The organism is Streptomyces rubiginosohelvolus (assembly GCF_014649875.1).
Taxonomy (GTDB): domain Bacteria; phylum Actinomycetota; class Actinomycetes; order Streptomycetales; family Streptomycetaceae; genus Streptomyces; species Streptomyces rubiginosohelvolus.
Map to the genome: position 1 here is coordinate 171,150 of NZ_BMTW01000011.1, position 54,918 is coordinate 226,067.

Genomic DNA, 54,918 nt, shown 5'->3' on the forward strand with positions numbered 1-54,918 from the left:
GCATCGGCGACCACGGTCTCGGGAACGTTGATGAGCATTTTCATGCCGGTCTCCTGGTGTGCGTGGCAGAGGACTTCGGGACCTGCGTTTTTCCAGGTGAGGAAGGGGGTGGCCAGTTGTGAATCTTGGTGGTCCGGGGCGGCTTGCGGCGGTGGTCCTTGATCTTGAGGGACGGCTTCCGGGTACTCCAACGTGATGATGCCAACGTGGCGTGTCCGGTGCCACCGCAAAGGCGGCCTGTGCCGCGAACACTCCACGCCCGACGACGCCCGGCGTCGGTCCGGTCCTGTACCGGCCGACATCGGTGTGTGCGCCGTCCGCTCGACTCATCCGAGGGTGATGCGCCGGAAGCGGATCAGCGCGAGGAGCATGAACACGCCGGTGATGACGATGGCGCAGGCCGCGGAATAGGGGAGCGCGTGCAGGATCTCGACGGCGGAGATGTCGCGGCCGCCCGAGCCCAGGGCAGGAGCACCCGCCGCGTCCCGTGCTGTAACCGCAGGAAGTCGCTGCTCCCCTCTTCGTCGATGCCGCCGCAAAGGCCGGACGCGGGCCGGGCGGCGGTCGAGCCGGTAGCGGGGCCGTCCGTTCCCGCCGGGTGATAGGGCGATGTCATCGCGAGTTGGCATCATCCCCGGCGGCCGCCCGCGCCCTCACACTCTCCCCGTACCGTCCCGCGCCCCGTCCGCTGAGCGGACAAACCCCAGGACGCGGGTTCATCGGACAGTAGGAGAAATCCCCCATGAAACACATCTCGACCGCCGCCGCCCGCGCCCTTGCCGGCCTCGGCCTTGTCGCCGCATTAGGTGCGGCTCCCGCGGTCTCCGCCGCTCCTGCTCCTGCCCCCTCCGCCTCCGTCGGCTTCGCCGCGTACAACGGATCGGGCGAGAACGCCGCCGCGAATCGGGCGTTCTTCGACGCTGTCATGAAGTCGGTCGCTGAGAAGCGGGCCGCCAACCCGGGGGCTCAGGCCGTCACCGTCACCTACAGCGCCGCCTCCGCGCCCAGCTTCCGCACCCAGATAGCCAACAGCACCCGCATCTGGAACAGCTCGGTCTCCAACGTCCGGCTCCAGGAGGGCTCCAGAGCGGACTTCACCTACCGCGAGGGCAATGACCCGCGCGGATCGTACGCCTCGACCGACGGACACGGCCGGGGCTTCATCTTCCTGGACTACCGGCAGAACCAGCAGTACAACTCGACCCGCGTCACCACACACGAGACCGGGCACGTGCTCGGTCTGCCCGACACCTACTCCGGCCCGTGCAGTCAGCTGATGTCCGGCGGCGGTCCCGGCCCGTCCTGCACCAACGCCCAGCCGGACGCCAGAGAGCGAGCCCGCGTGAACCAGCTCTGGCAGAACGGCTTCGCGGCCGGGCTCGCACGGCCCGCCTCCTGACCGGCCACGCCGGCACACCGACCGGCGCGAGCTGACTGCTTCACCTGCACGAGCGGGGGCCGTTCCGGACGCGGAACAGCCCCCGCGTTTTGCCCATCGGCCGTCGGAGGCCCACTCACGAGCTGGTGCGCGGCCCGGGCTCGTGTTGATTGGCCCGGCGCACCGCCCGGTCGTTGCGCGCGCTGCCCCAGGCCCGGACGAGCTTCGCGACCGGGTTGCGCGGCTCCCCGGCCTCGGCGCCCTGGCGCAGGGCGCCCGGATTCGACGCGGACGGCAGGAGCCGGGCGGCGACGCCGCTGAGCCGGGTCGTCAGGCCGGGCGCCACGCCGTGCGCGAGCTGGGCCGCCTTGGCGGGCGCGGAGAGCACCAGCCGGGTACGCCGCTGGATGACCGCGTCGACGATCCTGCGGGCGGCCCGCTCGGCGTCCATCGACAGCAGCGGGGCGCCCGCCGCGGTGCTGAACCAGCCGAACTCGGCAGCCGCGTCTCCGCCGAACTCGGCCTGCCGGTGCGATCCGGTCCGCATGAGTCCCGGGTGAACGGCGGTGACGCTCACGCCGGAGGCGGCAGCCTCGGCGTGCAGCCCCTCGGCGAGCGCCCCGACCGCGGCCTTGGCGCACGAGTAGGGCAGCAGATGCGGAACGCCGAGCAGGCCGCCGACCGACCCGATGAGGCCGAGACGGCCCCGGGTTTCCTTCAGGTACGGCAGCGCTTCCAGCGAGGTGTGCAGAGCGCCGTAGAACATGGTGTCCATGGCGTCACGGAACTCCGCCGCACCCACCGCCTCGACGGGCGCGACCTGGATGACCCCGGCGTTGGCGATGACGAGGTCGAGACCGTCACGCTGATGGACCTCGCGTACCAGGGCGCGTACAGCGGCGCGGTCGCGCACGTCGCACACGGCGGTACGCACGGTCGCCCCGGTACCCTCCATCAGCTGCGTCGCCGCTCGCTCCAGTTCGTCGGCATCCCGGGCGGCGATGGTCACGACGCACCCACGCTCCGCCAGCTGCCGGGCCATGAACAGCCCGAGGCCCCGGGAACCGCCGGTGACCAGGGCCCCTGGGCCCTTGGTCCGATACGGAAGGCGGGTGCGGTTGTTCATCTGATTGCCCTTCTGCGGGTGCGCTCGGCGGGTGGGGCCGACGCCGTGGAGCGGATGTGTCCCGAGTGCCCACACCCCGCCGCCCGTAACGCTCCACCGCGAACCAGGACCGCGGGCTGATCGAAGCGCCCCTGTTGTGGGCCGGCCATTACGACGTCAAACTGAATAGGCGGGGGTGCGCCTGATCGGAGGCACCATGATCGTCCTCGGCCTCATTCTTCTCATCATCGGCTTGATCGCCGGTATCGGCGCTCTGTGGACCATCGGAATCATCCTGGTCGCCATCGGCGCGGTGCTCTGGGTTCTCGGAGCTCTGGGGCACGCGGTAGGAGGACGCCGGCACTATTGGTGACCATATTCCGCAGGGCAGCCCGTGGGAGGCCGGCTCCCCGTGCGCATGACCGTGGCCGGGGGCCCCATCCCCGTGGGCAGGTCACGTGCCGCTGGACAGCCGGTTCAGGTGCGCGTCGATCGCGGTGAGTGCGTCCTGGTGCTCGATCATGTCGAGTTCGATCAGGGGGCGTAGTCCGTGACATGCCCGCCTCCCGTGCCACCACGCGCATCGTCAGCTGTATGACGCCGTGCTGCTCCCCCACCCGCCACAGGGCGCGGGCGATCGTTTCGCGGCGCCCGCGGTGATCCACCTGTTTCGGCACCGCAGGCCCCTCCCTCGTACCCCAGGCCTTTTCCGCACCGGCGCCGCTGGGAGGGGACGAGGCAGGCGGTCGAGTTCGGCCCCCGTGGTGCTGCTGTCCCTGCCGATCGACGTGACCCCGCAGGGCACTGACCGGCTGACGCTCGACGTCGGTACGCCGGCCTCCATGCGCACCGGCACCGCGCTGTGCCCCCTCGTCGACGGCGAGGTCCTCCCTGAATCCCCCTGGACCGCGCTGACCGGCGCGCGGGCCTACCGCGCCGTGTTCCCGCAGGCGGGCCCGGAGGAGCTGGTGGAGTCCGCCACAGAGGAAGCCCTCCTCCACAGCTGACCGATCGCCGCTACCTCACACGAACGGAGCCGACGCCGCGTCCCTGTGCTCGCTCCGACGCCAGGCCGGCCACCGCGCAGAGCGCTCCCCAGCCTCCTGCGACCGCCGCGGCTTTGGGGCGGGCGGCCGGATCGGGGAGCTGCGTACCGAAGAGCACCGCGTCGCCGAGGTCGGCCACGACCCGGCATGCGGTTGCCGCTCGTCGAACGGAGTGGTCCTTCGCGACCATCATGGCGATGCCGATCGCGGCATCCCGAACACCCAGCGCACGGATCAGCAGGGCGGCAGGGGCCGGGACGGAACCGTCCTCGTCGTCCAGGCCGCACGGGCGGGCCATCAAGGCCGGGCGCACAAGAATGCCCACACCGTAGGCAGCGGTCGCCGCGCCCACCCATCGCACCAGGCCAGCTTCCACAGCATCCTCCTTGGATCACCCGCGCTCAATGGATCAACGGGTTCCCGGCAGCCCCTCATCCGACACCTCGGTACGCGCACCTGGCGGACTCGGCGGGCGGTACCCACGCGGCGGCGGCACCACGGATTACCTCTGAACGGAAGGGCGCCGGGGTTCCCGGTCCTCGGCCATCGGCGTCATCCGTTTGAACACGTGCACAGGGGTACACGGCGCCCGGGACCTCGCCGGCCCGCGCACCCGCAACAGCTCCGTGCCCGGGGCTGGGCCCGCCGACACGACACGGAAGGTGAACCCGGACGTGCACCTATCCACCGAGGGCGCGGTCTACTCATGCCTCGGTATCGGGGCCCTTCTTGCGGCGGCTCTGCCCCGGCTGCTCTCCCGGCTGCCGGTGTCCGTGCCGATCGTCTTCCTGGCCGCCGGGATGGTCCTCCACCTGACACCACTGCCGCTGCCCGCTTTCGACCCGGTGGCCGATCGCATCTGGGTCCACCACCTCACCGAACTCTGCGTGATCGTCTCGCTGATGGGAGCAGGCCTCGCCATCAACCGGCCTTTCGGGTGGCGCTCCTGGGCCGCGACCTGGCGACTCCTCGGGCTGGCGATGCCCCTGACGATCGGGGCGACGGCGCTCGCCGCATGGGCGCTGCTCGACTGGCCGGTGTCCGTGGCGCTCCTGGTGGCCGCGGTCCTCGCGCCGACGGACCCCGTCCTTGCCTCCGAGGTGCGCGTGGGGGAGCCGTCCGCCGAGAAGGAGGACGAGGACGAGGTCCGCTTCGCGCTGACGAGCGAGGCCGGACTCAACGACGGCCTCGCCTTCCCGTTCGTCCTCGCGGCCCTCGCCCTGGCCGCCGCCGGGAACAGCTGGACCGGTGGCTGGATGGTGCACTGGGTCTGGAGCGACGTGCTCATACGGATCGCCGTAGGCGTGACGGCGGGCCTCGCCATCGGTTTCCTGCTGGGCCGGCTGCTCTTCCGGTCCCGGGCGAAACCGCTGCGGCTCGCCGAGCAGGGCGAGGGCTTCGTGGCTTTGGCGGCGACCTTCCTGGCCTACGGCCTCACCGAGGCTCTCCACGGCTACGGCTTCCTCGCGGTCTTCGTCACCGCGTGTGCTCTGCGCAGGGCCGAGCACAGCCACGGTTATCACCGGGTGATGCACTCCTTCGTCGAGCAGATCGAGCGCCTGCTGATGGCCCTGCTCCTGTTCGCCGTGGGCGCCTATGTGGCGTCGGGCGGTCTGGCCGCGCTCACCTGGAAGGGTGCGGCGGTCGGCGTACTGCTGCACCTCCTCATACGCCCGGCCTCCGGCTGGCTCGCCCAACTGCGGGGCCCGGGCCGCCCGAACGAACGCGCGGCCATCGCCTGCTTCGGGATCCGGGGCATCGGCTCGCTCTTCTACCTCGCCTACGCCTGCGGGGAGGGCGAGTTCGGGGTGTACGAGGAGGAGATGTGGGCGGTCGTCGTCTTCGCCGTTCTGACCTCCGTGGTGGTCCACGGGGTCGCGGCGGCACCGGTCACCTCCTACCTCGACCGTCGCTCGGCCCGGGATCCACTGCGCGAGCGACCAGGGCACGAACGCGTTCCCGGTCGCGGTGGCGGCACGCACCAACGTGCAGAAGTCCGACCGGGACCCGGCGGACCGGAAGCCGTGGGCCCCGGCGGCTCGGCGCCGGTACGTGGAAGAGCGGGTCGCCACGAAACTCCGCAGGGGCCTGACCGCCGATGACCGCGAGCCGGAGGCGCTGACGCAGGAAGGAGCATGCACACAGACGATTTCCCGTTCGACCGAAGGACTGAGCCGTGCCCGACCGACCGGAGATCGTCTGCATCTGCGGCTCGACCCGATTCCTGCACCAGATGCGTAGGGCGAACCGTGATCTGACCTTCGCGGGCGTCATCGTCGTCGCGCCGGGCGAAGCCGACGAGTTGATCACCGATGAGCAGAAGGCCGCGCTGGACGCCCTCCACCTGCGCAAGATCGACCTGGCTGACCGGGTTCTGGTCGTCAACCCCGGCGGGTACATCGGCGAGTCCACGCGCAGGGAGATCGCCTACGCCCACGCCACCGGCAAGCCGGTCTCTTTCACCGATCCCGTCCCGTCCGATCAGTGGACGCTTCCTGGTGCGCACGGGTAATTCGGTCACACGGATACCCGAAAGACAGGCAGGCGCACTGCCGTGAGTAATCTTTTCCCCACCAGAGCTGCCTCTCCCATCGTGACGTTCGGAAACCCGCCCATGCGACCGCTGCTGCTGCCCCGTACCGCCTCGCCGGCCTCCGGCGTGCTGTGCGGTGTGCGTGCTGCGGTTCTTGCCGTGCTGTGCGTCCTGCTGCCGATGGCCGGACACGCGCTGGCCCTGGGGCACGCGCCGCAATGGGTCGTCGTGGCGATGGCGGGGCTCGTAGCCGTGCCGGGAGCAGTGCTCCTGACCCGGCGCAAGCTCACCGACGGGCAACTGCTCGGGGTGCTGGTCGCGGCGCAGGTCGCCCACCACGCCACGTACGCCCTGCCCGGGATGTGCCGGGCGGCGGGCGGAGCCGACGCCACCTCGGGTCTTCCGGCGTGGGTGTAGCACGGTGCGACCCTGCGACTGCCCGAGGGAGTGCTGCTCTCCGGTCACGTGATCGCCCTGGTGGTGGCTGCCCGGGTGCTCGGGCTGACCGAACAGATGCTGTGGCGGAGCAGGCCGCTTCTGGACGTCGTGCTGCGCCTGCTGGCCTTCGTCCGGCCGTTGCTCGTCGTGCGCGGTAAGGGCCCGCAGCGAGGGCTCCGGACGGCCGGGACGCTGTTGAAGCCAGCCGTTCTCGTGCGGCTGCGCTCCGGCCGGGCGCCTCCGCGTGCAGGTGATCTTCTCATCCGTTCCCGGCTGGTGCCGGTCGGCCGTCCTGTCGTGTCCTGACAGACGTACCCCTGTGGGGGGTCGACCGGCGTGCGCCGGTCCCCGCAACCCCCCAGAGGCCCTCATGAAGAAGCTGCACAAGAACCTGATCATCGCCGCCGTCCTGGTCGCCTGTTTCGCGGCAGGTCTCGGCTCCTATCTCCTCCTGCGTCCCGACACCCCGTCCGACAGCGCCACGAACGTGCAGCCCGCCGCGCAGGCCCTGCCCGTACGGGACACCAGCCACCGCCTCAGCGAGCCCGAACGCAGCGAGCTGACCGTCGTCGAGTTCCTGGACTTCGAGTGCGAAGCCTGCGGCGCGTACTACCCGGCGGTCGAGAAGCTCCGCGAGGAGTACGGGGACCGGGTCACCTTCGTCGCCCGGTACTTCCCCATGCCCGGCCACCGCAACGGCGAGCTCGCCGCCCGCGTCGCCGAAGCCGCGGCCCGGCAGGGCAAGTTCGAGCAGATGTACAGCAAGCTCTTCACCACGCAGAAGGAATGGGGCGAGGCGCAGGAGAGCAAGGAGAGCGTCTTCCGCGGCTACGCGAAGCAGCTCGGCCTCGACATGGCGAAGTTCGACACGGATCTCGCCGACCCGGCCACCGCGGAGCGCGTCAAGGCCGACCAGCGCGACGGCCTGGGCCTCGGCGTGCAGGGAACCCCGACCTTCGTCGTCGGCGGCACCAGGATCCAGAACCCGGCCTCGTACGACGAGTTCAAGAAGCTCATCGACGACCGCCTCGCCGAGTGACCAGGAGGCCGGCACCACCCCTCCCCACGACCCGCACGTCCGCGTTCTCCTCCTGTGGTGAGCGTCCCTACTATGGAGGGGGTGGGGGAGCGCAGGTGCCGGGAAGCGGGGAGTGGGACGGGGAATGCGACGGCTCGGAGAGCTCGAGGCCGAGATCATGGACTGCCTGTGGACGTGGGGCAGGCCGGCGACCGTCCGTGAGATCGTCGACGACATCAACCTTCGCCGGCCGTCCGCCTACACGACGGTGATGACCGTGGCCACGATCCTCTACGACAAGGGCTGGCTGACCCGGCGGAAGCAGGGCCAGGCGTGGCTCTACACGCCGGTCCGCAGCCGCGAGGCGTACTCGGCGGCGCTGATGGAGGACGCGTTGGGGGCGAGCCGGGACCGGTCGGCCGCGCTCGTGCACTTCGTCGAGCGCATGACGGACGAGGAGGTCGCCGCCCTGCGCGAGGCGCTGCGCGCGACCGGCCGCGACGGTGAGCTGTGAACGCCGCCCCCTTCTTCCTCGGTTACGCGGCCGCCGTCGGCGGGCTGGCCCCCAGACTGGTGCTCCGCAGCAGCTGGCCGCAGCGGTCACCGCTGCTGGCGGTGGCCGTGTGGTTCGCGCTGGCGGCGTCCTTCTCCCTCTGCGTGGCGCTGGCGGCCCTGCACCTCGCGACGCCGGGGGCGCATCTGCACGGTGTCCTCTACTCCTGCCGCGTGGCGGTGGGGCTGGAGGCCCCGTCCACCGACGGGCTGCTGCCCGCCCTGGGAGGCGCGGTGGCCCTCGTCGTGGTCGTCGGCCACCTGACCGCGTTCGCCCTGCACGCCGGGCGCGCGTACGCCGCGCGGGCCCGGCACCGGGACGTCCTGGACAAGGTCGGCCGCGCTTCGGCCTGTTCGCGGGCGACCGTGCTGGAGCATGCCGAGCCGGCCGCGTACTGCCTGCCGGGCCGCGCCCCGAGGATCGTCGTCAGCAGCGGAGCCGTCGGGCTGCTGTCCGCCGAGGAGCTCAGTGCCGTCGTCGAGCACGAGCGGGCCCATATCCACGGCCGCCACCACCTCGTCCTCGCGGCCGCCGCCGCCTTCGCCCGGGTCTTCCCCCGCCTGCCGCTCGCCCGCCATCTCCAGGAACAGGTGCCCCTGCTCCTGGAGATGGCCGCCGACGATCGCGTACTGCGCCGCTGCTCGCGGGGTGCGCTGGCCGCCGCCATGTTCACCCTGGCGTCGGGGGAAGCGCCCCGCGGGGCGCTGGCGGCGGGCGGGCAGACGGCGTTGGTCCGCCTCAAGCGTGTCCTGGCGCCGGCGCACGACGCGCACCCGGTCGTGCGCTGGGCGGCCGGCACGGGCGCCCTGGCGACGTTCGTCCTGCCCCTGCTGCTGACCTGTCACGCCGGACTGGGGTAGCCGCCCCGCATGAATCGGACCGGAATCAGATCCGTACGCCCCACATGAAGGGCATGCCGCTGCGGGCGATGGACTCGTAGCGCACCTGGGCGCCCGGTTTCGGTGAGTGGAGTATCTGGCCGTTCCCGGCGTAGAAGCCGACGTGGCTCAGGTCGGTGCGCATGATGATGAGGTCGCCGGGCTTGAGGGCGCTGAGCGAGTTGATCCGGGTACCGAAGTTGGCCTGGGCCTGAGACGTGCGCGGCAGCGACACACCCGCCTGCCGGAACGCCCAGGAGGTCAGACCGGAGCAGTCGAACGACCCCGGTCCGGCGGCGCCCCACACGTACGGCATGCCGACCCGGCTCTTCGCCGCGTCGAACGCCGACGCCGTACGCCCGGACGCACTGGCCTCGTCGCCGAGGTCGACCCGCTCGCTGTTCCGGTTGGCACGCTGCTCCTCGGCGGCCCGCTCGGCCCGCTCCTCGGCTGTCAGCGTGTTCATGAGCCGCTGCGCCTGCGCCAGCTTGCCCTGGATCTCCGCTTTCTTCTCCCCGAGCTCCTCACGGGAGTCCTGGAGGCTGCCGAGCTTCTTCGCGGCCTCGCCGCGCTGCTGCTGCAGGCCGCGCTGCTGGGAGAGGAATCGCTGGAGGGTCTCCGACTGCCGTGCGCTGAGCCGGTCGAGGCCCGAGGCCCGGTCCAGATAGGCGTCGGGGTCGGCCGAGAGCAGCAGCTGGAGGGAGGGATCGAGCCCGCCGGAACGGTACTGGGCGGTGGCCACCGAACCGAGTTGGCGGCGCAGCTCGTTGAGGGCTTCCTGCTTGCGGGCGACCGAGTCCTGGAGGCTCTCGGCCTCCTTCTTCAGTGTTCCGGCGGCTTCCTTCGCCCCGTTGTACTTCTCCGTCGCCTGGGTGGCTTCCTCGTACAGCCGGTCGATCTGGGCCTGCACGCCCTTCTTGTTCGGGTCCGGCAGCGGATCGGCCGAGGCCGAGTGCGCCGAGAGGGCGACCGTCACCGCCGCGGTCGCGGTCGCGGTGAGCACGGAGGCGTATCCGTGGCTGGGCTGCTTTGGACGACGGTGGGACGCCACTGAGGCGGGCTCCTTCTTCCTCGGCCGCTGTCGGGCGGCCTGGGGGCCGGTCAACTTCTTCCGCGATGCGGGGGATTCGGCGACACCTCCACCGGAGTTCCAGGCGGATGACCGGTCGTACAGAGGCTGGGCCTCGCATACTAATCAACTTAGTGGCTGGTATCCAAGCGTGATCAGGGAACGCGTGTGCCGTCGGGGGCCGAACGAACGCCGCGCCCGCCCGTACTCACCCGATCCGGTGAACTGCGCCCCGGGGGCAGGTGACGGAGAGCCTCGCTCCGCCCGGCGCCCGACCCGCGCCGACCAGGTGTCCGCGCGCCCCTTCGGGGGGTGGTCGGGCAGCCCCGCTTATCGGCGCTTTACGTGATTGATCGATTACCTTTCGTGATTGTGGTGATCCGGTCGGCGTTCCGTGGACCCCACCCGGTGCCCTGGCCCCGGGTGGCGCTGTACGTCGTCCTGATCGCGCTGATCCACGTGCTCGGCTGCTCACACGGCCCTGCGGTGGGGGCCGTTGCCGTTCGTGCGGACACCCCGCTGCCCGCCTCGGCCACCGCCGTCGCGACCCCGGCGGCCGAAGCCCCGCACGCGACCGCCCCCGAAGCGGCCCGACCGGACGCTCCCCGGTCCGTCGAATGCGCCGACGACGAGCTCTCCGTCCAGGGACCCCGGTGCACCGGCCTGCCCGAGCCGGGCCCCACCGCGATCACACCCCGGTCGGACCTCGCCGTCTCCACGCCGGGGACGACACGCGCCGGCCCGCCGGGCGCCGGCGCCACCGTGCCCTTCCTGATCCACCGCTCCCCGTCCGTGCTGAGCGTGTGGCGGACCTGACCGGCCCAGGCAGGTTCCGCCCTCACCACCCGCCCGCACGCACCGGCCGGTCGCGCCCCGTCGCACCGGCACTGGGAGAAGCACGCCATGAACATCCAGGACCGCAGCACCGCCCCCGCCTCGCCGGCGCAGCTGCTCGCCCACACCAAGCGCCCTCTGCACACCCCTGCCGGACTCGTGGGCGACACGCCCCTGTTGTGGATCGGGGATCCCTTCACCCACGGCCGAGGAGGGTTCTGGGCCAAGCTCGAAGGCCACAACCCGGGCGGCATCAAGGACCGGACCGCGCTGCACATGGTCCGGGCGGCACGCCACCGCGGCCGGCTCCTGCCCGGCGCCCGTATCGTGGAATCCACCTCCGGCACCCTCGGACTCGGGCTCGCCCTGGCCGGGGTGACCTTCGGGCACCCGGTCACCGTCGTCGGCGACCCCGGCATGGAACCCCTGATGACCGGCCTGCTCACCGCCTACGGGGCCGACGTCCAGATCGTCGACGCCCCGCACCCGGTCGGCGGCTGGCAGGAGGCCCGGCGCGAACGGGTAGCACAAATCCTCGCCGCGTCCCCGGACTCATGGTGCCCGGACCAGTACCACAACCCGGACAACGTGACCGCGTACGCGCCGCTCGCCCACGAACTCGTCGCCCAACTCGGGCGCATCGACACCCTGGTGGTGAGCGTCGGCACCGGCGGCCACTCCGCGGGCATCGCCGGCGTGCTCCGCGGCTACTTCCCCGGCCTGCGTGTCGTGGGCGTCGACACCACCGGCTCCACCATCTTCGGACAGCCCGCAGCGACGCGGCTGATGCGCGGTCTGGGCAGCAGCATCCACCCCCGTAACGTCGCCTACGAGCTGTTCGACGAGGTCCACTGGGTGGCTGCCCCGGAAGCGGTCTGGGCGGCGCGGCGGCTGGCCCGCGCGCACTACGCCACCGGTGGCTGGAGCGTCGGCGCGGTCGCTCTCGTCTCCCGCTGGCTGGCCCGCAGCCTGCCGCCGGAGAACCGGATCCTGACCGTGTTCCCCGACGGGCCGCAGCGGTACGTCGGCACTGTCTTCGACGACGCCTACTGCCGGGAGCACAGCCTGCTGGACCATCCGCCCGCCGAGGACCCCGACGAGATCACCCGGTCCGAGGACCGGGTCGTCACCCGCTGGACCCGATGCACCAACGTCACCGACCCCCTCGCCATCGACGGGCAGCTGCTCGCCGAGGCCCGCCGATGAGGGCGCTGTGGCGGCAGACCCGCACCTTCTCCGCCCCCACCCGGCTGCTGATGGCCAACCAGTTTGCCATCAACCTCGCCTTCTACATGCTCATGCCCTACCTGGCCGCCCACCTCGCCGGTCCCCTAGGGCTGGCCGCCTGGGCCGTCGGGCTGGTCCTCGGGGTGCGCAACTTCTCCCAGCAGGGCATGTTCCTCATCGGCGGGACCATCGCCGACCGGCTCGGCTACAAGGCGCCCATCATGGCCGGCTGCCTGCTGCGCACCGCCGGGTTCGGACTGCTCGGCTGGGTCGACAGCCTGCCCGCGCTGATCGCCGCGTCCGCCGCCACCGGCTTCGCCGGCGCGCTGTTCAACCCGGCCGTACGCGCCTATCTGGCTGCCGAGGCGGGAGAGCGCAGGGTGGACGCCTTCGCCACCTTCAACGTCTACTACCAGGCGGGCATGTTCCTGGGCCCCCTCGTCGGCCTCGCCCTGCTCGCAGCCGATTTCCGGACCGTGTGCACGGCCGCCGCCGCGATCTTCGCCCTCCTCACCGCCCTGCAATGGCGCGCCCTGCCCGACCGCCGTACCGCGCGTACGGATGACGTATCCGAGCCGGCCGAGAGCATTCTGGCGCAGTGGCGATCGGTGCTGGCGAACCGGCCGTTCCTGCTGTTCTCCGCAGCCATGATCGGCTCGTACGTCCTCACCTTCCAGGTCTACCTCGCGCTTCCGCTCGCCGCCGGGGAATTCCTGGGACCGAACGCCACCGAGGTCACCAGCGGCCTGTTCGTCGTCTCCGCCGCGGTCGCCGTGGTCGGGCAACTCCGCCTGACGGCTTGGGCGAAGAAGCGCTGGAGCTCGCACCAGGCGCTGGCCGTCGGACTCGCCCTCATGGGTCTGGCCTTCGTCCCTCTCGCCTTCACCTCTCACGACGCGCCCGCCATGGCCCTCACCGCCCTGGTGACCGCCGTGGTGCTTCTCGCCGTCGGCGGAGCGATCCTCTATCCCTTCGAGATGGAGACGGTGGTCGTCCTGTGCGACAACCGGCTGGTCGCCACCCACTACGGCCTCTACAACACCGTCTCCGGCCTCGGCATCACCCTGGGCAACCTGGCCGTCGGAGCCGTATGGGACTTCGCGCAGAGCCATCGGGCGGAGTGGCTGACGTGGGGAGCACTCGTCGCGACGGGACTCGCCTGCTCGGCATCGGTCATCGTCCTCGCCCGCACCGGAATCCTCACCAGGCGCCCGGCGCTTGAGGTCAGGCAGGCGTGAGCAGGCAGAACTCGTTGCCTTCCGGGTCGGCCAGGATGGTCCAGTGGATCGCGGACTGGTCGATACCGGGGTCGGTGGCGCCCAGGCAGCGCAGCCGGTCCGCCTCTGCCGCCGGGTCGTCACCGGGGTAGGGGCGGACGTCGAGGTGGACACGGTTCCACCCGCTCTTGGTGTCGGGCGTACGGAGGAACTCCAGGTAGGGGCCGACGCCCTTGGCGGAGCGCATGGTCGCGCTGTCGTCGGTGACCTCGTGCAGCGTCCAGTCCATCGCCTCGCCCCAGAACCGGGCCATCTCCCGTGGATCGGTGCAGTCGACCACCACGGCGGCGATCGGCCCGGTGTCCCGGTAGACCTGGCGGGGCTCCAGGACGCAGAACTCGTTGCCCTCCGGGTCGGCCATCACCGTCCAGGGGACGTCGCCCTGCCCCACGTCGACGGGCGTGGCACCGAGGCTCTTCAGGCGTGCGACCAGCTCCTCCTGATGGGCCGTCGAGGTGGTGGCCAGGTCGAGGTGCACACGGTTCTTGACCGTTTTGGGTTCCGGTCGGGCGACGAGGTCGATGCAGACGGCCGCGGGGTCGGGGTAGGCGAAGCCCACGGGTTCGAGGTTGGTCACCCCGGGCCCCTCGCTGTCGATACCCCAGCCGAGCGCCTCCGCCCAGAACCGGCCGAGCGCGGCGTCGTCATGGGCCTTCATGCTGATCTGCACGAGTCGTGTTGCCATGCCGCAGATCCTAGAAGCCCGGCCGGCTCCCGGAGATCACTGAGGGAGCGGATGCCGCCGATGCGGCGGCGGCCCGCTCGATCTTCGCGCGGTACGCCGCGCGGGCTTCCTCGTCGATCGGCTTCTCGTGTTCGGGGCGCAGCCCGGTCCGGCCGTCGAGCCCCTCGCGCAGGATGTCGGCGTGCCCGGTGTGCCGGACGGTCTCGCCGAGGACGTGGACCATGACGGCGAACAGATTCGTTTCGGAGTGGGGGTCGGGCCACCACGGCACATGGCCGGGGGCGTCGAGGGGGAGCACGGCGATCGTCGCGTCCGCGTGGTCCCACGTGCGCCGGTAGAACCCGGTGATCCGGTCGCGGGTCTCGCCCTCGGCCGCCCACAGATCGCTGCCGTCGTGGTCCTGCCACCGGGACAGTGGCTCCGGGGACGGGCGGCCGAAGACCTCGCCGAAGTACCTGGCCTCGACGGTGGCCACATGCTTGACCAGGCCCAGGAGGTTGGTTCCGGTCGCCGTCAACGGCCGTCGGGCGTCGTACTCGGACAAGCCGTCGAGCTTCCAGAGAAGCGCCTCACGGTCCCGCCGCAGTCTCCCGTGCAGGGTGTCTTTCGCGAACTCGTCGATCATGCGGCATGAGCCTATAGCGGCTTGGGGGCGAGCGTTCCTGGGACGGTGTGCGAAGGAGTCGCAGCCAGTCCGCCCGCTCGGTGCGATATCGGCCGCTGTCGCCGTGCCGGTGAGCGGACAGGCGTTACGTGCCGGCGTCGAGGGGTACCCCTGTGCGTACGAAACGACGTGAAGGAAGCAAAAGCGAAGAGAACGGCCGCGACGCACAAGGAACGAGGATCACATGCAGGTGGGCTACAAGCTGGCGGCGGAGGCGTTCGGCCCGGCAGAGCTGGTCAGGCAGGCCGTGCTCGCCGAGGAGGCGGGATTCGACTTCGTGGAGATCAGCGACCACTACCACCCCTGGCTCGACAACCAGGGGCACTCGCCGTTCGCCTGGACGGTGCTGGGAACCATCGCGGCCCGGACCTCGCACATCGGCCTGGCGACCGGGGTGACCTGTCCCACCGTCCGCTACCACCCCGCAGTCATCGCTCAGGCTGCCGCGACCCTCGCCCTGCTCTCGGAAGGCCGCTTCGTCCTCGGCGTCGGCTCGGGGGAGCGGCTCAACGAACACGTCGTCGGCCCCGGCTTCCCCGACGCGGTCAAGCCCCGGCACGACCTGCTCAGGGAAGCGCTGGACATCATCCGGCTGCTGTGGAGCGGGGGGTACCAGTCCTACGAGGGCAAGCATCTGCGGCTCCAGGACGCCCGGGTCTTCGACCTCCCCGACGAGCTGCCACTGATCGCGGTGGCCGCCAGCGGCCCGGAATCGACCCGGATCGCCGCCGAACTGGGCGACGGCCTTTTCGCCACGGAGGACAAGATGAGCATCGTCCGGCACTACCGCGACGCAGGCGGCACCGGTCCGTGCTACGGGGAGGTCCCGATGGCCTGGGCCCCCGACGCGCACACCGCCGCACGGGCCGCGCTCGAGACCTCGCGCTGGGCGCTGACCGGCTGGAAGGTGATGAGCGAGCTGCCCAACCCGGTCAATTTCGACGCCGCGACCGCCACGGTCCGCGAGGAGGACATCCTGGAGAAGTTCGCCTGCGGAGCGGATCCCGGACGGTACGTCGAGGTGGCTCAGCGGTACGTCGACGCGGGCTTCGACCGGCTGGTCATGCAGAACGCCGGCCCCGACCCCGACGGCTTCATCGACTTCTACCGCAGCGAACTCGACGGACGTATCCGACAGCTCGAACCGAACCGTCCGCGAGCCTGAAGGCGTTCGGGGGCCCAGGCGACGAGGCGACGAGTCCTCGATCACCTACAGGGTGCGGCTGGGGCCCAAGGCGTTCACCGGCCGCACGGTGGTGCGGCGCATCGAGAGGCCCCGGACGCTGGAGCTGGAGGCCGAGGCCGGCTCCTGGACGACATGCGCCGGTTCTCGTGGGACTTCGCCACCTTGAAGGTGGACTGGGTGCTCAACGGCCCTGTCCCGTGGAGCAGCGCCGCTGCGGCCTCCGCGGGGACGGTCCACCTGGCGGAAAGCGTCGACGAACTCACCCGGTGCGCGTCCCGGATCGCCCGAGGCCTGGTCCCGGACCGCCCGTTCCTGCTGATGGGGCAGATGACCAAGGCCGACACCACCCGGTCCCCGCTGGACACCGAATCAGCCCGGGCCTACACCCATGTGCCCCACACGGTGAAGGCGGATGCGGGCGCGGACGGGCTGACCGGTCGGTGGGGCGCCGGGGAACAGCAGCGGATGGCCGACCGGATGGAGGCGCGGCGAGCGGTACGCCCGGGCTTCCGCAGCCGGATCCGGGCCGCCCCGAAACGCCCCGTGAAGGGGCTGTATCCGGCATCCGCGTCCGCACATCCCGGCGGCGGGGTGCACGGCGCTCCGGGCGCCGACGCCGCCCGCGCCGCCATCCGCTCCACACGCGGCACCACGGCCACGGCCGCTCTCTTTGCCGTCCAGCGACTGCTGGCCCACCGGGGCCGGACCGGCGACGTCGCCCGCGTACGAGGTGAGGGTCCTCGACCTGCCGGACACATCCGTGCGGCCGGCCTCCCGGCCCGGTCGTCGCCACGGTTCCTTCCCACGCTCGGGCCCGGGACCGGGCGCGGAGCCGCGGGCCGCGTGAGGGCTCGGGCTACGGCTCGGCTGAAGGGGAGGACCGGGAGACCCGGTAGGAGTTCCAGTCGGCCTGTCCTCCGGCTCCCAGGACCTCAGCCGGTGCGGACAGCGTTTCGCGGTGGTGGCTGTGCAGTTCGCGGCGGGTGATCCGGGCGACGAGCGCCGGGAACAGGGGGCGCAGAGGCTGACACCAGCGGAGCCAGGGCGGGGAGTAGATGTGGGCGGCGCGCCGGGTGATGCCTCGGGTGAGCCATTGGGCGACCCGGGCGGGGGAGTGGACGCGGCGGGCCGGGCGGGGCTGGTTGCGGCGCAGCGCTTCGAGGACGGGGTGATCGTCGATGCCGGTGAGCATATCGGTGCCGGTCCAGTGCAGGTACGCGATGCCGACCTGGACGCCGTCCGGTTCGACCTCGCCGCGCAGAGCGAGGGCGAACGACTCCGCCCCGGCCTTGGAGGCGCAGTAGGCGCTCATCATGGGCGCGGCGCCGAACGCGGCGGTGGACGCGATTTGGAGGAAGTATCCGCGGGTGGCGGTGAGTTGGGGCAGGAATGCGCGGGCGGTGTTCGCCGAACCGATGAGGTTGACGTCGATGACCCGCTGCCAGAGTTCGGCGGCGGTACGGCCGAAGGGGCCGCTCACCGCGATGCCCGCGTTCGCCACGACCACCGACGCGGGCCCGAGTTCGGCTTCCACCCGGCGCGCCGCGTCCGCCAGCGCGTCGCGGTCGGTGACATCGCACTCGACACAGATGCTCGGGCCGGCGAGGGACGCCGCCGCTTCCTGCAGGGTGGCCTTCTCCCGCCCCAGCAGCGCGACGTGCATCCCGGCCCCGGAAAGGCTGTGGGCGAGCGCTTCACCGACGCCGCGAGCAGCGCCGGTGACGACCGCGACCCGCCCGTGCAGTGGACGGGTGGGTCCACGGCTGATCCCGCGCCCGCTCGGGCTGTCGTGCATCGTTCCTCCTCGGTCGTCGCGCTCGCCGCTGTGAGCCCGGCTGCCCCCGCACCACCGTCACGCCACGAGTCGGCCCCCGCAACCGGGCCCGGTCGGTGGCAGTCGGCGGGCGAGGACGCACGGGACCGGAGCGGAGGGGAGCAGACGCGGCAACGGCAGGTTTGACGGGCCGGTGAGCGGTCACCCGTGCGCGGACCGCAACGTCGGGCACAGCAGGGTGTGGGTGTCATGGGCGCCGATGAGAAGGTTCGGGCCAAGGCCCGGCCGTGCCGCACGCGCGGAGCGGCCGGGCAGACCCTACCGCCACTCAGGTGTGCGAGGCCGATCAGGCCGGGTCCGGCAGTGGACAGCGGGATACGGTCGCCTGGCACGTACCCCGCGTGCTGCTTCGTCCGGAGGGCATCGACTTCTCTCCCGCCGCCGGGGTCCGTACACGTCCGACCGAGAGGGAACCGTGCCAGCCGACTTCGATGTGGTCATCGTGGGAGCCGGAGCGGCCGGGCTGAGCCTGGCGTACCGTCTCTGCGCGCCGGACAGCCCCGTAGCGCTGTCGGTCGCCCTCGTCGATGCCCCGCCGGGACCGCTGAGGGCGCCCCCGCGGACCTGGTGCTTCTGGGAGCCGCCGGGCGGGGCCTACGATTCGATCCTGGCCGCCTCGTGGTCCCGGTTGCGGGTCAGGGCGGCAGACGGGGTTCCCACGGTCACCCGGCTTTCCCGGCTGCGCTACAAGATGGTGCGGTCGGACGCCTTCGAGGCACTGGTCGGACAACGGTTGTCCCGTACACCGACCCTGGTCAGGATCGAGGCGACCGTGAGCGGCGTACGTGATGGTGCGTCCGGCGGCGAGGTCCTCACTCAGGGCGACCATGGCGAACGCGTCCTCCTGCGGGGCCGTCTCGTCTTCGACTCCCGACCGCCGCGCCGTCTGCCGCCTGCCCGCACCACCCTGCTCCAGCACTTCGGTGGCTGGTTCGTCCACGCAGATCGTGCCGTGTTCGACCCGACGACCGCGGACCTGATGGATTTCCGTACACCGCAGCCCGCCCACGGGCTCTCGTTCGGCTATGTCCTGCCGCTGGACCCGCACACGGCGCTGGTCGAGTACACCGAGTTCTCCCCCCTCGCCCTGGACGCCGACGGCTACCGGCGAGCTCTGCGCCACTACACCGACCACGTCCTGGGGCTGGGGCCTTTCCGGATCACGGCCCAGGAGCACGGGGTGATCCCCATGACGGACGGTCGCTTCCCGCGCCGCGAGGGGCGGTCGGTGTACCACATCGGCACCGCCGGAGGTGCCACCCGCCCCTCCACCGGTTACACGTTCGCCGCCGTGCAGCGGCAGAGCCGGGCCATCGCTGCCCGACTGCGAGCCGGACGACCGCTGCGCGTGCCTGCGCCGTACGGACGACGGGCGCGGATGATGGACGCGGTCATGCTACGAGCCCTGGACAGTGGCCGCGTGGACGGCGCCGACTTCTTCGGCCGCCTCTTCCGCGGCGTTCCCGGCGAGCGGCTCCTGGGCTTCATGGACGGCAGTTCGCGGATGCACGAGGACCTGCTCATGGGCCTGCGCACACCCGTCGTCCCCATGCTGCGAACCGTCGTCGAGCTTCCGTTCAGGCCCCGGCGCGAGCGCCCCCCGGCCCTCGTTCCCCCCGCACCGACCGACCACGAAGAGAGCACCTCATGACCCTGCTGCGCGGTGACGCTCTGTCAGCGGCTTTCGACCACGGCTCCGTCGCCTATGACCGGCTCGTCGCGGCCAGCCCCGGTTACCACGCGCACCTGCGCCGCTCCGCACGCCGACTACGCCTTCCGGAAGGGGGGCGCGGGCTGCGCGTGCTCGACCTGGGATGCGGCACGGGCGCCTCCACGGCGGCGCTCCTCGCCGCCGCCCCGCACGCCCGGATCACCGGAGTCGACGCGTCCGCGGGCATGCTGGACCGTGCCATGAGCAAAAGCTGGCCGCCCGGCGTCGACTTCGTGCACGCCCCCGTCGAGGAGCTGGCCGGCCGGTGGCGGCCCGGCTCCTTCGACGCGGTGTTCGCCGGCTACCTCTTCCGCAACCTCGACGACCCCGACAGCGCGCTCGCCCTGGTCCGTGACCTGCTCGCCCCGGACGGCCGCCTCGCCGTCCACGAGTACACGCTCGGCGGTTCACCCGTTCACCGTGCCGTCTGGAACGCCGTCTGCTCGGTGATCATCCAGCCCGCCGGACGGCTCGCCGGTGACCCCGAGCTCTACCGTCACCTCCGCGACAGCGTCGCCCGGTTCGACGCGGCTCCCGCGTTCGCCCGGCGATTGCGCCGGGCGGGCTTCGCCGGCGTACGCGTCCTGCCGCTGCCCGGCTGGCAGACCGGGATCACCCATACCTTCGTGGCCCGTTCCACCCCCGGCGCGAGGGAGCGGTCATGATGTCACTGCGCGACAACGGTGCGGGCCACCGGCGTGGCCGGGACCGGCGGGCGGCCGTCGTGCCGGCTCCGGACGGCCGCGCCCGGTTCACGGGTGAGGCCCCCGCGGTAGCGGTCGTCGGCGGCGGTATCGCCGGGATCGCCGCGGCCACTCTCCTGGCCGAGCGCGGCGTGCGCGTCACCCTCTACGAGCGTGAACCCGGCCTGGGGGGACGGCTTTCGGGGTGGCCCACCGAGCTCGCCGACGGTACTCCCGTGACGATGAGCCGCGGGTTCCACGCCTTCTTCCGGCAGTACTACAACCTCCGCGGCCTGCTGCGCCGGGTGGACCCCGGCCTCGGCTCGCTGACCCCGCTGCCCGACTATCCGCTGCGGCACAGCTCCGGTCTGCACGACAGCTTCGCCCGGGTGCCGCGCACGCCTCCGCTCAGCGCGATGGGATTCGTCGCCCTCAGCCCCACCTTCGGTCTGCGGGACCTGGCCCGGATGAACCCGAAGGCGGCTCTGCCGTTGCTGGACGTGCGGGTTCCCGAGATCTACGACCGGATCGACGGCATCAGCGCGACCGACTTCCTCGATCGCATCCGCTTCCCGGAAGCCGCCCACCACCTGGCGTTCGAGGTGTTCTCCCGCAGCTTCTTCGCCGATCCACGGGAGCTGTCCGCGGCCGAACTGGCGCTGATGTTCCACATCTACTTCCTCGGGTCCAGCGAGGGCCTGCTCTTCGACGTTCCCGCCGAACCGTTCCCGGCCGCCCTGTGGGACCCGCTGCACCGCTATCTCGAAAGCCACCGCGTCGTCGTGCGGACCCGGACACCGGTCCGTCAGGTGCGTCCCCGGCCGGACGGCGGTCTCGACATCGACACCGACGACCGCTCCACGCGCTACGACGCCCTTGTCCTCGCCCTGGACAGCGGAGGCCTGCGGCACGTCGTCGCCGCCTCACCGGACCTGGGCGACGCCGACTGGCGCGCACGGATCGCACGGCTGCGCACCGCGCCGCCGTTCCTGGTGTCACGGCTCTGGCTCGACCGGCCCGTGGCACTGGACCGCCCGGGCTTCCTGGGCACCAGCGGTTACGGGCCCCTGGACAACGTGAGCATCCTGGACCGCTGGGAGGGAGAGGCCGCCCGCTGGGCCCGGCGCACCGGAGGGTCGGTCGTCGAACTGCACGCCTACGCCGTCGCACCGGACGCCGACCGGTCCGCCGTGCAGGACGAGTCCCTGCGGCAACTGCACCAGATCTACCCGGAGACCCGCAGCGCCCGCGTCATGGACGAGCGCCACGAATGGCGCGCGGACTGCCCGATGTTCCCGGTCGGCGGCTACCGGGACCGGCCGGGCGTGCGCAGCCCCGACCCTGCCCTCACGGTGGCCGGGGACATGGTCCGCACCGGGCTGCCGGTGGCCCTGATGGAACGCGCGGCCACCAGCGGTTTCCTCGCGGCGAACGCCCTGCTGCAACGGTGGCATGTGCGCGGGCAGACACTCTGGACCGTCCCCCGCAGGGGACGCTCGGCCGTTCTGCGCCGGTTGGCGGCGCTCGGGGAGAAGTAGGCGCTGGGGGAGAAGCAGACGCCGCCTTCCGGGCGATTGGCAGCGCTTATCAGCCCGGAAACCTCCCGCTGTCGCGCAGTTCCCAGCGCCTCTCCGCGTACGCCAGGTCGTCCCGCCACAGCCGGCCGGCCGACGCGCGCATCAAAGGGCGCAGGAGTGGCGCGGCCGCCCGGGCCACGGCGAACCCGCGCCGGTCCGACGCCGCGACCAGCGCCTCCGTCACGGCCGTTCGGGGGCGCCCCGGCCCGTCCGGAGCCAGGGGCGTGGCATGGGTCTCCACCACCGACCCCGCGCCCTCGCCCTCGATGATGTGCATGACGACCGTGCGAGGCTCGGGCGCGGAGAACCGGGCCCGGACCGGCACCACAAGCCGCCCGGCCACCTTGAAGGACACCTCGACGGTGAAACCGTCGTCGTCCGCCGGGTCGTCGGCGGGTGTCCCTGTCACCGTCAGGTCGACGAAGGAGTACGGGTGGAACCACGCGCCGTGCCACGGATCGAGGCGGTTGGCCACCACATCCTCCGGCTCGCAGCGGCCGATGCCGCGGTAGACCGCCTCCACGGCGTCCCGCGCCCTGGGCCGCACGGGTACGTACGGCCGCTCCGAAGGAGGTTCGCCGCCCATCCGGTCGAGCCGCACCCAGAGGAGGACTCCGTCGTCGAAGGCCGGGTAGGGCTCCCACCCGGCGAACGGCCCGCCGTCCAGGCTCAGTCCGTGCCAGTGGCAGACCAGCGTGCCGCAGTGCACGGGGCTGTCGCGGAGCGGCGCCCCCAGGTGGGGGCAGGCTCCCGGACCTGTGCGGAGCTTCCCCTCGCCGTCGCGCCACGCCACTACTTCGGTGGAACCGACCGTGGCCCCGAGCGCCCGCCCCGGAGGAAGGTCGCGCGAGGCACCGATGACGTACCAGTTGCCCGAAGGCCTGCTCTGCGCCCGCTTGAGGGCCTCGGCGATCAGCACCGGTTTCGCGTCCCGCCACGTCGGAGCCTGCCGCTCCCAGGGAACGGCCGTGCGCCGCAGCCGCAGCGGAATGCGCCGGGGACGTCCCGGCACGGGGCTCACACTGCCTCCTTCCGTACCGCGCGTGCGGTGCCGGCCACCGCCGGACGGGCGACGGCGGAGATGCGCCCTGCCGCAGCCGGCCCATCCCGCAGCCGGGTCACCGCGCGTGCGGTGAGCACCCGGGCCAGTCCGTCCAGTGCCACGGCGGCCCGTCGACGGCGCGGGACGACCGCCCGGCGGTGCAGAACCGCGTAGCCGTCCGCCTCGATCGCGTCGAGAATGCCGCTGTACAGCACGAACGCCGTCCGGATACAGGGCCGCGACACCGGGGCCAGCATCGCGATCCCGGGCAGGGCGTCCCGGTAGACGGTCCGGTTGTGGTCCCCGGCGGCCCGCAGGACGTCGGTGATCCGGCCGTCCCGCCTTCCCGTGCTCCGGCTCCACTCGAAGCGGTCCCGGTCCACCCCGTGAGCTGCCAGCAGATCGGTGGGCAGATAGAGCCGGCCCCGGTCCAGGTCCTCGCCCACGTCCCGCAAGAAGTTGGTCAGCTGGAAGGCGATGCCGAGCGCGGCCGCGTGCCCGGCCGCCTCCTCGCGCGGCCCCACCGTCCCGAGCACCGGCAGCATCTGAAGGCCGATCACCGCGGCCGAGCCGTGCATGTACCGGCCGAGCTCCTCGTACGAGGCGTACCCGCCGACGGTCAGATCGCTGCGCATGGAGGCCAGGAAGTCGGTGAAGTGCCGGGATTCGATGCCGTACCGGTCCGCGGTGTCGGCGAGAGCGCGGATCACGGGCTCGGCGGACCGGCCGTGCCGCAGACCCGACTCCAGTTGGGATTCCAGTTCGACCAGGGCGCGGGCGCGCTCCTCGGGAGTGGCCGCGCTGTCGAGGTCGTCGACGATGTCGTCCGCCCAGCGGGCGAAGCCGTACAGCGCGTGCACGGCCGGCCGCCGGTCGACGGGAAGGAGCCGTGTCGCGAGGAAGTACGTCTTGCCGTGCTGTGCGTTGAGGCCACGGCAGCGGGTGTACGCGGCTCGGAGCGCGGGGTCCTCGATGCCTGCTGCGTCGAGTTCGCGTACGGTCATGCGCTGGTACCTCTCGGAGCAGAGTGCGGGGCGGGTGGGGCGTTCCGGACGCCGGTGATCCTTTCCGCTGCCAGCTTCCCGGAGATCAGGACGGTCGGCACGCCGACGCCGGGCGTGGTGCCGCATCCGGCGAGGACGGCGTTGGCCGTGCCCCGCACCAGGTTGCGCGGGCGGAAGGGACCGGTCTGAGGGAACGTGTGGGCCACGGAGAAAGGGGTGCCGGCCGCATGCCCCTGCGCGGTCCAGTCGACCGGCGTGACCAGCCCCTCCTCCTCGATCGCCGCGCCGAGACCGGGCATCTCGCGGCGCTCCAGCTCGGTCAGCAGCTCATCCCGGTAGCGGGGGCCCAGCTCCCGCCACTCCCGTACACCGGGCCCGACCTCGGTGTTCGGGCAGGGAGCCAGCACGTAGTGGAGGTGCTTGCCCGGTGGGGCGAGGGAGGGGTCGGTCGCGGTGGGCCGGGTGATCAGGAGGGAAGGGTCCGACATCAGCTTCCCTGAGCGGGTGAGCTCGTGGAAGGTGCTCTTCCAGGCCGCGCCGAACGAGATGGTGTGGTGGGCCAGGTCCGGCCAGGTGCGGTCCGTTCCGGCGTGCAGGATCACCGCGGACGGCGAGTGACGCAGAGGGCGCGGCCGGTGCGGGACGCGGCCGAGAAGCCGGTAGCTGACGGGCAGATCAGGTGTCAGGACGACCGCGTCGCAAGGAAGGCGCTCCTGGTCGGTGACGACGGCGGTGACCCGGTCACCCGAGCGCTCCAGCCGGGTGACGCTCTGTCCGTAGCAGAGGAGGGCGCCCGCGGCTGAGGCCGCGTCCGCCATCGCGCGGGGCAGCGCGTGCATACCGCCTCGGGGGAAGTACACCCCGGCCACCGTGTCCATGTAGGCGATGACGGCATACGCGGCCAGCGCCCGCGCCGGAGGCACCCCCGCGTACAGGGCCTGGAAGGAGAAGACCCTGCGGAGCCGCTCGTCCGAGACGAAGCGCCCGATCCCCGCGTCGAGCCGGCCGAAGCCGCCGAGTGCGGCGAGCCGGACGAGGTCGGGGTGGGCGAGCTGGAGCGGCGAGTCGAAGTTGGCGTCGATGAAGCGGCGCATCTGTACCCGGTAGAGGCGTTCCAGCCAGATCCGCAGTCGCCGGTAGCCGACAGCCTGCCGGGCACCCGCGAACTGTTCGACGGCGGCTTCCATCGCCGCGCCGTCGGTGTGCACGTCGAGCTGGGACCCGTCGGCGAAGCGGGCCCGGTAGGCGGGGTCCAGTCGGATCAGCTCCAGCCGGTCGGCCATGCGCTCCCCGACGGCGGCGAAGGCCTCCTCCACCAGGTCAGGCATGGTCAGCACGGTCGGCCCGGTGTCGATGCGGAAGCCGCCCGACTCCAGCAGCCCGGCCCGGCCCCCGGGCCCGGGATCCCGCTCGACGACCGTCACGCGGCGGCCCGCGCCCAGCAGATGAAGCGCGGCGGCCAGCCCTGCCAGACCGGCGCCGACCACCACCACGTGGTCGACGGGCCCCTTGACGGTGATCATCGAGTGCGGCCTCCTTCGACCGCGGCGAAGTCCGTCGCCGACACCGGGTTGGCATGCGCGTGTGATGTGCCGGTGGCTGGTGAGCCGGGGGACCGTCCTCCCGACACCGTGCGCAACAGGTCCAGCAGCCGGCCGCCCACGCCCGTCTCGACGTCGACGGCTTCGCCCAGCCGGTGCGCGGCCTGCTCTCGGAGGCGCTCCGCTTTCCCCTCCACATGGGCACGCGCGCCCGTCACTTCGAGGATGCCGCGAACGTCGGCGAGGTCCTGTTCGTTCAGCTCGTTGTTGCCGACGACCCGGCCCAGCACGGCCAGCGCCGCGTGGTCGCCCGCCGCCTCGGCCCGCGACCGGGCGACGGCGAGGAGATAGGTCGACTTGCCCTCGCGGATGTCGTCCCCCGAGGGCTTCCCGGTCACCCACGGATCACCGAAGACCCCGAGCAGATCATCCCGCAACTGAAACGCGATACCGGCGTACTTGCCGGCGGAGCACAGCGCTTCGGTGGTCCGCTCGTCGGCCTCGGCGAGGGCGGCACCGATCGCCACAGGCCGCTCGACCGAGTACAGGGCGCTCTTGAGGCAGGCGGTCCGCAGAGTGTGGGCCTCCGAGGAACCACCACCGGCCTGTCCACGCAGATCCAGGTACTGGCCCGCGACCATCTCGGTGCGCATGGCGCGCCAGAGGCCGCCGATCCGGCGGCGCTGCACAGCGGACAGCACGGTTTCCGCCACCGTGTCGTCGGCCCAGACGAGGGCGAGATCCCCCGCCAGCACCGCCGCTGAGGTGCCGAACGCGGAGCCCTGCTCGGAATCCGGCGAAAGACCGGCACCCTCGGCCAGGCCGATGTGGACGGCAGGCTTCCCCCGGCGTAACCGTGAGTGGTCCATCACGTCGTCGTGGATCAGCGCGCAGGTCTGGATCAGCTCCAGCGCCACGCCGAGCCGCAGAGCGGCCGTGGTCTCCGCCGCACCGCAGGCTCGCATCCCCCACCACAGGAGGCGGGGCCGCATACGCTTGCCACCGCCGAGGGTGAAGTCGGCGACCCGCCGGGCCAGCTCGTCGGAGAACGACGGGTCGCAGACGGCGGCCTCGGCGGCCCGTTCGGCGAGAACCTCTTGTGCGGTTCGGACGACAGCGCCGGTCACATCCGCGTCGACGCTTTCCGGAGTGTGGGGCGGCGCCGCATCGTGCGGGCGCCCGCTCCGGGTGAAGGACGATTGCTGGCACTCGGCGGCGAACGAGTGGTGGTCCGCGGGCTCGGGACGGCCCATCCTGACGCCCTTTCGACGGGTGGGGTGACGAACGGTTCGTCACTTCGCACGGACGCGTACCCCGTTCGCTTTCGTTTGCGCATCACCTGAGAGAGTTCGCGACCGACCGGCGTGCGCGCCGCGCGACAGCGGGCACCGAACAGAGACGATCACCACAGTCCTGCGCCGCCGGGGGAGAAGCACGCCGGGCACGCCAGGACGTCCGCTGCCACGCCCGTTCGGCCCATGGGCGAGGCATCCCGGAACTCTCTCGGCCCGCCCGGAGCCGCCCTCACTGCACGCGAGGAGAGCCTCCGCCCGAGCTGGACCCGCTCTGGCCGTCGGAATCGTCGTCGTCATCATCGTCACCGGGGATGTGGACGTCGAAGACGACGATGTTGATCTCGACGACCTCCAGCCCCGTCATCGTCTCCACGGCGTCGGTGACGTGGGTCCGGATCAGGTCGGCGAGTTCGTGGATCGTCGTGCCGTACTCCACCTTGACGTCGACGTCGATCGCGGCCTGCTTTTCGCCCACTTCCACCTTGACGGCGCGCCCCGCGGCGGAGGAGCCGGACGAGCCGGACATACGCCCGGTGACGGCCCCCAGAGCCTTCGACGCTCCTCGGCCTATCGAATGAACGCCGTCGGTCTCCCTTATCGCGATGCCGGCGATGGCGGCGACGACGTTGTCAGCGATGGTCGTCCTGCCGCGGCCGCGGGATCCCGCCGAGCCGCGGTCGGTGGTGCCTGTGCCCAGGTTTTCGGTGTCGGCCATGTCTGCCTCACAGAGAGTGATTGCCACGAGTCTGGCCCCCTCCCGGCCCGTGCGGCCCCCTCCTTCACTCTGCTCCTGCTAGACCACATACGCCATTCGAGTGGTGTGGTGCACCGTGTGCTCTCAGTTGCGGGGCAGCAGGGTCCCGAGGGGCCCGAGATCGAGATTCAGGTCCTCCGGCCGTACGCCGTGCTGTTCGCAGAGTTCCTTCATCCGCCGGTCGAGCAGCATGAGCGTGGTGCCGATCTCCTCGACCTGCTCGTCGCTCAGATCGCCCTGCTCCACCCGGCGGATCGCCTGTCTCTCCATCAGCTGCCGCAGCAGTTCCACCACCGTCAGGACCAGGGCCACCAGATCCCGGCCCATCTGCTCGGAGTCCAGATCGACACGCGGGCCCGTCACAGCGGCCCCCCGTCACTCCACGGCGAGGGCACCCGCTCGTTGACCGACGACAACAGCGCGTGCAGCGACAGCCGTACGAGGGGTACGTCGGCGATCGCGATGACCACGTCGCCGCTCACCACCACACCGGTCGCCAGCACACGGTCCAGCAGATCGACGAGCGGCACCCCGAGAGGGCCACTCAAGGGTTCCGGGCTGTCCCAGGGCACCACGTCGTGCGCCACGGTCACACCTCTCCGACGAAGGAATACGGCACCCAGGGGCCCGACAGCTCGATCTGAGCGCCTGTACGCTCGCCCAACGCCGCCACCAGCCGGCCGACTTCGTGCGCCCGCTCGTCGGCGACGAGGTATGTGGCATTGAGTACGTGCACCCGCTGATCGCCCGACAGCGCCGCACCGTGCGTACGCAACCTGCGCGATGCCGCGGCGAGCCCGCGCAGTTCGGCGTCGACGGAATCGGCGACGTCCAGCGCCTGTTCCCGGAGCTTCTCCCGCCGCGCCTGGGCGCCCCGCTTCCGGTTCAGATAGGCGAGACCCGCCCCGGGGGCGCGGCCACCTGCCGCCTCCGGGGGCGGTGCGTCGGCCGCCGGGCCCGGCTCGGGCGCCAGGGGCCGGTACACCTTCACTCCCCATTCGGCGTGGTGCGCGACGCGTTTCAGCGCGGTGTGGAAGCGGTCCGCCTCGTCGGCCAGGCGGCTCCGGGCCCGGTCGTCGTCGTGGTACAGCGTGGCGAGAGGCAGAGGAACAACGGGCCCGTGCGTGGCCACGGCCGACACCACCGCGTGGTGGGCCCGGGCGTACCGCTCGATCTCCTCCCGGTCGGACAGCCGACGCTGCCAGACCTCGTCCGTGAAGTCGGCGGCGGGCACGGTCTGCACCACTGCGGTCAGCAGACCCGACGGAAGCAGCCGGACCGCTTCACCGCCCGGCAGGCCGGCCACGCCCGTGACATCCAACGCGCTCGTGGCACGTGTGCTGCGGCAGACCGCGAACACATACGTGACCGCCGCGTTCGCGGACGAGGACGCCACCCGTGAGTCCGAGGGCTGTGTCATCTCTGCTCGCTCTCCTTTTCCCGACCGGTGTCGGCGGACGGTTCGAGCGCCCGGAGACGCTCCCTCAGCTCACGGTTCTCGTCCTCCAAGGCGTTGCGCGACGCCTTGGAACTGAGCGCGGGATCGGTCTCCCACCAGTCGATGCCCGCCTTCTTCGCGGTGTCGACCGAGGCGACGAACAGGCGGAGACGGATGGTGAGCAACTCGATGTCGAGAAGGTCGATCTTGATGTCGCCGGCGATGACGATGCCCTTGTCCAGGACGCGTTCGAGGATGTCGGCGAGGTTGTTGGTCTGAGGTCCGGGGATCGGCTGATCGCCCTGCCGGAAGTCGAGGTCGGTCACCGCGACTCCTTCGCGCGACGCCTGCGGCTCTGACGCCTCGGAGCGGGCGGCTCTTCCTCTTCCTCGTCGTCCTCCTCCGGCTCCTCGTCGTCCTCCTCCGGCTCCTCTTCGCCCTCGTCCTCTTCGCCCTCGTCCTCCTCGTATTCGTCCTCCGGCTCTCCTTCGTCCTCGTCGTCCCCGTCTTCCGCGTCGTCCTCGTACTCCTCGTCCTCGTCGTCCTCCGGCTCGTCGTCCTCCCGCTCCTGCTCCTCCGCCTCTTCCTGTTCGACGGCCTCCTCGTGGGAGACGACGACCTCACCGTCGCGGATCTCGCCCCGCCAGCCTTCCGGTTCCTCCTCGGTGAGGGTGACGTAGCGTTGGAAGTGCTTGAAGTCGAGCCGCATACGGCGCCCTTGGGCGCGCCAGAGGTTGCCCGTCTTCTCGAAGAACCCGGAAGGGTAGTACTCCACGACCAGGATGATCCGGGTCAGTGTGGGCCCGAGCTCGTGGAAGCTGACCGCTCCGCTGGTCGTTCCCTTGGCGCCCTCCGACGACCACACGATCCTGTCGTCCGGCACCTGCTCCAGAACCGTGGCCTTGAAGCTGCGTGACGAGGGGCCGACCTTCACCTTCCAGTCGCTCTCCGTCTCGTCGCTCTTCGAGACGTCGCGGACGCCCTTCGCGAAGCTGCTGAACTCCTCGTACTGCGTCCAGGCGTCGTAAGCCGTACGCAGGGGCACGCCCACATCGAGGACCTCGATGATGTTCATGATCTTGCTGCCGCTGGACTTGCGCTTGCCCTTGCCCCCACCTCCGAGGGCTTCCTTCGCCTTGTCCACGACCGCGTCCTTGGCACCCTTGGTCTTCTCCGACACGAAGGCCTTCAGCGGGGATTCGCCTTGGAGCACACGGGAGCCGATCGCGGGCAACGAGCCGCCGTTCTCCGCGACATCGCTCAACTGTCCGGTGAGGTCGGTGAGTTTGTCCCCGGCCTTCTCGGTCAGCTTCTGCACCTGGGCGCTCGCGTACTTCGACAACTCGTCCTTCAGACGGTCGACACCCGACCCCTGCGCTTCTTCCGGCTCGGTCTTGTCCGGCTTCACCATGACGTCTACCTCCCGCTACCGGAGCGCTTGGACGTTGTCCGCTTCGACGAGGCCGACTTGGAGGACCCCTTCTTCGCCGTCGTCTTCTTGGCGGTCGATTTCGCTGCCGTCTTCTTCGCTGCCGTCTTCTTCGCCGGGCTCGACTTCTTGGCTGCCGTCTTCTTGGCAGGGGCGGTCTTCTTGGCGGGAGCGGACTTCTTCGCCGGGGCCGACTTCTTGGCCGGAGCCTTCTTGGCCGGAGCCTTCTTCGCCGGGGCCGACTTCTTCGCCGGAGCGGACTTCCGGGACGGGGCCTTCTTCGCGGGGGCGGCAGGCGCCTTCTTGCGGCGCGCTCGCGGAGCCGGGGCTTCCTCCTCCGGGGCTTCCTCGTCCTCGTCCTGTTCCTCTTCCTCGGGCTCCTCTTCCTCGGGCTCCTCTTCCTCGGGCTCGTCCTCCTCGGGCTCGTCCTCCTCGTCCGGCTCCTCCTCGTCCTCCTCGTCCTCGTACTCTTCTTCCTCCTCGGCCTCCGGCTCGCCCTCTTCCTCCTCGTACTCCCCCTCAAGCTCGTCCTCGTCGGCCTCGTCCTCCTCAGGGGCCTGACCGAGGCGCAGCGTGCGGTCACTGATCGCGTCCGCCAGCGAGGCCACGCCCCGGTTGGCGGCAGCGGTCACGGCCTGGCGCCCGGCGTCCAGGACCTCGCCCCTCAGCTGTTCCTGCAACTCCGCGAACTGGGGCACCTCTCCGAGTCGGCGCATCCCCTCGGCCGCCAGCTGACGGGGTTCGAGCCCGAATCGCCGTCCCGCGAGATAGGTCGCGACGCTCAGTGCGAGCCGACCCTTCTTCGTCCGGCCCAGCACGTACCCGCCCACTACGGCGGCTGCCAGTGCCACCTTGGCCTGGTCATCCATGTCTGTCACCTTCTGTTGTCGATGTCGCAGCGCTTCTGAGCGGCGTGGAGCCGGTCGAGCAGCTTTTCCTCCTCCGCTTCGAACTCTTCGAGATCAATGAGTTCGTCGTCGAGATCGCGGTTGAGTTCGGCGAGCTGCGCACGGATCACGCCGGGGTCGTACAACTCGCGCTCGGCGGTTTCCTGGAGCTGCTCCGCGATCCACACCACGCCGCGCGCCGGAGCGAGGGGCAGGAGCAGGAGTCCGGAGATCAGTCCCATCGTCAGCCTCCGGCCACCGCTGCCGGCCGGCGCGGGGCGGCCGAGTCACCGACGAAGCTGTAGCAGGGCAGCGGGCCCGCGATGCGGATGTCGACATGGCTCCGGCGTGCGCCGGCGAGCCGTTCGGCCGTCGTACGGAACCGTTCGCTGTGGCCGCGCGGGACGAGGAAGGACGTGTTCAGCGCGCACCCCTGCACGTCGGGCCCTGCGGCGACCGCGCGAGCCAGCGGAGCGAGCTCGCGCAGCACCGCCTTGCCCGCTTCGGCCGCACGCCGCGCCAGGGCGGAGGCCACCGCCTCGCCCAGCCGGACGCTGGCCTCGTAACCGGGTCGTCTGCGCGCCGCGTCACGCAGCCGCCGTACGGCGGCGTCCTCGGCCACCACGTCGGCGAGGGAGTCCTGCGCGGGCAGGGCCTTGACGTTGACCTCGACGTGCCCGTCCAGGTTCTTCAGGGTGGCGAGGTGACTCGTCTCCGCCAGTGCCAGCTGGGCGAGGAGCGAGTCCTCGTCCGGCGCCACCATGCCGAAACGCATCGGCAGGACGGGGCCGCTGTCCGCCAGATCCATCAGCAGGTCCTGGTGTGCCAGCAGGTCCCGTCGCCGTGCGCGCAGCCGGGCGGGGGCGTCACTGACGACCGCGGCGATCTTCCCCGTACCGATGACGCGCAGGGCGGCGGGGGGATCGCCCACGCCGCCGGCCCCTTCGGGGAGCGCGGTTCCGTCGCTCACCACCGCGTAGACGTACAGTCCGTCGCCGTCCATGGCTCAGGCCTCCGCTCGGCGGCGCCGGCTTGTGCCGCTGCCGCTGCGGGCCGGGGCACGACGCTTCTTCGGGCGCTCGTCCTCTTCGTCCGCCTCGTCGGCATCGTCGTCGTACCCCACCGCCTTGCGCACGGAATCGCCCACCGACTCCGCGGCCTTGCGCACCTTGCGCTTGCCGACGGACTTCGCCACACCGCCGCTGAGCAGCTCGGGGACGGTCGTGCTGCCGGAGTCCCGTTCGAGGTCGAGCCGGTTGCACGCCTCGGCGAAGCGGAGGTAGGTGTCCACGCTGGCCACGACTATGCGGGCATCGATCTTGATGATCTCGATGCCGACCAGGGAGACCCGGACGAACACGTCGATCACCATGCCCCGGTCGAGAATGAGTTCCAGCACGTCGTACAAGGTGCCGGCGCGGGGCGGACACGGAGCGATCTCGTCGGCGTAGGTCGTGGTGGTGGTTGCCATGGGGTGGGTCCTTCCAGCTGTTCGGACGATCTCGGATCACTCGTCTGCGGCACCGCGCCGGTAGCGACGGACGCGGCGGTACTCCTGGAGCTCTCCGGCCTTGTCCAGCTGCACCTCGTAGGAGGCGAGCAGGCTCGTCGTGTCCGGGATCCGGGGTACCTCGAGAACGTCCACGACCACGCACCAGCCGTCGTCGTCCGAACGCCGGACCGCGGAGACGCCTTCGGCGCGATGGCCGATCAGCCCCTCCAGGCTCTGGCAGGCGGCGCGAGCAGCGTGCTCGGGCCCCTTCTTGGGCGCGGTCTTCTTCTGGGCCCTGGTCGGGCTCGTGGCCCGCGCCGAACGTTGGTCTGCCATAGCGCCCAGTCTCGTCAGATTCAGGGGCGCCGCATCTTGGGGCGGGCCGGTGGTGCGATACGTCTCCCGGTACGCCTCCCGGGCCTCCGGTTACTGCCGAGGAGCTCCTCCGCCGACGACCCGGGCGTGACCTCCCACCCTCGATTCGAACGAATATGCGAACATGGGGTTAGAGTGCTTCTTCCTCATCCCGATGAATCTCGATGAACCTTGATGAATCCGGATGAGATGGCAGAGATCCGTAAAGGGGGGTCATGGGTAACAGGAGGTGTGTATGTCGTTTACGCACCTCCATGCGGCGAGCGGCTACTCGCTGCGGTACGGGGCCAGCCACCCGTCCGCGCTGGCCGAGCGGGCCGCCGAGCGGGGCCTCGACGCCCTGGCGCTGACCGACCGGGATTCCCTGGCGGGCGCGGTGCGCTTCGCCAAGGCGTGTGCGGAGGCCGGGATCCGGCCGCTGTTCGGCGTCGATCTTGCGGTGCCCGGCGTACCGGCGCCCGGGCCGGTGCCGGGGAAGCGGCAGCGGACCGCTCCCTCCCGGGGCGGTGCGTTCGTCACGGAGTCGCCGCAGCGCGCGGTGTTCCTGGCCCGGACCGAACGCGGCTGGGCCGAGCTGTGCCGACTGGTGACGGCGGCGTCGGACCAGGGTGTCACCTGGGAGGACCTGTCCTGTCCGGACGACGAGCTGTTCGTCCTCCTCGGGGCGGACTCCGAGGTGGGGCAGGCGCTGGCGTCGGGCCGGCCGGACCGGGCCGCGGTCCTGCTGGGCCCCTGGCGTGAGCGGTTCGGCAGGTCCTTGCGTATCGAGACGTCCTGGCACGGGCGCACCGGCACCGGCCCGGGGTCACTGCGGCTGGCCGCGCGCATGCTGGGCTTCGCCGGCGAGCAGCAGGTGACCCCCGTGCTCACCAACGCCGTGCGCTACGCCGACCCGGACCGGGGCGAGGTCGCCGACATCCTGGACTCCGCCCGTCTCCTGGTGCCGATCGACGCCCGTGACGCGTCCCGGCTCGACACCGGGCAGCGGTGGCTGAAGGACACCGGGGAGATGGAACGGATCGCCGGGCGGATCGCGGAGGCCGCGGGCGGCCGGAGCGGGGACGCGCGGCGGCTGCTCGCGGCCACCGAGGAGGCGTCCGAGGCCTGCGTGGTCGATCCGGGCGGCGCGTTCGGGCTCGGCCGGCTGAACCTGCCCGAGCCCGAGCTGGTGGGCGCGAGCGCCGAGTCGGTGGACCGGGCGCTCGCGGACCGGTGCGCGGCGGGAATGCTCGGCCGCGGCTACCACCGGGAGGGGAAGCGCTGGGACCGGCTGGAGGAGGAGTTGCGGATCATCGCCGGGCACGGCTTCGCCGGATACTTCCTGGCCGTCGCCGAGGTCGTGGCACAGGCCCGGCGGCTCGGCGTCCGCGTGGCCGCGCGCGGCTCGGGCGTGGGTTCACTGGTCACGCATCTGCTGGGGATCAGCCCGGTCGACCCGGTGGCGCACGGCCTGGTGATGGAGCGCTTCCTGTCCGCGCACCGCTCGGCCCTGCCCGATATCGACCTGGACGTCGAGTCCGCCCGCCGCCTGGAGGTCTACCAGGCGGTACGGGAGCGGTTCGGGGCCGACCGGGTGGCGACGCTCGCCGTCTACAAGACGTACCGGGCGCGCGGGGCGATCGAGGTCGTGGCCCGCGCCCGCGGCATGGCCCCGGACCGGGCGGCCCGGCTGGGCAAGGCGTTCCCGCACATCCGGGCCAAGGACGTGAGGGCCGCGCTCGCCGAGCTGCCGGAGCTGCGCGAGGTCGCCGCCGAGGACCACGGGCGGCTCTGGGAGCTGGTGGAGGCGCTCGACGAGCTGCCGTTCGAGGCGGCGATGCACCCGTGCGGGCTGCTCGTCTCCGACGCGGCGCTGGTACGGCGTACCCCGATGGCGCCGACCACCGTGGAGAACATCGCCATGTCCCAGTTCGACAAGGAGGACATCGAGGACACCGGACACCCGAAGATCGACGTCATCGGCGTGCGGATGCAGTCGGCGCTCGCCCACGCGGCCGCCGAGATCGAACGCGTCACCGGCGAACCCGTCGACCTGGACGATCCCGCGCAGGTGCCGCCGGGCGACCCCGCCACGTACGACCTGATCTCCTCCGGGGACACCCTGGGCACCTTCCAGCTGGAGAGTCCGGGGCAGAGAGAGCTGGTGCAAAATCTGCGGCCGAGGTCGTTCGGCGACCTGGCGCTCGACATCAGCCTGTTCCGGCCCGGACCGGTCGCGGCCAACATGGTGGATCCGCTGATCAAGGCCCGGGACGGCCGGAGCGTGACCCGTTACGCGCACCGCGACCTGCGGAAGATCCTGGCGGAGACCGAGGGGCAGGTGGTCTACCACGAACAGGTGATCGAGATCATGAAGGTGATGACCGACTGTGACCGGGGCACGGCCGACGAGGCCCGCCGCGCCCTGTCCGTCCCCGAGCGGCAGGGCCGGGTCCGCGCCTGGTTCGCCGACCGGGCGCGCGGGCGCGGCTACTCGGTCCAGGTCGTACGGGACGTGTGGAAGACCTTGGAGAACTTCGGCAGCTTCGGCTTCGCCAAGGCGCACGCCGCGGCCTTCGCACAGCCCGCCTACCAGTCGAGCTGGCTCAAGGCGCACCGGATGGCGGCCCTGCTCGCCGGGCTGCTCACGCACGACCCGGGGATGTACCACAAGCGGGTCCTGGCCGCGGACGCCCGGCGTCACGGGGTGCCGCTGCTGCTGCCCGACGTCAACCACTCCCAGGTCGCTCATATAATCGAACTGGTGTCCGGTAAGTGGGGGGTGCGGATCGGTCTCGCGCAGGTGCGCGGCATCACCGAGGCCGAGAGCGGACGCATCGTGGCCGGGCAGCCGTACGCCTCGGTCGAGGACTTCTGGCAGCGCGCCCGGCCCAGCCGGCCGCTGGCCGAACGCCTCGCCCGGGTCGGTGCGTTGAGCGCGTTCGGGTCCCGTCGCGAACTGCTGCTGAAAGTCGCCGAACTGCACCGCTCGGGGCGCGGCGCGGGCGGATCCGCCGCCGGTCAGCTCCCCATGGCGGACATGGGGAGCACGGAAGGCGCGGGGGGCACCTGCTCCGAGGCGGAGGGCGACAGCGCGGCCGACGCCGTCACGGGCCTGCCGGCCATGGACGCGTCCGAACAGCTCGCTGCCGAACTCGACGTACTCGGCATGGACATCTCCCACCACATCCTCGACGAACACCGCTCGCTGCTCGCCGACATCGGCGCGACCCCCGCCGCCGATCTGGCGGGCCTCCGGCACGGCTCCACCGTGCTCGTCGCCGGCGTCAAGGTCGCCACCCAGACCCCGCCGATCCGCTCCGGCAAGCGCGTCATCTTCGCCACCCTGGACGACCCCACCGGCCTGTCCGACCTGGCGTTCTTCGAGGACAGCCACGGGCGTTGCGCCCATACGGTGTTCCACAGCGGCCTGCTGCTCGTACGCGGCACCCTCGCCCGCCGTCCGCCGCGCGCCTTCAGCATCACCGGCACGGCCGCCTGGAACCTGGCCGAGCTGATCGACCTGTACCGCGAGGGCGGCCCCGCAGCCGTCGCCGACCGGCTCACCCGCGCCGAGTCCACCCCGCGCCGGGCCGTGCCGCACCGCACCCTCACCCAGCCGAACGGCTACGCCCTGCACCCCTGGGTCGACCTCCAGCCGCCCGGCACGCCCGCCTCCGCCGGTCTGCCCGCCCTCGACGCGCTCGACGGACGGTCCTTCCACCACGCGAGTCCCGGAAGCGCGGGGTGACCGGGATGATCCTCTATCTCCACTTCGGCGACCCGCAGCCGGAGCCCGTATACCGCCGACTCCTGGACATGGTCGGCGAGTTCACCCCCGTCGCGCAGGCACTGCCGCCGGACGCGGCCCTCGCCGACGTGTCCGGGAGCACCCGCTACTTCGACCGCGACGCCGCCGGGCTCGCGGGCCTGATCCGGATGCGCGCGGCCGCGCTCCACGGACTCGACGTGACGGTCGGCATCGGCCCCAACCCGCTGCTCGCCCGGCTCGCCGCACACCGCGGGGAGCCCGGCGCCGTCCGCACGGTCCCGGACGACCCCGAGGCCGTCACCCGGTTCCTCGCCGGGCTCCCCGCTTCCGCGCTGCCCGGGGTCGGCCCGGCCACCGCCCGCACCCTGGCCTCGTACGGCCTGCGCACCGCCGACCGGGTCGCGGCCACCCCGCTGCTCACCCTCCAGCGGATCCTGGGCGCGGCCTCCGGGCGCGAACTGCGCGACCGCGCGGCGGGCATCGACCCCAGCCGCGTCACCGCCGGCGCCCCGCCCCGCACGGTCGAGGCCGAACACCGCTTCGCCCAGGACGAGTCCGACGCCGCCCGCCGGGAGGCCGCCCTGACCCACCTGACCGAACAGCTCGGCGCCCGCCTCCGCGACGAGCGGCAGACCTGCCGGGTGCTGACCCTGACCGTCCAGTACGCCGACCGTACGGGGCAGGCGTCGATCACCCGAAGCCGCACCCTGCCCGAGGCCACCGCGCACACCCCCCAACTCCGCGCCACGGCCCACGCGCTGCACGGCGCTCTGGGACTCCAGCGGGCCCGGGTCCGCTCGCTGGCCCTGCGCGCGGGCGACCTCGGCGACGCCGCCTCCACCTCCCGGCAGCTGACCTTCGGCCCCGACGACGACCGCGCCCGCCGCATCGAGGCCGCGGCCGATCGCGCCCGGGCCCGCTTCGGGGCGGGCGCGGTACGGCCTGCCAGTACGGCGGGGATGCGGTGAGCGTCCGGCCGCCAGGCCTGGGCCGCCGGATCCCGCGACCGTGGGCGCGGTCATCATGGCTCCATGACCTCTCCATCGCACGGCTGGGCGCGGGCCGAGCGCCTCGACGCCGCCCGGATGCTCGACGCCCTCCATGCCGAGACCGGTGTCCGGCTGGTCCTGGACGGCCCGTGCCCGGGCGGGCAGGTCGGCGCCGCCTATGTGCGCCGGACGGACCGTCGTCGCTCCGTGCTCAAGTGGCGGCCGCACAGCCGCGTGGCGGACATGGAGGCGGGGCCGCTCACCGTCAGCCGGGTGCTGCGGCGTGCGGGCTGTCCGGTTCCGGACACCGAGCTGGTGGCCCAGGTGGGACACGCGGTCGTCACGGTTCAGGAGCTCCTGCCCGGTACCGTGATCGACCGCCTCGACCACCACGGTCTGGTTCAGGCCCTCGAACTCAACCGGTCGCAGGCCGGCCGGCTCGCCGGGCATCCCGATGTCCCCGCCGCCCGGCTGTTCCTGCGTCAGGACGGCCCCGGCTACTGCCTGCACGAGCCACTGCGCCGGCACAGCCGTCGCAGTGCCGCGCTGGAGCGATGGGTCGCCGCCGTCGGCGCGGACCATCCCGACCGGCTGGCCGGCGACGATGCCGTGCACATGGACTTCCACCCCGGAAACCTGCTGGCGTCCGGCGGCTCTGTCACCGGCGTCATCGACTGGGACGGGGCCGCTCGCGGCGACCGCCGGTTCGATCTGGTCACCCTGCGCTTCGGCATCCACGGCGGGGGAGCGGACCCCGGAGTGGCGCGCCATCTCGACGCCGTCCTCGACGCGCTCCCCGCGGACGTCCTGCGGCCCGCGTGGGCGCACATGAGTCTGCGCATGGTCGACTGGGCCATCCGGCACTTCACCCCGTCCGAGGTGGAGCACTGGCTCGACCTCGCCGAACAACGTGTGAGCTGACGGGCGCCCCAAGCCCCCGAGATGCTCAGCCCTCAAGGTGCTCAGCCCTCAAGGTGCTCAGCCCTCAAGGTGCTCAGCCCCCGAGGTGTTCCGCCCGGTGTGCCGCCCAGCGCTGCATCAGCGAGCCGAGCTCCTTCTCCAGGAACAGGAAGAACTCCAGGGTCTCGTTGATCCGGCGGCCCTGCGGGGTGTCGAGTCCGAACTGCTGCACGCCCTCCCGCATCGTGGTCTGCCAGTTCCTCAGGAAGGCGTCCCGTTCGAGCAGCGCGTCGTACCACTGGTCGCCCTGGACGCGATAGCGCTCACGCCGGGACCCCGGTTCCCGCTCGCGGCCGACCAGGTTGACCTGGGCGAGATAGCGGACGGCTCCCGACACGGCCGCCGGGCTGACCTTCAGCTGTTCGCTCAGTTCGGCGGAGGTGAGCGCGCCCTGTTCCGAGGAGAGCAGGGCGGCGAAGACCCTGGCCGGCATGCGGGTCATGCCCGCCTGGACCAGCTGGGCGGCGAACCGCTCCACGAACCGGGAGACGGCCGCCGCCTCGTCGTCGCCGTCCGTGCCGTTGTCCGTCCGCCGCTCATCCATGTTCCGACCCCGGTCTCCGTATCTCCCGGCGCTCGCGTGCCGACCGCGCCTCCGGCCAGTCTACGAGCGATTCATACGCTTCTTTAACTTCACACATTTCTGAAAGAAGCGTAGTTTCGAAACATGAAGAAGGCCATCACCGTCTCCGGACTCCACAAGTCGTTCGGCCCGACACACGCCCTCACCGGCCTCGACCTCGATGTGGAGGCCGGCGAGGTCCACGGCTTCCTCGGACCCAACGGGGCGGGCAAGTCCACGACGATCCGCGTCCTGCTGGGTCTGCTGCGCGCCGACTCCGGAGGCGTCCAACTCCTCGGCAAGGACCCGTGGAAGGACGCGGTCGAACTGCACCGGCGGCTCGCCTACGTCCCCGGGGACGTCGAGCTGTGGCCGGGCCTCACCGGAGGCGAGGCCATCGACCTGCTGGCGAAGCTGCGCGGCGGCCTCGACCGGCGGCGGCGCGACGAACTCATCGACCGGTTCGACCTCGACCCGCTCAAGAAGGGCCGCGCCTACTCCAAGGGCAACCGGCAGAAGGTCGCCATCGTCGCCGCGCTCGCCTCCGACGCCGAACTGCTCCTCCTCGACGAGCCCACGGCGGGCCTCGACCCCCTGATGGAGGTCGTCTTCCAGGACGTCATCCTCCAGGCGAAAGCGGCGGGGAAGACCGTGCTGCTCTCCAGCCACATCCTGGCCCAGGTCGAAAAGCTCTGCGACCGCGTCAGCATCGTCCGCCAGGGCCGCACCGTCCAGTCGGGAACGCTCGGCGAGATGCGCCACCTCACGCGGACGACCGTCGAGGCCGAGACCGAACGCCCGGTCACCGGACTCGACGACCTGCCCGGTGTCCACGGGCTGACGGCGACGGACCTGTGGGTGCACTTCGCCGTGGACGGAGCCCACCTCGACGCGGCGATCCGCAGGCTCGGCGAGTTCGGCATCCGGAGTCTCACCAGCCACCCGCCGACGCTCGAAGAGCTGATGCTGCGTCATTACGGTGACGAAATCGCGCTCTCCGCCTCCTCCCCCTCCTCGTCCGCCTCGGGGGGCGTTGCCCGATGACCGGTGTCGCCGCACCCCTCGACGCCCCCGGCAGGTCCGTGCCCGCCAGGATCCAGCCCGCCGCCTTCACCGGCACCGGGACCCTTCTCCGGTTCAACCTGCGGCGCGACCGCGTCCGCATGTCCGTATGGCTGCTCGCCCTCACCCTGGGCACCCTGGCCACGGCGGCCGAGTACAAGACGCTGTACTCCACCCCCGAGGAGCGCGCCGCGGCCGTCAGCTCCATGGACAGTCCGGCCGCGCTCGCCATGACCGGCCCCCGCCCCTATCTGTCCGACTACACCGCGGGCGCGATGCTCGGCCACCAGATGCTCGGCTTCATGGCCGTCCTGGTCGGCCTGATGAGCATCCTGACCGTCATCCGGCACACCCGCGACGAGGAGGAGACCGGCCGCGCCGAACTGGTCCGCTCCACCGTCGTCGGCCACCACGCGCACCTCGCCGCCGCCCTGGCCGTCGCCGTCGTGGCCGACCTCGGCCTCGCCCTGCTGCTGGCCCTGGGCCTCACTGCGACCGGCGTCGACGGAGTCGGTCCGGGCGGGGCGCTGCTGTACGGCCTCGCGCACGCCGCGATCGGCCTCGTCTTCGCCGGTGTCGCCGCGATCACCGCGCAGCTCACGGCGCACAGCCGGGGCGCGGCGGGCCTGGCGCTCGCGACGATCGGCGCGGCCTACGTGCTGCGGGCCTCCGGCGACGTGGGCAACGACGCCCTGTCCTGGCTCAGCCCGATCGGCTGGATCCAGCGCACCTACGTCTCCGTCGACGACCGGTGGTGGCCGCTCGCCCTCTGCCTGCTCCTCGCCGCCGCGACCGCCGCCTACGGCTTCGTCCTGAGCACCCGGCGCGATGTCGGCGCGGGCCTGCGCCCCGCCCGGCTCGGCCGGCGTACGGCGTCCGACGCACTGACCCGGCCCTTCGGCTTCGCCCTGCGGCTGCACCGGGCGACCTTGCTGGGCTTCGCCGCGGGGCTGTGCCTGATGGGAGTCATGTACGGCTCGATCCTCGGCGAGGCGGCCGACATGGTGGAGAGCGTCGAGCAGCTCCAGGAGGCGCTGAAGGATATCGGCGGCGCCACCGTGGCCGAGTCGTTCGCGTCCATGGTGATGGTCGTCGTCGCGGTCGTCGCCGCTGTGTACGTGGTGATGGCCGCGCTGCGACCGCGTGCCGAGGAGAACGCCGGCCGCGCCGAACCGCTCCTGGCCACCGGTCTCTCCCGCAACCGCTGGCTCGGGAGCCATGTCGCCGTCGCCCTGACCGGCGGCACGGCGCTGCTGGTCCTGGCCGGGCTGTGCTTCGGCGTCGCGGGCGCGGCGTCGGCGGGGGACGGGAGCCTGGTCCTCGAACTGGCCCTGGCGGCGGCCGCGTACGCCCCGGCCCTGTGGGTCACCGTCGGTGTGGCCGTGCTGCTCTTCGGCTGGTTCCCGAGGGCGGGGGCGGTGGCCTGGATCGTGCCCGTGTACGCGTTCCTCGTCGGATACCTGGGGCCCATCCTCCAGCTCCCGGACGGGCTGACGAACCTGTCGCCCTTCGGCCATGTGCCCCAACTCCCGGCCGCGCCCATGACCTGGACCCCGCTGCTCGCCCTGACCGCCGTCGCGGCCGGACTGATCGCGCTGGGACTGGCGGGCTTCCGCCGCCGGGACCTGGACACCAAGTAGGGGCAGCTCACCACGGGCCGGACCTCACCACCCCGTCCACAGCAGGTGGTTGACGAGCAGGGCCGGCACCGCCGACGCGATCAGCCACCACCGCACGCCCCGGCGGGGCAGCAGCGCCGCCGCGGGCAGCAGCCACAGCAGGAACGGCTGCCAGATGCGCTCCGTCTCCGCCTTGCTCATCCCGGAGAGGTCGGCGGCGAGCAGCGCCACCAGCGCCGCCAGAACGAGCAACGCCAGCCGCCCTTCCGGGGAGGCCGCCCCGGATCCGCCCCGCAGAGTTCGTACGGCACCGGGCGCGGCCACCGCGCTCCGGCGCAGCCCGGCGACGGCGGCGAGCCCGGCCGCGACGGTCGCGCAGGCCAGGTTGGCCCAGACCCAGTAGCCGTACGGGCGGACGCCCCCCGCTCCCTGGTAGTAGCGCTCGACCAACAGGTGGTAGGCCGTCCACCAGTTGAACCCGGCGAGGGTGAAGGCCACCGGGACCACGAGCGCGCCGAGCAGGAACACCGGCACCGGGCGGGCGGTCCGGGCGAGCACCAGGACCGCGAGCAGAACGGCCGCCATCAGCCCCAGCCCGTAACTCAGGTAGCAGGTCCACCCGAACAGCAGACCCCCGCCGGCCGCCGCCAGGGCCGGGAAGCGGACCCGGCGGGTGGCGGCGAGGGCGAGCAGCGCCACCGACCAGGCGGCGACGGCCGCGAAGTACCCGTCGGCGGAGACGCCCGCCCAGACGGCGGCCGGGGCGAGGACGAGGAAGGGCGCGGCACGCCGGGCCAGCCGCTCGTCGGCCAGCACCCGGACGGTGATCAGGACGGCCAGTACCGCCGAACTGCCCACCACGACACACCAGACCGCCGCCCAGGTGCCGCCGCCGAGCCCGATGCGGTCCAGCCAGACGAAGGTCAGCGTCGCGCCCGGTGGATGCCCGGCGACATGGGCGGGCCAGTTGCCGGGCGCGTCGAACAGGATGTGGTCGGTGAAGCCGCGCAGCGTGGCGGGGATGTCCGCGAAGCGGTCGATGACCTGCAGATACTCGTGCTTGGTGGTGAGCCGCCGCTCGACACCCCGGTACCAGCCGTCGATCAGCGCCATCGAGAACACCCAGGCCGTGGACCCGGCCCAGGCCGCCGCGAGGAGCCCGCGCCAGGGCAGCCGGGCGGCGAGCGACGGGCCGTACGCGACGACCAGGACGGCCATGGTCAGCGCGGCGGGAGTGCCGGGGCCCAGGTGGGGGTCCCAGGAGGCCAGGAAGGGCGGCCACTGCGCGAACAGGGTCTGGTCCCGGTCCTGGATGACCCGGCCGATGAGCACGGCGGCGGTGACCAGCAGCACGCCCGCTGCGGCGGCGACCAGGTCGGCCCGTCCCGCGCGCCGCGCGCGTTCGTCGATGCGTTCCGGCGGTGCGGGCGGGCCGTGTCCGGTGCCGTCGGCGGTGTCCGTGGGGGTGACGTCCTCGGTCTTCACGGTGGCACGTTATGCACATCGGGCGGCGATCGGGCGGTCCGGCGGGGCCGCGTCACCGAACCGTCAGATCTGCTCCCACAGCTGCTTCTCGCGGTGATATCCGTCGCGTCGTCCGGCCGCGACGTCAGAATTCCGTCAGGAGTCGTACCCGCCCGTGGAGGGTGCTCCGCGCTTAGCGTCGGTCCCATGCCCGAACGCCGCCCCACCCGATCCCTCCCAGGCGCCCTCCGCTCCCTGCGTACGCCCGCCGACCCGGGGTTCTGGCGCAGCCCCGTGCGCGGGGCGCGCTTCACCGCCGTCCTCGGCATCGTGCTGCTAGCCGGACTCACGCTGCTGTTCGTCACCGGTCTGCTCTCGTACGCCGCCTACAACCCGGACCTGAACCCGGTCAACGACAAGACGCCGGGCAAGGGCCTGCTGGGCTTCTACCTGTTCTCCTGGCCGACCGGCCCGCACTGGCTCTACCGGCTCACCCAGGGCCTGCACGTCACCATCGGCATCGTGCTCGTGCCCGTCCTGCTCGCGAAGCTCTGGTCGGTGATCCCCCGGCTCTTCGCCCTGCCGCCCGCCCGCTCCGTCGGGCACGCCCTGGAGCGGCTCTCGCTGCTGCTGCTCATCGGCGGGGCGTTGTTCCAGTTCATCACCGGACTGCTCAACATCCAGCTGGACTACCTCTTCCCCGGGTCCTTCTACACCCTGCACTTCTACGGCGCCTGGGTCTTCCTCGCCGGGTTCGTCACCCATACGGTCCTCAAGGCGCCGCAGGCCGTACGGGTGTTGCGCAACGGCATCCCGCGCGGCGAGCCGGACACCCTCGCCGCCCCCGACCCGCTCCCCGCCACCCTGTCCCGGCGCGGCGCGCTGGCCATGGTGGGCGCCGGTTCACTTCTGCTGCTGATCACCTCGGCCGGCCGGAGCTTCGACGGGCCGCTGCGCCGCATCGCTCTCCTCACCCCGCGCGGCGGCACCGACCCGGGGCCGGGACCGAACGCCTTCCAGGTCAACAAGACCGCCGCCGCCGTACGGATCACCCCCGCCGACACGGGGGAGCGCTGGCGGCTGACCGTACGCGGGCCCGCCGGGGAATTCCGCTTCTCCCGGGCCGAACTGCTGGCCATGGAACAGCACAGCGCGGCGCTCCCGATCGCCTGCGTGGAGGGCTGGTCGACCTCGGACCAGCAGTGGCGCGGGGTGCGGCTCTCCGATCTGGCGGCGCTCGCCGGATTCCCGGACCGGCCGCCGGGCGTGTTCGTCGAGTCGCTCCAGCGCGGCGGCTCCTTCCGCAAGACCGCGCTGCGCGACAACCAGGTCCGTGACGGCCGTTCGCTGCTCGCGCTGGAGGTGAACGGCGCCCCGCTGTCGCCCGACCACGGCTACCCGGCCCGGATCATCGTCCCCGCCGCGCCCGGAGTCCTGAACACCAAGTGGGTCGAGACCCTGACGTTCGGAGAGCTGTGATGTCCACCCGAGCCGTGCCGCCGGGCTCCGCCACCTCCCGTCGCCCGCGCTTCTCGCCGCGCCGTCTGTACGGCGAGGGCCCGTTCCACCTGATCCTGCTCGCCGCCTCGTTCTGTCTGGCCGGCTACGCGGGCGTACGGCTGCTGGACGGGGACACCGTCGGGGTTCTGCTCTGGTTCGCCGGGGCGGCCGTCCTGCACGATCTGGTGCTGCTGCCGGTGTACGCCGGGGCCGACCGGGCGCTGCGCGCCGCGCTCGGCCCCCGGACGGCCCTGGTGAACTTCGTCCGGGTACCGGCGTTCCTCTCCGGGCTGCTCCTGCTGATCTGGTTCCCGCTGATCGCCCGGCGGACCGAACGGCGGTACGAGGCCGCCGCCGGCACCACCCCGGGCGTCTACTTCGGCAACTGGCTGCTGATCACCGGCGTGCTGTTCGCGCTCTCCGCGCTCTGGCTGCTGGCCCGGGCGCTCCGCTCCCGTACCGGGCGGCGCAGGGACACGAACGTCCGCCCCTCCGCGCCCCACTGATCGGCGGTACGCCAGCCGCACGCGCGGGCGTGCCGCAGCAGGGCGGGTGTCCCGATCCGCGCCCAGGGAAACGGCTCGGCGGCGGCCCCGCACACGGCGGCGGGGGAGGACTCCCCGGGCGGTCCGCCCCGGCCGTCGTCGAGCCGGACCCGGACCCGTTCGTCCACGTCGACGGGGGCGGTCTCGGCGATCAGCAGCCCGCCGACGCCGAGCAGATCGGCCGCCCGTGCCAGCAGCGCGGCCGGGTCGCCGCCGATCCCGATGTTGCCGTCGAGGAGCAGCAAGGTACCCCAACGGCCCTCCCCGGGCAGCGGGTCGAAGACGCTGCGGAGCAGGGCCGCACCCCCGAGGCGGCGCGTACGGTCCACCGCCGCCTCGCTGACGTCGATGCCCAGCGCCCGGTGCCCGAGCGAGGTCAGCTCGGCGACCAGCCGCCCCGGCCCGCAGCCGATGTCCAGCACCGGCCCCTCGCACCGGTGCAGCGCGGACAGATCGGCGGAGCCGGCGTCGGAGCACCAGCGCTCCACGTCCAGGGGCAGCAGCCAGCCGTCGCTGCGGCGCAGGAACAGCGGACCCCGGCCGGTGCGCAGGGCGTTGGCGTACGGGTCGGCACCCCAGGAAGCGGTGCGCGGCGTGGCCGGACCCGTACCGGCTTCGGTGATGTCGGCGGATTCGGCGGGGGCCGACGCCGTGAGCTCGGACGAGGGCACGGTCGTACTCATCGCACCCCCGCCCCGGTCAGCCGGTCGAGCACCGCGGCGAACCGGCCGCCCGGCGCGGCAGCCGCGACCCGGTGGGCATCGGCTGCGGTGTCCACGTCGACCAGCACCGGCAGATCGCGCACGGCGAGCCCCGCCTCCACCAGCCTGCTCCGCTGCACCGCGCCGGTCTCCGGGAGGGACATCGGCACCCCGCGCAGCAGAGCCGGATCGGGTTCCGCCAGGCCCAATGCCCAGAACCCGCCGTCCTCGGCCGGACCGAACCAGGCCCCGCAGCCGTCCCAGGCGTCCGGCGCGAGTGCGGGGGCGAGCAGACCGGCCGTCAGCTGCGGGGTGTCCATGCCGACCAGGAGGGCCGGCCCGGTACACCCGCCGAAGGCCGCCGCGAGGCGCTCGTCCAGACCGCCCGCGCTCTGCGGCACCACCTCGAACCCGGGGGACGCCCAGGGGCCCGGCCGCCCGTCGAGGACGAGGACCCGCCGCCGGGCGGGAAGGGTGAGCAGGGTCTCCAGGGTGTCCGTGAGGGCCGCGGTCGCCAGCTCGGCGGCCTCGACGGGGGAGAAGGGAGGGCAGAGCCGGGTCTTGACCCGTCCGGCCACCGGCTCCTTCGCGATGACCAGTAGTTCCGTCGGCCCCACGGGCATCGACCCGTACATGCTCATCGCAGGGCCCCCGTTCCCGCACCCACGACCCCACCGGGAGCGGGGTCCGCCGGCGGCTCGCGCAGGACGCCCCGCATGTCCCGCACCGCGTGCCAGGTCCCGCGCCAGGTGCCGGTCACCTTCGACTTCCCGGTGCGCGGCCGGTAGGGGACGTCGCTCTCGGCGACCCGCAGCCCGGCGTCCGAGGCCCGGACCACCATCTGGAGCGGATAGCCGCTGCGCCGGTCGGTGAGGTCCAGGTCCAGCAGATCGGCGCGGCGGGCCGCTCGCAGCGGGCCGAGGTCGTGCAGGCGCAGGCCAGTACGGCGGCGCAGCATCCGGGCCAGCGCCAGATTGCCGGCGCGCGCGTGCGGCGGCCAGGCGCCCCGGCCCTCGGGGCGGCGGCGGCCGAGCAGCAGATCGCACTCACCGTCCGCGATCCGCCGCACGAAGCCGGTCAGCAGCGCGGGGTCCAGCGAGCCGTCGCAGTCGCAGAAACAGACGAACTCGGCCTCGGCGGCGAGCAGCCCGGCGTGGCAGGCCGCGCCGAACCCCCGCCGTTCCTCCGTGACGACGCTCGCGCCGAGGGACCGGGCGAGCTCGGCCGAACCGTCGGTCGAGCCGTTGTCGACCACGATCGCGCGCCACCCGTCGGGGATGCGATCGAGTACCCAGGGCAGGGCGGCGGCCTCGTCGAGGCAGGGCAGAACGACATCGGCCGTCAGCAGGCCGGTGTGCGGGGAGGGTGGACACGGAAGGGCGGCAGAAGAATCAGTCACCCGCATCACCCTACGGAGGCAAAACCGGCATTCAGGGCATCAGGTTCTTACGAAACATGGACGTCGGCCGGATGGGGGGTGCTCGGACCCCGGCGCGCGGGGGGCGGGGTGCCACAGTGGACACCATGGAGAACACCCCGCCCGACTGCCCGCCGTCCGGCTCCCCGGGAACGCGCGGCCGGGTCCTCGTCGTGGACGACGACCCGACCGTCGCCGAAGTCGTCGTCGGCTATCTGCACCGAGCCGGATACGCGGTCGAGCAGGCCGAGGACGGGCCCGCCGCCCTGGGACGGTTCGCGGCACGCCGGCCTGATCTCGTCGTCCTGGACCTGATGCTCCCCGCCATGGACGGGTTCGAGGTCTGCCGCCGGATGCGGGAGCACGGGCCGGTCCCCGTCATCATGCTCACCGCCCGGGGTGACGAGGAGGACCGCATCCTCGGGCTGGAGACCGGCGCCGACGACTACGTCACCAAGCCGTTCAGCCCACGCGAACTGGTCCTGCGGGTCGACTCCGTGCTGCGCCGAGCCAGGGCCGCCGCACCCGCGGACGGCACCGGTCCGCTCTCCGGGGGCGGGCTGAACCTCGACCCCGCGTCCCGGCAGGCCACCCGTGACGGGCGCGGACTCGCCCTGACACTGCGGGAGTTCGACCTGCTCGCTTTCCTTCTCCGGCACCCCGGAAAGGCGTTCGGGCGGGAGGAGTTGATGCGCGAGGTCTGGGGATGGGACTTCGGTGACCTCTCGACGGTCACCGTCCACATCCGCAGGCTGCGCGGCAAGGTCGAGGACGACCCGGCCCGCCCCCGGCTGATCCGGACCGTGTGGGGCGTCGGATACCGCCTGGACCCGGCCCCGGAGAGCCCGGGGGCGGACGACCGCCCGCCCGCCGCCCCCGCCGTGCCGCCCGCCGGGGGCCGGTCGCGGTGACCGACGTCCTGCTCATCGCGCTCTTCGCCTTCCTGGGGGCAGCCGCCGCCGGGCTCATCGGCGCGGGCGTCCTGCGCCTGCTGCGCCACCGTTCGCTGATCGTCTCGCTGAGCGTCGTCGCCGGGGTGGCCGTGGCGGCGATGCTCGCCGGGACCCTGACGGTCGCCTGGGCGATGTTCCTCTCGCCGCACGACCTCTACGTCGTCACGACCGTCGTGGCGATGGCCGCCCTCATCTCCCTGGCCACCGCCGTCCTGCTGGGCCGCTGGGTGGCCGACCGGAGCCGTGAACTGACACTGGCCACACGGTCGTTCGGCGACGGCGGCACCTTCGCCGCGCCCGCCGGACAGCCCACCGCCGAGCTGGCCGCGCTCGCCCGTGAACTGGCCGCCACCAGCGCGAAACTGGACAGCTCGCGGGAGCGGGAACGGGCGCTGGAGACCTCGCGGCGCGAACTCGTCGCATGGATCTCGCACGATCTGCGCACCCCGCTTGCCGGACTCCGCGCGATGGCCGAGGCACTGGAGGACGGCATGGCCGCCGACTCCGGCCGCTATCTGCGGCAGATAAGGGTCGAGGTCGAGCGCATGAACTCCATGGTCGGCGACCTCTTCGAGCTCTCCCGCATCCAGGCCGGTTCGCTCGCCCTCGCGCCGGCCCGGATCTCCCTTTACGACCTGGTCGGCGACGCGCTGGCCGGGGCCGACCCGCTCGCCCGTGAGCACGGGGTGCGGCTGGTCGGCGACCGGATCGACGAGGTGCCGGTGGAGGTCGACGGCAAGGAGATGAGCCGGGTTCTGGGCAACCTCCTGATCAACGCGATCCGCCGCACCCCGCCCGACGGCACGGTGGCCGTCGCCGCGCACCGCTCGGACAGCGGTGTCGTGGTGTCGGTGACCGACGGCTGCGGCGGAATCCCGGAGGAGGATCTGCCCCGGGTCTTCGACACGGGCTGGCGCGGCAGCCACGCCCGTACCCCGCCGGCCGGGGCGGGCCTCGGGCTCGCCATCGTGCGCGGCATCGTCGAGGCGCACGCCGGCCGGGCCGAGGTCCGCAACGTCCGGGGCGGCTGCTGCTTCTCGGTCACGCTCCCGACAGCGTGACGGCGCTCTCCTCGCTGCGGCCCCGGCTCTCCCGGCCGCGGCCCCGCGCATCGCGCAGCGGGGCGGACGCGAAGTCCTTCATCCCCTCGGCGAAGGACACCCGGGGCCGCCAGCCCAGCTCCTCGCGCAGCGCCCGCGAGTCCGCCGTGACATGGCGTACGTCGCCCAGGCGGTACTCCCCGGTCACCACCGGGTCCGGCCCGCCGTGCGCGCCGGCCAGGGCGGCCGCCATCTCGCCGATGGTGTGCGGTTCGCCGCTGCCGGTGTTGTACGCGGCGAAGGACGTGGGCCGCCGCTCCCGTACCGCCTCCAGGGCCACCGCGTTCGCCGCCGCCACATCGTGGACATGGACGAAGTCGCGCCGCTGGCCCCCGTCCTCGTAGACCCGGGGTGCCTCGCCCCGCGCCAGGGCCGAGCGGAAGAACGAGGCGACACCGGCGTACGGGGTGTCGCGCGGCATCCCCGGCCCGTACACGTTGTGGTAGCGCAGGGACACCGCCCGGCCGCCCGTGGCCCGCGCCCACGCGGCGGCCAGGTGCTCCTGGGCGAGTTTGGTCGACGCGTACACGTTGCGCGGGTCCACGGGTGCGTCCTCGGCCACCAGGCCGGGTGTCAGTGCCGTGCCGCAGTGCGGGCAGCGGGGCTCGTAGTCACCCGCTCGCAGATCGGCCTCCGCGCGCGGCCCGGGGCGGACCGTGCCGTGCCGGGAGCAGTCGTAGCGCCCCTCGCCGTAGACCACCATCGACCCGGCCAGCACCAGGTCCCGGACCCCGGCCGCGGCCATCTCCGCCAGCAGCACCGCCGTACCGAGGTCGTTGCACCCCACGTACAGCGGGGCGTCCGCGAAGTCCTTGCCGAGGCCGACCATGGCCGCCTGGTGGCACACCGCGTCCACCCCGGCCAGCGCGTCCGCCACCGCCTCCCGGTCCCGGACGTCGCCGACGACCGTCCGGTCGCCCGGCAGCTGTGGCGGTGTGCCGCCGGGGTGGGCCGACGGCAGGAGGGCGTCCAGCACCACGCTCTCGTGCCCGGCCGCGGCGAGGGCGGCGACGACATGTGACCCGATGAACCCGGCTCCGCCGGTGATCAGTACGCGCATGACCGCCACGCTAGGGCCGGGCGCGGCGTCGGGCGGGGTCCGGCGCGCACAGGTCACGGGACCGTAAGGACCTGCGGTTACGAGAGCGGCCGGTCGGCAGGGCCGGATCGAGGGGAGCGGGCCATATAGTTGCATCTTGAACAACACGGCGTGCGGGTGAAGGAGCGGATCGATGGGCGACCGGTCGGTCGGTGGGGCGGGGAGTGACGCGGCGGCCGGGGCGCCGGAAGCCTGGGCCGAAGACGTAGTGGCCGGACTTGCCGGAGCGAAGGCCGCGGAGCGTGCTCTGGCGGACGCGCTGCGGCCGGCCATGTCCCTGAAGGAGGAGAAGGCGCAGCGGCGGGCCGAGGCGGTCCGGGCGGCGGCCATGGGGCTCGACGCCGCGGGCTGCGCTTCCGCCGCCGGCGTCTCCGAGCGGCTGCTCGCGTCCTGGCGTGCCGAGGACCCGGTCTTCGACGCCGCCCTGTCGACAGCCAGGTCCCTGGCGCATGTGCACGACGTGGTGCCGGACGTCGCCACCAACCCCGCTGTGCTCAAGGTGGCCCTGGACGCCATCCTGTGCGGCGTGCCGTTCATCGAGGCGGGCGCCCTCGTGGGCGTGAAGCGGGACACGTTCTACCGCCTGAGGCGAGGCAACCCCCAGCTCGGTGCCCTGTTCGGCGCGGCGCAGAACCTGCGCCGCAGGGGCGCGTCGCCGGGCCGGAAGAGGAAGGCGGGACTCAAGGGGTACCGGCTGGTCCGCCTCGACGCCTCGGAGCCCCCGGGTGCCGACCCCGACGCCTGAGCACCGGACCGTCGGCGTCCGGATCCATGGCGCGAATTTCGGCCGTACTCCGGCAGTGGCCGGTCCTGGATGGGCGCGGGTGCTGCGGGCCGGGGCCGCGAGGCGTCGCACATGGCGCGGCAACAGCGCTTATTTCCGGCCATGATTGACAGATCATCACCATCATGGCGTCCCATGTGCCCTATCGACAAGGTGAGTTGGCGAGCTTAGGCTCACCTAAGTTCGGGTGCGTGACCCCCTTGGCGTGCCCACTCATCGAGCCCTTCCCCTCACGCCTGACAGGCGGCTTTCCCGGATGATGGGAGTGACATGTCTCAGGGTCTTCCTGGCGACACACCACTGGTCCACGACCTCATCGGCATCGGCTTCGGCCCGTCCAATGTGGCCATGGCGATCGCGCTGAGCGAGCACAACAGCAAAGTCGGCAGGCAGGATTCGGTCACCGCCCACTTCTTCGAGCAGCAGTCGAGCTTCGGCTGGCACCGCGGCATGCTCATCGACGACGCCACCATGCAGGTCTCCTTCCTCAAGGATCTGGTGACGCTCCGGAACCCGGCCAGCGAATTCAGCTTCCTCTGCTATCTGCAGAGCCAGGGCCGGCTGATCGACTTCATCAACCACAAGAACCTCTTCCCGCTGCGGGTGGAGTTCCACGACTACTTCGAGTGGGCCGCGGCCAAGGTCGACGACCTGGTCTCCTACGGACACGAAGTCGTCGCGGTCACTCCGTTCGCGCACGACGGGACCGTGGAGTACCTGGACGTGACCGTCCGGTCCGCGGAAGGGCTCTCCGTCCACCGGGCCCGCAACCTCGTCATCGGAACCGGCCTGCGTCCCCTCATGCCGGACGGCGTGGAACGCGGCGACCGCGTCTGGCACAACTCCGATCTGCTGCGCAAGGTCGACGGGCTGGAAGACGACTCGCCCTCCCGGTTCGTCGTCGTCGGCGCCGGACAGAGCGCCGCCGAGAACGTCGCCTACCTGCACCGCAGGTTCCCCGACGCCGAGGTCTGCGCGGTCTTCTCCCGTTACGGCTACAGCCCCGCCGACGACAGCAGCTTCGCCAACCGGATCTTCGACCCCGACGCCGTCGACGAGTTCTTCGCCGCCCCCGAGGAGGTCAAGAGGCGGCTGATGGCCTACCACGGCAACACCAACTACTCCGTGGTGGACATCGATCTGATCGACGACCTCTACCGGCAGATGTACCGGGAGAAGGTCCTCGGCACCGAACGGCTGCGCTTCCTCAACGTGTCCCGGGTCACCGGGGTGGTGGAGAAGCCCGACAGCGTCCGCGCCACCGTGAGATCCCTCGTGACCGACGAGGAGTCGGAACTCGACGCCGATGTCGTGGTGTTCGCCACCGGTTACAGCCCCGCCGATCCGCTCGGCCTCCTCGGCCAGGTCGGCGAGCAGTGCCTGCGCGACGAGTCGGGCCGCGTACGCGTACAGCGCGACTACCGGATCTCGACCGATCCCGCCCTGCGCTGCGGCATCTACCTCCAGGGCGGTACGGAGCACACGCACGGCATCACCACCTCGCTGCTCTCCAACACGGCGATACGGGTCGGCGAGATCCTGGACTCGCTGCTCGACCGGCGGGTCACGTCCACCTCCGACGAGTCCCGGCCGACGGTCGAGGTCGCCGAGGGCGCAGGCGGCCAGGCACGGCCGTAGCAACCGCTGAAACAATGCGAGTTCAGCGCCTGGCCCGCCCGATGACCCATCGGGCGGGCCAGGCACGACCGGTCCGATCAAAGGGATATCGTTCGTCGTCATGTTGACCACCGCAGTGGAGCGCCCCGCCCCGGAAGGGGCGACGGACACCCGTCGGCGCCGGGTCGTGGGGCTGGTCGTCCTCACGGTGACCCTGCTGGTCGCGGCGACGGTGTCCCTGGCCGTCGGGGCGCGCGCGTTGAGCCCCGCCGAGGTCTGGCACGGGCTGTTCGCGGAGCCCGAACCCGACCAGAAGCTCACCGAGATCCGGCTCATCGTCCAGACCGTACGCGTGCCCCGGACGGTTCTCGCGATCGTGGCGGGCCTGGCCCTCGGGGTCGGCGGGGCGCTGATCCAGGGGTTCACCCGTAACCCCATCGCCGACACCGGACTGCTCGGGGTGAACGCCGGGGCCTCCTTCGCCGTCGTGTCGGTCATCGCCGTGTTCGGGTTCACCGACCCGTTCCAGTACGTCTGGTTCGCGTTCGTCGGCGCGGGTCTCGCCGGTCTCGTCGTCTTCGGTCTGGCCAGCATCGGCAGGGGTGCGGGCAACCCGCTGACCCTCGCCCTGGCCGGGCAGGGCGTCACCGTGTTCCTCGCGGCGATGACCGCGGCGGTGGCGCTCTCCGACAAGGAGTCGCTGAACGCGCTGCGGTTCTGGAACGCGGGCTCCGTCGCCGGGGTCCGCTTCGACGTCATCTGGCCGGTGACCGGGTTCATCGCCGTCGGACTGGTCCTGGCGCTGATCACCCTGCCCGCCCTCAACCTGCTCAACCTGGGCGACGACGTGGCGCGGGCACTGGGAGTGAACATCGCGGCGAGCCGGACCCTCGGCATCGTCGCCGTCACCCTGCTGGCCGGGGCGGCCACCGCCGCCTGCGGCCCCATCGCCTTCCTCGGGCTCATGGTGGCCCATGTGGCCCGCTATCTGACCGGCCCCGACTACCGCTGGCTGGTGCCGTACGCCGGTCTCCTCGGGGCCGGTGTCCTGCTGGTCTGCGACATCGTGGGCCGGGTGGTCGTACGGCCCGGCGAGCTGGAAGCGGGTGTCGTGGTCGCCCTCCTCGGGGCCCCCTTCTTCGCGGTCCTGGTGTGGCGAGGGAAGTTCAAGAGCGCATGAGAAGAGTTCAGGAGCGCATGAACGGGACCGAAGTGGCCGGTGGGGCCGGTGGGGCCGGTGGGGCCGAAGTGAAGGCGTCGATGCCGGCCGGTGTGCGGCTCGGCCGGGTGTCGTTCGTCTGGCGGCCCTGGCTCGTGCTGGTCACCCTGGTGCTCGCGGCGGCGGCCTTCCTGATCTTCTGCCTCTCGATCAGCGTCGGCGACTTCCCCATCGGCCTCTCCCGGGTGATCGCCACCATCCTCGGCCGGGGCGAACAGGTCGACGAGTTCGTCGTCATGGACCTCCGCATGCCCCGGGCCCTGGCCGGTCTCATCGTGGGCGTGGCCCTGGGCGTCTCCGGGGCGATCACCCAGTCCGTGGCGCGGAACCCGCTCGCCAGCCCGGACATCCTCGGGATCACCGCCGGGGCCGGGGCCGTCGCGGTGTTCCTGGTGACGGCGACGGGCGGGACCGCCGCGGCGATCACCGGCTCGGTCGGGCTGCCCGCCGCCGCCCTGTTCGGCGGCCTCGGTACGGGGCTGCTGGTCTACTTCCTCGCCTGGCGGCGCGGCGTCGACGGCTTCCGGCTCATCCTCATCGGCATCTCGGTGACCGCCGTGATGCAGGCGATCACGACCTGGCTGCTGGTCTCGGCCGACATCCGGGACGTGGCGCGCGCCCAG

At 72.1% G+C, this 54,918-nt stretch carries 58 protein-coding genes and 1 pseudogene (2 of these 59 running past the window's edge); 30 read left to right on the plus strand and 29 right to left on the minus strand.

From position 1 onward, the window contains the following. Positions 1-44: the start of a dihydroxyacetone kinase subunit DhaK gene (dhaK, locus tag IE134_RS23710; protein WP_030713051.1), read on the minus strand. 949 nt of this gene lie to the left of the window's left edge; 44 of the gene's 993 nt are visible here — the first part of the coding sequence; its start codon is at positions 42-44; its stop codon lies off the left edge, out of view. 282 nt (positions 45-326) lie between these two features. After that, a complete protein-coding gene (locus tag IE134_RS34255; protein WP_229823711.1) occupies positions 327-629 on the minus strand; it encodes a hypothetical protein in 303 nt (100 codons plus the stop codon). 113 nt (positions 630-742) lie between these two features. On the opposite strand from IE134_RS34255, the gene snpA reads away from it, so the two are divergent. Then, positions 743-1,399, plus strand: coding sequence for a snapalysin (gene snpA / locus IE134_RS23720; protein ID WP_098019628.1), 657 nt, complete (start codon positions 743-745; stop codon positions 1,397-1,399). 115 nt (positions 1,400-1,514) lie between these two features. On the opposite strand, the gene IE134_RS23725 is transcribed toward snpA, so the two are convergent. Beyond that, positions 1,515-2,504, minus strand: coding sequence for an SDR family NAD(P)-dependent oxidoreductase (locus IE134_RS23725; RefSeq protein WP_098019625.1), 990 nt, complete (start codon positions 2,502-2,504; stop codon positions 1,515-1,517). Positions 2,505-2,700: 196 nt separating this feature from the next. Between IE134_RS23725 and IE134_RS23730 the strand changes: the two genes are divergently transcribed. Beyond that, positions 2,701-2,856, plus strand: a complete 156-nt coding sequence (locus tag IE134_RS23730) for a DUF6131 family protein (RefSeq protein WP_093445601.1) — start codon at positions 2,701-2,703, stop codon at positions 2,854-2,856. Between the two features lie 388 nt (positions 2,857-3,244). After that, complete coding sequence (locus IE134_RS34260; RefSeq protein WP_229823712.1) at positions 3,245-3,490, plus strand: hypothetical protein; 246 nt, start codon at positions 3,245-3,247, stop codon at positions 3,488-3,490. A 10-nt stretch (positions 3,491-3,500) separates the two neighbouring features. On the opposite strand, the gene IE134_RS23740 is transcribed toward IE134_RS34260, so the two are convergent. Continuing rightward, positions 3,501-3,905 carry a DUF4267 domain-containing protein gene (locus IE134_RS23740; RefSeq protein WP_032768536.1) on the minus strand — a complete coding sequence of 135 codons (405 nt, stop codon included), beginning with the start codon at positions 3,903-3,905 and terminating at the stop codon, positions 3,501-3,503. 298 nt (positions 3,906-4,203) lie between these two features. Between IE134_RS23740 and IE134_RS23745 the strand changes: the two genes are divergently transcribed. The 7 genes from IE134_RS23745 (at position 4,204) to IE134_RS23770 (ending at position 8,931) form a co-directional block, all read left to right on the plus strand. Next, the gene (locus tag IE134_RS23745; RefSeq protein ID WP_098019643.1) at positions 4,204-5,631 is read left to right on the plus strand and encodes a cation:proton antiporter; all 1,428 of its coding nucleotides are present in this window, start codon (positions 4,204-4,206) and stop codon (positions 5,629-5,631) included. A 74-nt stretch (positions 5,632-5,705) separates the two neighbouring features. Then, positions 5,706-6,041, plus strand: a complete 336-nt coding sequence (locus tag IE134_RS23750) for a hypothetical protein (RefSeq protein ID WP_098019622.1) — start codon at positions 5,706-5,708, stop codon at positions 6,039-6,041. Positions 6,042-6,143: 102 nt separating this feature from the next. After that, positions 6,144-6,479 carry a hypothetical protein gene (locus tag IE134_RS34265; protein ID WP_229823713.1) on the plus strand — a complete coding sequence of 112 codons (336 nt, stop codon included), beginning with the start codon at positions 6,144-6,146 and terminating at the stop codon, positions 6,477-6,479. Positions 6,480-6,527: 48 nt separating this feature from the next. Continuing rightward, positions 6,528-6,806 (plus strand): hypothetical protein, encoded by a 279-nt coding sequence (locus IE134_RS34270; protein WP_229823715.1) that lies wholly within the window; start codon positions 6,528-6,530, stop codon positions 6,804-6,806. Between the two features lie 64 nt (positions 6,807-6,870). Then, positions 6,871-7,539 carry a DsbA family protein gene (locus IE134_RS23760; protein ID WP_030713066.1) on the plus strand — a complete coding sequence of 223 codons (669 nt, stop codon included), beginning with the start codon at positions 6,871-6,873 and terminating at the stop codon, positions 7,537-7,539. Between the two features lie 124 nt (positions 7,540-7,663). Further along, on the plus strand, positions 7,664-8,032 hold the full coding sequence (locus IE134_RS23765) for a BlaI/MecI/CopY family transcriptional regulator (RefSeq protein WP_030713067.1): 369 nt from the start codon (positions 7,664-7,666) through the stop codon (positions 8,030-8,032). After that, entirely contained in the window at positions 8,029-8,931 is a 903-nt protein-coding gene (locus tag IE134_RS23770; protein ID WP_098895034.1) for a M56 family metallopeptidase, read from the plus strand. The genes IE134_RS23765 and IE134_RS23770 overlap by 4 nt, the downstream gene beginning before the upstream one ends. Before the next feature lie 25 nt (positions 8,932-8,956). Here the strand turns inward: IE134_RS23770 and IE134_RS23775 are convergent, their stop codons facing one another. Further along, positions 8,957-10,000 (minus strand): C40 family peptidase, encoded by a 1,044-nt coding sequence (locus IE134_RS23775; protein ID WP_098895035.1) that lies wholly within the window; start codon positions 9,998-10,000, stop codon positions 8,957-8,959. A 426-nt stretch (positions 10,001-10,426) separates the two neighbouring features. Here IE134_RS23775 and IE134_RS23780 point away from each other — a divergent pair, with 426 nt between their 5' ends. The 3 genes from IE134_RS23780 to IE134_RS23790 all read left to right on the plus strand — a co-directional run bounded on the left by IE134_RS23780 (position 10,427) and on the right by IE134_RS23790 (position 13,317). Continuing rightward, on the plus strand, positions 10,427-10,834 hold the full coding sequence (locus IE134_RS23780; protein ID WP_126932466.1) for a hypothetical protein: 408 nt from the start codon (positions 10,427-10,429) through the stop codon (positions 10,832-10,834). Between the two features lie 87 nt (positions 10,835-10,921). Further along, positions 10,922-12,058, plus strand: a complete 1,137-nt coding sequence (locus IE134_RS23785) for a PLP-dependent cysteine synthase family protein (RefSeq protein ID WP_126932467.1) — start codon at positions 10,922-10,924, stop codon at positions 12,056-12,058. Beyond that, positions 12,055-13,317: an MFS transporter gene (locus IE134_RS23790; RefSeq protein WP_030713073.1), complete on the plus strand. Its 1,263-nt coding sequence runs from the start codon at positions 12,055-12,057 to the stop codon at positions 13,315-13,317. The genes IE134_RS23785 and IE134_RS23790 overlap by 4 nt, the downstream gene beginning before the upstream one ends. Here IE134_RS23790 and IE134_RS23795 read toward each other — a convergent pair. Together IE134_RS23795 and IE134_RS23800 are read right to left on the minus strand one after the other, a co-directional pair. Continuing rightward, entirely contained in the window at positions 13,304-14,041 is a 738-nt protein-coding gene (locus IE134_RS23795; RefSeq protein WP_189431626.1) for a VOC family protein, read from the minus strand. The genes IE134_RS23790 and IE134_RS23795 overlap by 14 nt on opposite strands. A gap of 10 nt (positions 14,042-14,051) precedes the next feature. Beyond that, positions 14,052-14,666 (minus strand): DinB family protein, encoded by a 615-nt coding sequence (locus IE134_RS23800; RefSeq protein WP_189431629.1) that lies wholly within the window; start codon positions 14,664-14,666, stop codon positions 14,052-14,054. Positions 14,667-14,889: 223 nt separating this feature from the next. On the opposite strand from IE134_RS23800, the gene IE134_RS23805 reads away from it, so the two are divergent. Next, positions 14,890-15,870, plus strand: a complete 981-nt coding sequence (locus IE134_RS23805) for a TIGR03557 family F420-dependent LLM class oxidoreductase (RefSeq protein WP_189431631.1) — start codon at positions 14,890-14,892, stop codon at positions 15,868-15,870. A gap of 135 nt (positions 15,871-16,005) precedes the next feature. Next, a pseudogene (locus IE134_RS34275) lies at positions 16,006-16,605 on the plus strand (NAD(P)/FAD-dependent oxidoreductase); the annotation flags it as partial. Between the two features lie 142 nt (positions 16,606-16,747). Here the strand turns inward: IE134_RS34275 and IE134_RS23810 are convergent. Next, positions 16,748-17,686 (minus strand): SDR family oxidoreductase, encoded by a 939-nt coding sequence (locus IE134_RS23810; RefSeq protein WP_126932470.1) that lies wholly within the window; start codon positions 17,684-17,686, stop codon positions 16,748-16,750. 454 nt (positions 17,687-18,140) lie between these two features. Between IE134_RS23810 and IE134_RS23815 the strand changes: the two genes are divergently transcribed. The 3 genes from IE134_RS23815 to IE134_RS23825 are packed head-to-tail and all read left to right on the plus strand — an operon-like array spanning position 18,141 to position 21,657. Continuing rightward, on the plus strand, positions 18,141-19,376 hold the full coding sequence (locus tag IE134_RS23815; protein WP_098895038.1) for a lycopene cyclase family protein: 1,236 nt from the start codon (positions 18,141-18,143) through the stop codon (positions 19,374-19,376). Beyond that, positions 19,373-20,101, plus strand: coding sequence for a class I SAM-dependent methyltransferase (locus IE134_RS23820; protein WP_098895039.1), 729 nt, complete (start codon positions 19,373-19,375; stop codon positions 20,099-20,101). The genes IE134_RS23815 and IE134_RS23820 overlap by 4 nt, the downstream gene beginning before the upstream one ends. After that, positions 20,101-21,657: an FAD-dependent oxidoreductase gene (locus IE134_RS23825; protein ID WP_098895040.1), complete on the plus strand. Its 1,557-nt coding sequence runs from the start codon at positions 20,101-20,103 to the stop codon at positions 21,655-21,657. The genes IE134_RS23820 and IE134_RS23825 overlap by 1 nt, the downstream gene beginning before the upstream one ends. A 49-nt stretch (positions 21,658-21,706) precedes the next feature. On the opposite strand, the gene IE134_RS23830 is transcribed toward IE134_RS23825, so the two are convergent. The 15 genes from IE134_RS23830 to IE134_RS23900 form a co-directional block, all read right to left on the minus strand. Beyond that, complete coding sequence (locus tag IE134_RS23830; RefSeq protein WP_189431633.1) at positions 21,707-22,717, minus strand: Rieske (2Fe-2S) protein; 1,011 nt, start codon at positions 22,715-22,717, stop codon at positions 21,707-21,709. Next, on the minus strand, positions 22,714-23,742 hold the full coding sequence (locus IE134_RS23835; RefSeq protein WP_098895041.1) for a phytoene/squalene synthase family protein: 1,029 nt from the start codon (positions 23,740-23,742) through the stop codon (positions 22,714-22,716). Before IE134_RS23835 ends, IE134_RS23830 begins: the two co-directional genes overlap by 4 nt. Next, the gene (locus IE134_RS23840) at positions 23,739-25,265 is read right to left on the minus strand and encodes a phytoene desaturase (RefSeq protein WP_189431634.1); all 1,527 of its coding nucleotides are present in this window, start codon (positions 25,263-25,265) and stop codon (positions 23,739-23,741) included. Before IE134_RS23840 ends, IE134_RS23835 begins: the two co-directional genes overlap by 4 nt. Further along, positions 25,262-26,536: a polyprenyl synthetase family protein gene (locus IE134_RS23845; RefSeq protein ID WP_030713114.1), complete on the minus strand. Its 1,275-nt coding sequence runs from the start codon at positions 26,534-26,536 to the stop codon at positions 25,262-25,264. Before IE134_RS23845 ends, IE134_RS23840 begins: the two co-directional genes overlap by 4 nt. A gap of 271 nt (positions 26,537-26,807) precedes the next feature. Continuing rightward, positions 26,808-27,293 carry an Asp23/Gls24 family envelope stress response protein gene (locus IE134_RS23850; protein WP_030713117.1) on the minus strand — a complete coding sequence of 162 codons (486 nt, stop codon included), beginning with the start codon at positions 27,291-27,293 and terminating at the stop codon, positions 26,808-26,810. Between the two features lie 123 nt (positions 27,294-27,416). Beyond that, complete coding sequence (locus tag IE134_RS23855; RefSeq protein ID WP_189431636.1) at positions 27,417-27,695, minus strand: gas vesicle protein K; 279 nt, start codon at positions 27,693-27,695, stop codon at positions 27,417-27,419. Continuing rightward, a complete protein-coding gene (locus tag IE134_RS23860; RefSeq protein ID WP_030084767.1) occupies positions 27,692-27,919 on the minus strand; it encodes a gas vesicle protein in 228 nt (75 codons plus the stop codon). Before IE134_RS23860 ends, IE134_RS23855 begins: the two co-directional genes overlap by 4 nt. Before the next feature lie 2 nt (positions 27,920-27,921). Then, the gene (locus IE134_RS23865; protein ID WP_030713126.1) at positions 27,922-28,752 is read right to left on the minus strand and encodes a GvpL/GvpF family gas vesicle protein; all 831 of its coding nucleotides are present in this window, start codon (positions 28,750-28,752) and stop codon (positions 27,922-27,924) included. Next, positions 28,749-29,096: a gas vesicle protein gene (locus IE134_RS23870; RefSeq protein ID WP_030713129.1), complete on the minus strand. Its 348-nt coding sequence runs from the start codon at positions 29,094-29,096 to the stop codon at positions 28,749-28,751. Before IE134_RS23870 ends, IE134_RS23865 begins: the two co-directional genes overlap by 4 nt. Next, positions 29,093-30,181, minus strand: a complete 1,089-nt coding sequence (locus tag IE134_RS23875; RefSeq protein WP_189431638.1) for an SRPBCC family protein — start codon at positions 30,179-30,181, stop codon at positions 29,093-29,095. Before IE134_RS23875 ends, IE134_RS23870 begins: the two co-directional genes overlap by 4 nt. Positions 30,182-30,186: 5 nt before the next feature. Further along, entirely contained in the window at positions 30,187-31,068 is an 882-nt protein-coding gene (locus IE134_RS23880) for a histone protein (RefSeq protein ID WP_189431640.1), read from the minus strand. A 5-nt stretch (positions 31,069-31,073) separates the two neighbouring features. After that, a complete protein-coding gene (locus IE134_RS23885; RefSeq protein ID WP_030713137.1) occupies positions 31,074-31,328 on the minus strand; it encodes a gas vesicle protein GvpG in 255 nt (84 codons plus the stop codon). A gap of 2 nt (positions 31,329-31,330) precedes the next feature. Continuing rightward, on the minus strand, positions 31,331-32,089 hold the full coding sequence (locus IE134_RS23890; RefSeq protein WP_098019616.1) for a GvpL/GvpF family gas vesicle protein: 759 nt from the start codon (positions 32,087-32,089) through the stop codon (positions 31,331-31,333). Between the two features lie 3 nt (positions 32,090-32,092). Continuing rightward, positions 32,093-32,557, minus strand: a complete 465-nt coding sequence (gene gvpJ, locus IE134_RS23895; RefSeq protein ID WP_030713141.1) for a gas vesicle protein GvpJ — start codon at positions 32,555-32,557, stop codon at positions 32,093-32,095. A gap of 36 nt (positions 32,558-32,593) precedes the next feature. Then, positions 32,594-32,914, minus strand: a complete 321-nt coding sequence (locus IE134_RS23900) for a gas vesicle protein GvpO (RefSeq protein ID WP_030713143.1) — start codon at positions 32,912-32,914, stop codon at positions 32,594-32,596. Between the two features lie 274 nt (positions 32,915-33,188). On the opposite strand from IE134_RS23900, the gene dnaE reads away from it, so the two are divergent. From dnaE to IE134_RS23915, 3 genes are all read left to right on the plus strand, one after another. Next, positions 33,189-36,683 carry a DNA polymerase III subunit alpha gene (gene dnaE, locus IE134_RS23905; RefSeq protein ID WP_189431642.1) on the plus strand — a complete coding sequence of 1,165 codons (3,495 nt, stop codon included), beginning with the start codon at positions 33,189-33,191 and terminating at the stop codon, positions 36,681-36,683. A 5-nt stretch (positions 36,684-36,688) separates the two neighbouring features. After that, positions 36,689-37,672, plus strand: a complete 984-nt coding sequence (locus IE134_RS23910; protein WP_189431668.1) for a DNA polymerase Y family protein — start codon at positions 36,689-36,691, stop codon at positions 37,670-37,672. Between the two features lie 63 nt (positions 37,673-37,735). Then, positions 37,736-38,614, plus strand: coding sequence for a phosphotransferase (locus IE134_RS23915; protein WP_030722678.1), 879 nt, complete (start codon positions 37,736-37,738; stop codon positions 38,612-38,614). Positions 38,615-38,687: 73 nt separating this feature from the next. On the opposite strand, the gene IE134_RS23920 is transcribed toward IE134_RS23915, so the two are convergent. Next, on the minus strand, positions 38,688-39,197 hold the full coding sequence (locus IE134_RS23920; protein ID WP_030722675.1) for a GbsR/MarR family transcriptional regulator: 510 nt from the start codon (positions 39,195-39,197) through the stop codon (positions 38,688-38,690). 123 nt (positions 39,198-39,320) lie between these two features. Between IE134_RS23920 and IE134_RS23925 the strand changes: the two genes are divergently transcribed. Both IE134_RS23925 and IE134_RS23930 read left to right on the plus strand, forming a co-directional pair. After that, positions 39,321-40,259, plus strand: coding sequence for an ABC transporter ATP-binding protein (locus IE134_RS23925; RefSeq protein WP_030722672.1), 939 nt, complete (start codon positions 39,321-39,323; stop codon positions 40,257-40,259). Next, a complete protein-coding gene (locus tag IE134_RS23930) occupies positions 40,256-41,917 on the plus strand; it encodes an ABC transporter permease (RefSeq protein WP_030722668.1) in 1,662 nt (553 codons plus the stop codon). Before IE134_RS23925 ends, IE134_RS23930 begins: the two co-directional genes overlap by 4 nt. Before the next feature lie 24 nt (positions 41,918-41,941). On the opposite strand, the gene IE134_RS23935 is transcribed toward IE134_RS23930, so the two are convergent. Then, positions 41,942-43,381 carry a hypothetical protein gene (locus tag IE134_RS23935; RefSeq protein WP_030722666.1) on the minus strand — a complete coding sequence of 480 codons (1,440 nt, stop codon included), beginning with the start codon at positions 43,379-43,381 and terminating at the stop codon, positions 41,942-41,944. Positions 43,382-43,567: 186 nt separating this feature from the next. Here IE134_RS23935 and IE134_RS23940 point away from each other — a divergent pair, with 186 nt between their 5' ends. Continuing rightward, positions 43,568-44,839: a molybdopterin-dependent oxidoreductase gene (locus IE134_RS23940; RefSeq protein ID WP_030722663.1), complete on the plus strand. Its 1,272-nt coding sequence runs from the start codon at positions 43,568-43,570 to the stop codon at positions 44,837-44,839. A gap of 394 nt (positions 44,840-45,233) precedes the next feature. Here the strand turns inward: IE134_RS23940 and IE134_RS23945 are convergent, their stop codons facing one another. Genes IE134_RS23945 through IE134_RS23955 form a run of 3 tightly spaced genes read right to left on the minus strand, consistent with a single transcriptional unit; the run spans position 45,234 to position 47,511 of the window. Continuing rightward, positions 45,234-46,088 (minus strand): class I SAM-dependent methyltransferase, encoded by an 855-nt coding sequence (locus tag IE134_RS23945; RefSeq protein WP_179892720.1) that lies wholly within the window; start codon positions 46,086-46,088, stop codon positions 45,234-45,236. After that, on the minus strand, positions 46,085-46,729 hold the full coding sequence (locus tag IE134_RS23950; RefSeq protein WP_098020583.1) for a TIGR04282 family arsenosugar biosynthesis glycosyltransferase: 645 nt from the start codon (positions 46,727-46,729) through the stop codon (positions 46,085-46,087). Before IE134_RS23950 ends, IE134_RS23945 begins: the two co-directional genes overlap by 4 nt. A gap of 14 nt (positions 46,730-46,743) precedes the next feature. Then, positions 46,744-47,511, minus strand: coding sequence for a glycosyltransferase family 2 protein (locus IE134_RS23955; RefSeq protein ID WP_189431644.1), 768 nt, complete (start codon positions 47,509-47,511; stop codon positions 46,744-46,746). Between the two features lie 119 nt (positions 47,512-47,630). On the opposite strand from IE134_RS23955, the gene IE134_RS23960 reads away from it, so the two are divergent. Together IE134_RS23960 and IE134_RS23965 are read left to right on the plus strand one after the other, a co-directional pair. Continuing rightward, positions 47,631-48,434, plus strand: a complete 804-nt coding sequence (locus IE134_RS23960; protein WP_189431646.1) for a response regulator transcription factor — start codon at positions 47,631-47,633, stop codon at positions 48,432-48,434. After that, the gene (locus tag IE134_RS23965; RefSeq protein ID WP_030722649.1) at positions 48,431-49,537 is read left to right on the plus strand and encodes a sensor histidine kinase; all 1,107 of its coding nucleotides are present in this window, start codon (positions 48,431-48,433) and stop codon (positions 49,535-49,537) included. The genes IE134_RS23960 and IE134_RS23965 overlap by 4 nt, the downstream gene beginning before the upstream one ends. On the opposite strand, the gene IE134_RS23970 is transcribed toward IE134_RS23965, so the two are convergent. Beyond that, positions 49,518-50,636: an NAD-dependent epimerase/dehydratase family protein gene (locus IE134_RS23970; RefSeq protein ID WP_030722646.1), complete on the minus strand. Its 1,119-nt coding sequence runs from the start codon at positions 50,634-50,636 to the stop codon at positions 49,518-49,520. The two genes, IE134_RS23965 and IE134_RS23970, sit on opposite strands and share 20 nt — an antisense overlap. A 172-nt stretch (positions 50,637-50,808) precedes the next feature. Between IE134_RS23970 and IE134_RS23975 the strand changes: the two genes are divergently transcribed. From IE134_RS23975 to IE134_RS23990, 4 genes are all read left to right on the plus strand, one after another. Continuing rightward, positions 50,809-51,420, plus strand: coding sequence for a hypothetical protein (locus IE134_RS23975; protein ID WP_189431647.1), 612 nt, complete (start codon positions 50,809-50,811; stop codon positions 51,418-51,420). 309 nt (positions 51,421-51,729) lie between these two features. Continuing rightward, a complete protein-coding gene (locus tag IE134_RS23980) occupies positions 51,730-53,097 on the plus strand; it encodes a lysine N(6)-hydroxylase/L-ornithine N(5)-oxygenase family protein (RefSeq protein WP_098020217.1) in 1,368 nt (455 codons plus the stop codon). A 100-nt stretch (positions 53,098-53,197) separates the two neighbouring features. Beyond that, the gene (locus tag IE134_RS23985; RefSeq protein ID WP_030722637.1) at positions 53,198-54,256 is read left to right on the plus strand and encodes a FecCD family ABC transporter permease; all 1,059 of its coding nucleotides are present in this window, start codon (positions 53,198-53,200) and stop codon (positions 54,254-54,256) included. Positions 54,257-54,273: 17 nt separating this feature from the next. Next, a protein-coding gene (locus tag IE134_RS23990) for a FecCD family ABC transporter permease (RefSeq protein WP_189431650.1) crosses the window boundary here: on the plus strand, positions 54,274-54,918 show its 5' portion. 453 nt of this gene lie beyond the right edge of the window; only the first 645 of its 1,098 coding nucleotides appear in the window; its start codon is at positions 54,274-54,276; the stop codon falls past the right edge of the window.

What these genes read in the sequence shown, in the direction of transcription:
- IE134_RS23930 (WP_030722668.1), top strand. Translation starts at nt 40,256, where the DNA reads ATGACCGGTGTCGCCGCACCCCTCGACGCCCCCGGCAGGTCCGTGCCC.
- dnaE (WP_189431642.1), top strand. Translation starts at nt 33,189, where the DNA reads ATGTCGTTTACGCACCTCCATGCGGCGAGCGGCTACTCGCTGCGGTAC.
- IE134_RS23845 (WP_030713114.1), bottom strand. Translation starts at nt 26,536, where the DNA reads ATGGGCCGTCCCGAGCCCGCGGACCACCACTCGTTCGCCGCCGAGTGC.
- snpA (WP_098019628.1), top strand. Translation starts at nt 743, where the DNA reads ATGAAACACATCTCGACCGCCGCCGCCCGCGCCCTTGCCGGCCTCGGC.
- IE134_RS23890 (WP_098019616.1), bottom strand. Translation starts at nt 32,089, where the DNA reads ATGGACGGCGACGGACTGTACGTCTACGCGGTGGTGAGCGACGGAACC.
- IE134_RS23980 (WP_098020217.1), top strand. Translation starts at nt 51,730, where the DNA reads ATGTCTCAGGGTCTTCCTGGCGACACACCACTGGTCCACGACCTCATC.
- IE134_RS23975 (WP_189431647.1), top strand. Translation starts at nt 50,809, where the DNA reads ATGGGCGACCGGTCGGTCGGTGGGGCGGGGAGTGACGCGGCGGCCGGG.
- IE134_RS34255 (WP_229823711.1), bottom strand. Translation starts at nt 629, where the DNA reads ATGCCAACTCGCGATGACATCGCCCTATCACCCGGCGGGAACGGACGG.
- IE134_RS23840 (WP_189431634.1), bottom strand. Translation starts at nt 25,265, where the DNA reads ATGATCACCGTCAAGGGGCCCGTCGACCACGTGGTGGTGGTCGGCGCC.
- IE134_RS23950 (WP_098020583.1), bottom strand. Translation starts at nt 46,729, where the DNA reads ATGCCCGTGGGGCCGACGGAACTACTGGTCATCGCGAAGGAGCCGGTG.
- IE134_RS23940 (WP_030722663.1), top strand. Translation starts at nt 43,568, where the DNA reads ATGCCCGAACGCCGCCCCACCCGATCCCTCCCAGGCGCCCTCCGCTCC.
- IE134_RS23925 (WP_030722672.1), top strand. Translation starts at nt 39,321, where the DNA reads ATGAAGAAGGCCATCACCGTCTCCGGACTCCACAAGTCGTTCGGCCCG.
- IE134_RS23795 (WP_189431626.1), bottom strand. Translation starts at nt 14,041, where the DNA reads ATGGCAACACGACTCGTGCAGATCAGCATGAAGGCCCATGACGACGCC.
- IE134_RS23785 (WP_126932467.1), top strand. Translation starts at nt 10,922, where the DNA reads ATGAACATCCAGGACCGCAGCACCGCCCCCGCCTCGCCGGCGCAGCTG.
- IE134_RS23880 (WP_189431640.1), bottom strand. Translation starts at nt 31,068, where the DNA reads ATGGATGACCAGGCCAAGGTGGCACTGGCAGCCGCCGTAGTGGGCGGG.
- IE134_RS23805 (WP_189431631.1), top strand. Translation starts at nt 14,890, where the DNA reads ATGCAGGTGGGCTACAAGCTGGCGGCGGAGGCGTTCGGCCCGGCAGAG.
- IE134_RS23825 (WP_098895040.1), top strand. Translation starts at nt 20,101, where the DNA reads ATGTCACTGCGCGACAACGGTGCGGGCCACCGGCGTGGCCGGGACCGG.
- gvpJ (WP_030713141.1), bottom strand. Translation starts at nt 32,557, where the DNA reads ATGGCAACCACCACCACGACCTACGCCGACGAGATCGCTCCGTGTCCG.
- IE134_RS23875 (WP_189431638.1), bottom strand. Translation starts at nt 30,181, where the DNA reads ATGGTGAAGCCGGACAAGACCGAGCCGGAAGAAGCGCAGGGGTCGGGT.
- IE134_RS23850 (WP_030713117.1), bottom strand. Translation starts at nt 27,293, where the DNA reads ATGGCCGACACCGAAAACCTGGGCACAGGCACCACCGACCGCGGCTCG.
- IE134_RS23810 (WP_126932470.1), bottom strand. Translation starts at nt 17,686, where the DNA reads ATGCACGACAGCCCGAGCGGGCGCGGGATCAGCCGTGGACCCACCCGT.
- IE134_RS23765 (WP_030713067.1), top strand. Translation starts at nt 7,664, where the DNA reads ATGCGACGGCTCGGAGAGCTCGAGGCCGAGATCATGGACTGCCTGTGG.
- IE134_RS23910 (WP_189431668.1), top strand. Translation starts at nt 36,689, where the DNA reads ATGATCCTCTATCTCCACTTCGGCGACCCGCAGCCGGAGCCCGTATAC.
- IE134_RS34265 (WP_229823713.1), top strand. Translation starts at nt 6,144, where the DNA reads ATGCGACCGCTGCTGCTGCCCCGTACCGCCTCGCCGGCCTCCGGCGTG.
- IE134_RS23900 (WP_030713143.1), bottom strand. Translation starts at nt 32,914, where the DNA reads ATGGCAGACCAACGTTCGGCGCGGGCCACGAGCCCGACCAGGGCCCAG.
- IE134_RS23955 (WP_189431644.1), bottom strand. Translation starts at nt 47,511, where the DNA reads ATGCGGGTGACTGATTCTTCTGCCGCCCTTCCGTGTCCACCCTCCCCG.
- IE134_RS23865 (WP_030713126.1), bottom strand. Translation starts at nt 28,752, where the DNA reads ATGACACAGCCCTCGGACTCACGGGTGGCGTCCTCGTCCGCGAACGCG.
- IE134_RS23945 (WP_179892720.1), bottom strand. Translation starts at nt 46,088, where the DNA reads ATGAGTACGACCGTGCCCTCGTCCGAGCTCACGGCGTCGGCCCCCGCC.
- IE134_RS23800 (WP_189431629.1), bottom strand. Translation starts at nt 14,666, where the DNA reads ATGATCGACGAGTTCGCGAAAGACACCCTGCACGGGAGACTGCGGCGG.
- IE134_RS23985 (WP_030722637.1), top strand. Translation starts at nt 53,198, where the DNA reads ATGTTGACCACCGCAGTGGAGCGCCCCGCCCCGGAAGGGGCGACGGAC.
- IE134_RS23760 (WP_030713066.1), top strand. Translation starts at nt 6,871, where the DNA reads ATGAAGAAGCTGCACAAGAACCTGATCATCGCCGCCGTCCTGGTCGCC.
- IE134_RS23730 (WP_093445601.1), top strand. Translation starts at nt 2,701, where the DNA reads ATGATCGTCCTCGGCCTCATTCTTCTCATCATCGGCTTGATCGCCGGT.
- IE134_RS23915 (WP_030722678.1), top strand. Translation starts at nt 37,736, where the DNA reads ATGACCTCTCCATCGCACGGCTGGGCGCGGGCCGAGCGCCTCGACGCC.
- IE134_RS23820 (WP_098895039.1), top strand. Translation starts at nt 19,373, where the DNA reads ATGACCCTGCTGCGCGGTGACGCTCTGTCAGCGGCTTTCGACCACGGC.
- IE134_RS23970 (WP_030722646.1), bottom strand. Translation starts at nt 50,636, where the DNA reads ATGCGCGTACTGATCACCGGCGGAGCCGGGTTCATCGGGTCACATGTC.
- IE134_RS23725 (WP_098019625.1), bottom strand. Translation starts at nt 2,504, where the DNA reads ATGAACAACCGCACCCGCCTTCCGTATCGGACCAAGGGCCCAGGGGCC.
- IE134_RS23960 (WP_189431646.1), top strand. Translation starts at nt 47,631, where the DNA reads ATGGAGAACACCCCGCCCGACTGCCCGCCGTCCGGCTCCCCGGGAACG.
- IE134_RS23835 (WP_098895041.1), bottom strand. Translation starts at nt 23,742, where the DNA reads ATGACCGTACGCGAACTCGACGCAGCAGGCATCGAGGACCCCGCGCTC.
- IE134_RS23885 (WP_030713137.1), bottom strand. Translation starts at nt 31,328, where the DNA reads ATGGGACTGATCTCCGGACTCCTGCTCCTGCCCCTCGCTCCGGCGCGC.
- IE134_RS23920 (WP_030722675.1), bottom strand. Translation starts at nt 39,197, where the DNA reads ATGGATGAGCGGCGGACGGACAACGGCACGGACGGCGACGACGAGGCG.
- IE134_RS23790 (WP_030713073.1), top strand. Translation starts at nt 12,055, where the DNA reads ATGAGGGCGCTGTGGCGGCAGACCCGCACCTTCTCCGCCCCCACCCGG.